This is a genomic window from Hephaestia caeni, assembly GCF_003550065.1.
Taxonomy (GTDB): Bacteria; Pseudomonadota; Alphaproteobacteria; order Sphingomonadales; family Sphingomonadaceae; genus Sphingomonas; species Sphingomonas caeni_A.
On record NZ_QXDC01000003.1, the window covers coordinates 575,444 to 628,739 of the forward strand.

The following is a 53,296-nucleotide window of genomic DNA, read 5'->3' on the forward strand; positions in this document are numbered from 1 at the left end:
GCGACCGGCGCGATCGCGCAGTCGCGCCACAATTCGCGCGCGCCGATCGATTTCTCCGCCGCGCACATCGAATTGCAGGACAAGGCGAACCGCGCCGTCCTGTCGGGCGACGTCGTCGTTCGCCAGGCCGAGATGACGCTGAGCGCACAGCGCATGACGGTTGCCTATACCGGGCGTGTGCTCGACGGATCGCCGCAGGTATCGCGGCTCGACGCGGCGGGCGGGGTCACGGTGACGCGCCCCGACCAGAGCGCACGCGGCAATTATGCCGTCTATGATCTCAACCGCCGCGTGATCACGATGATCGGCGGCGTCACGCTGACCCAGGGCGGCAACACCGTGAACGGCGGGCGGCTGACGATCACGCTCGATACCGGCCGCGCGGTGATCGACGGCGCGGCGATGGCAGGCGGCAGCACCGGTGCGACCGGCACCACGACACCGTCGAACGGCCGCGTCACCGGCCGGTTCTCGGTGCCCGATCGCGGCGGCGACACGCGCGATTGACCGGCACGCCGACGCGATGTGCCGCGTGCCCCTTGGCGAACCGGGGGGCGATCGCCTAGATTCGGGCGGACTGTTTATGCAGGTTATGCAGGAATCTTGCTAGCGCGCCGTCATGCAAAGGCGAGCGACGGCAAGGCGTGAGGGCCAATGGACAACATAACGACCCTGGACGAGATCGAACCGATCACCGAGGCCCCGATACACGACGGCCTGTCGGCGATCTCGATCGCCAAGTCGTACGACAAGCGCACCGTGTTGACCGACGTTTCGGTTTCGGTCGGCCGCGGCGAGGTAGTCGGGCTGCTCGGCCCCAACGGCGCGGGCAAGACGACGTGCTTCTATTCGGTGATGGGGCTGGTGAAGCCCGATTCGGGCCGCGTGCTGCTCGACGGTGAGGATATCACCGGGCTGCCGATGTATCGCCGCGCAATCCTGGGGCTCGGCTATCTGCCGCAGGAAACGTCGATCTTTCGCGGGCTGACGATCGAGAAGAACATCCTGACCGTGCTCGAACTCGCCGAGCCCGATAAGGCCGCGCGCCAGCAGCGGCTCGACAAGCTGCTCGACGAATTCGGGCTGACGCGGCTGCGCGATGCGCCCGCGATGGCGCTGTCCGGCGGCGAGCGGCGCCGCGCCGAGATCGCCCGCGCGCTTGCCGCCGACCCGACGATCATGCTGCTCGACGAGCCGTTCGCCGGCATCGACCCGATCTCGATCGCCGATATCCGCGATCTGGTGAAGGACCTGAAGCGGCGCGGCATCGGCGTGCTGATCACCGACCACAATGTCCGCGAGACGCTCGACATCGTCGACCGCGCCTACATCATCTACGACGGCCGCGTGCTGTTCTCGGGCTCGCCCGAGGAACTGGTGGCCGATACCAACGTGCGGCGGCTGTATCTCGGCGAGGGGTTCTCGCTGTAAGCCTATGAAGATCAGCGATCTTCATAGGTGCCATCCCAGCGAAGGCTGGGATCTCGGGCGGCAAGGACTCGGCGTGACGGCAAGAGACCCCAGCCTTCGCCGGGGTGACGGTGTGCCATGAGCCTCGCCCCGCGCCTCGATCTTCGGCAGACGCAATCGCTGGTGATGACGCCGCAATTGCAGCAGGCGATCCGGCTGCTCGCGCTGTCGAACCTCGAGATCGAGGGGTTCATCGCCGAGGAGATCGAGAAGAACCCGCTGCTCGAATCGGGCGGCAGCGACGACGACGGCCCGGCTGAGCCGGAGCCGCCGACGATCGAGCGCGACGAGCCCGCCGGCACCGACGACCTGCTCACTGGTGGCGACACCCTTGGCGAAGCCGCGCTCGACGTCGATTTCGCGACCGAGAGCTTCCACCACGATTCGCCTGCCGACAGCATCGGCGGGCTCGACGGCTCGCTCGGCATGAGCGGGGCGGCGGGCGGCGCGATGCCCGAGGACGGCCCCGATCTCGATGCCTTCGCCGAGCGCGCGGAAAGCCTCGCCGATCATCTGCTCGCGCAGGCCGGGACGGTGTTTTCGGGGCGCGATGCCGTCATCGCCCAACACCTGATCGACCAGATCGACGAGACCGGCTATCTCGCCGCCTCGCTGCTCGATATCGCCAACCGGCTCGGCGCGCCGCTGGCCGAGGTCGAGGCGGTGCTCGGCCGCATCCAGACTTTCGACCCCACCGGCGTCGGCGCGCGCGACCTTGCCGAATGCCTCGCGCTCCAGGCGAAGGAGGCCGATCGCTACGATCCGTGCATGGCGCGGCTGATCGAGCATCTCGATCTGGTCGCGCGCGGCGATCTCGCGCGGCTGCGGCGGCTGTGCGCGGTCGACGATGAAGATCTCGCCGATATGATCCGCGAGTTGCGCGGCTATGATCCCAAGCCGGGGCTGCGCTTCGGCGGCGAGGCGATGCAGGCGGTGGTGCCCGACCTGTTCATCGCGCGGCGGCCGCCGGGCTGGGCGATCGAGATCAACGCGGCAACGCTGCCGCGCGTGCTCGTCAACCGCCGCTATTATGCCGAATTGTCGTCGGGGCCGCAGAACAAGGCTTCGAAGGCATGGCTTTCGGATTGCCTCGCGAACGCCAACTGGCTGGTCAAGGCGCTCGACCAGCGCCAGCGCACGATCATCAAGGTCGCGACCGAAATCGTGAAGCAGCAGGAAGCGTTCTTCCTCAAGGGCGTCGCGCATCTGAAGCCGATGACGCTGCGCCAGGTCGCCGACGCGATCGAGATGCACGAATCGACCGTCAGCCGGGTCACCAGCAACAAGTATCTCTCGTGCGCACGCGGGCTGTTCGAACTCAAATATTTCTTCACCTCGGCGATCGCGGCGGCCGATGGCGGCGACGCGGTGTCGGCCGAGGCGGTCAAGAGCGCGATCCGCGCGCTGATCGCTGCCGAAGACCCCAAGAAGATCCTGTCGGACGACACCTTGGTCGATCTGCTCAAGGCCAGGGGCTTCGACATCGCCCGGCGCACGGTGGCCAAATATCGCGAGGCGATGGGGATCGGCAGCTCGGTCCAGCGGCGGCGCCAGAAGGCGCTCGAAGGGGTGGGATAGGCGCTGCCGCAGCGCGGAAGGTTACAAAGGTTACACTACGTCCCCCCTGGCTCCCCCCTCCCCGACGCGGCGCCGGATAGGTACGGCCGTTCGATCGGCAAAAAGGCCGATGCGCGCGCGATCAACCGAATCAAAGAGCGATGCGCAACATGGCACAAAGACAGGGCTGTAGGACAGTGAAAAGAACAAAGAGAGATCACGCAAGAGCGAAGAAGAGGAGGAGGAAGATTTACGCGCAGAGGCGCGGAGGCGCAGAGATCCGAAGCCACAAGAGCCGTCATCCCAGCGCAGGCTGGGGTCCATCGCTGGCTGTGGTGCCGATCGCGAGAGACATCGACCCCAGACGCTATTCTCTGCGCGTCTCTGCGCCTCCGCGCGAACCGATCTTATTCGCGGCGGCGGGCGACCGTCAGTCATCCTCGTCCTCATAGCCCACGAGCGCCAATGCGCGGGCCGTGATCTGGTGGGTCGCGCACCAGTGAACGAGCGCGTCCTCGTGGCCGTGGGTGACCCAGACCTCCCTTGGGGCGATCTCGCGGATGGTGGCGGTGAGTTCGTCCCAATCGGCATGGTCGGAGAGGATCAGCGGCAGCTCGACGTTGCGCTGGCGGGCGCGCTGGCGCACGCGCATCCAGCCGCTCGCCATCGCGGTGATCGGATCGGGCAGCCGCCGCGACCAGCGATCGTTAAGCGCCCCCGGCGGCGCGACAACGATCCGCCCCATCAATTCGGCCTTGGGCACTCCGGTCGCCGCACGCAGCTCACCCAGATCGACGCCGTGGTCGACGTAGAGATCGCACAGGCGCTGCACCGCGCCGTGGATATAGATCGGATCGTCATGCCCCATGTCGCGCAATTCGCGGATCACACGCTGCGCCTTGCCGAGCGCATAGGCGCCCACCAGCACGCAGCGCGTCGGGTTGGCGTGCAGCGCCGCGAGCAGCTTGTCGATCTCGTCATGCGTTTCGGGGTGACGGAATACCGGCAGCCCGAAGGTCGCCTCGGTGATGAAGATATCGCACGGCACCGGCTCGAAACCCGCGCAAGTGGGATCGGGGCGGCGCTTGTAATCGCCCGAGACGACGACACGCTCGCCGCGCCAGTCGAGCGCGATCTGCGCCGAGCCGAGGACATGGCCGGCAGGCACGAACGTCACCTCGACCTCGCCGAGCGTCAGCGGTTCGCCATAGGCGACGGGTTTGCCGGCTTGCGGACCGTAGCGCGTCGCCATGATCGCCAGCGTCTCGGGGGTCGCCCACACCGCGCCGTGGCCGCCGCGCGCGTGATCGGCATGGCCGTGCGTAACGAGCGCGCGCGGGCTGGGCAGCGAGGGATCGATCCACGCATCGGCCGGCGCGACGTAGATTCCGTGCGCGTGGGGTTCGATCCAGTCGCCGAGCGTTGCCATCCTGCCTATATGATCGGGATGGCCGGCGGTTCCCACCTCGCATGAGCGACCTTCCCGCCGTGCTCGCAACCTGGTTCGCGAATCGCGGCTGGGCGCCGCGGCGGCATCAGCTCGAGATGCTCGATCAAGCGCGCGCCGGGCGTCACGCATTGCTCGTCGCGGCCACCGGCGCAGGCAAGACGCTGGCGGGCTTTCTGCCGACGCTCACCGAACTAATCACGACGCCGACCGATGGGCTCCACACGCTCTACGTCTCGCCCCTGAAGGCGCTCGCGGTCGACGTGCAGCGCAATCTGCTCACCCCGATCGCGGAAATGGGGCTCGACATCCGCGTCGAGACGCGCACCGGCGACACGCCGAGCGACCGCAAGGCGCGCCAGCGCGCGCGGCCACCGCAAATCCTGCTGACCACGCCCGAATCGCTGTCGCTGCTGCTCTCCTATCCCGACAGTTTCACGATGTTCGCCGGTCTGAAAACGATCATCGTCGACGAGGTCCACGCCTTCGCCACCGGCAAGCGCGGCGACCTGCTCGCGCTGTCGATGGCGCGGCTGCAACGCATCGCGCCGGGGATGCGGCGGGTGGCGCTGTCCGCGACGGTGGCCGATCCGGACGGCTATCGCGCGTGGCTCGTGCCCGATGGCGATATCGACACAGTCGCTCTGGTGGAGGGCGAGCCCGGCGCGGCGCCCATCGTCGATATCCTGCTGCCCGAGGGCCGCGTGCCCTGGTCCGGCCATTCGGGGCGCTATGCCGCCGAACAGGTGATGGCCGAGATCGAGACCCACAAGACGACGATCGTGTTCTGCAACACGCGCAGCCTGGCCGAGCTGATCTTTCAGGATCTGTGGAAGGTCAATGCGATGAACCTGCCGATCGGGGTGCATCACGGCAGCCTGGCGCGCGAGGCGCGACGCAAGGTGGAAGGCGCGATGGCGGCCGGGCGGCTGCGCGCGCTGGTCGCGACGTCGAGCCTCGATCTGGGGGTCGACTGGGGCGATGTCGATTGCGTGATCCAGATGGGCGCGCCCAAGGGCGCCTCGCGGCTGTTGCAGCGGATCGGGCGCGCCAACCACCGGCTCGACGACCCGAGCGAAGCGATCGTGGTACCGGGCAACCGCTTCGAATATCTGGAAGCGCGCGCAGCGCTGGACGCGGTGGAAGCGGGCGAGCTCGACAACGAGCCGTTCCGCGCGGGCGCGCTCGACGTGCTCGCGCAGCATGTGATGGCCTGCGCGTGCGCGGCGCCGTTCCGCGAGGACGAATTGCTCGACGAGGTGCGATCGGCCTTGCCCTATTCGGCGCTGACCGACACCGCCTTCGCGCGCGTGCTCGGCTTCATCCGCGACGGCGGCTATGCGCTCAAGGCCTATGACCGCTTCAAGCGATTGACGCAGGACAGCGACGGCATCTGGCGCGTCAGCCATCCGCGCTTCGTCCAGCAGCACCGGATGAACGCCGGCATCATCGTCGAGGCGACGATGCTCACTGTGCGCTTCAAAAACGGCCGCAAGCTCGGCAAGGTCGAGGAGGGCTTCGCGGCGACGCTCTCCCACGGCGATACGTTCTTCTTTGCCGGGCTCAGCCTCGAAGTCGAGAAGATCGATACCGAGGATCTGATCGTGCGCGCGACCACCCGCCCCGCGCGCATCCCGACCTACGGCGGTGCGCGGATGCCGATCTCGACCAATCTGGCGGGGCGCGTGCGCGGCTTTCTCGCCAGCCCGGAACAATGGCATCGCTTCCCCGGCGACGTGCGCGAATGGCTGGAAATGCAGGCGTTTCGCTCGGCGCTGCCGCGGCCCGACCAGCTTCTCGTCGAGACCTTCCCGCGCGAGGGGCGGCATTACATGGTCGCGTACAGTTTCGAGGGCTGGAACGCGCATCAGTCGCTCGGCATGCTGGTGACGCGGCGGATGGAAAGCCAGGGATTGAAGCCGCTGGGCTTCGTTGCCAGCGATTATGCGATCGGCACCTATTCGCTGGAGCCGGTGCGCGATCCCGCGCGCCTGTTCTCGCCCGACATCCTCGAGCACGAATTCGTCGATTGGGTGCGGCAATCGCACCTGTTGAAACGCGCCTTCCGCGAGGTCGCGGTGATCGGCGGGCTGGTCGAGCGCCAGCATCCGGGCAAGCGCAAGACCGGCAAGCAAGTCACTTTCTCGACCGACCTGATCTACGACGTGCTGAGCAAATACGAACCCGATCACCTGCTGCTCGGCGCCGCCTGGGCCGATGCGCGCGCCAAGATGACCGATGTCGGCCGGCTCGCCGACCTGCTCGATCGCGCCGCCGCGACGATGGTGCATGTCGCCGCCGATCGCGTGACGCCGCTCGCGGTGCCGGTGCTGACGCTGATCGGGCGCGAGCGCGTCGCCACCGGCCTCGCCGACGACGCGCTGCTCGCCGAGGCCGAAACGCTCGCGACGGAGGCGATGCGGCGCGATTGAAGGCTGCCGGCCGCGTTTCGGGCACGCGATATCGTTTGTGATAGGACCGAAACGGGTGTAGTATCGGTTTATGTCACGGCTTGCAGCCATCGGACTGTCGATCGCACTCGCGGGCGCGGCACCGGCCCCCGAGATCAGCCAGACCGTGCCCAAGCCGGCCCCCCCCCGCAGACCGCGTCCCCCTCCGGCGTCGAACACATCCTGCTGCTGCTGGGCGACGCCCAGGCGCGAATGACGGTTCCCGTTTCCATCGGTACCACCGGGCCGTACAATTTCATCGTCGATACCGGCTCCGAGCGCAGCGTCGTCTCGCGCGAACTCGCAGGTCAGTTGAAGCTCGCCGCGGGCCCCTCGGTTCGGATGACGGCGATCACCGGCGCGAGCACGGTCGGCACGGTGATCGTGCCCTCGCTCAATATCAGCGACGTCAAGAGTAGCCAGATCGCGGCGCCGGCGCTCGAATCGGCCCATCTCGGCGCCCCCGGCATGGTGGGAATCGACGCGCTCCAGGGCCATGCGGTGTCGATCGACTTCGATCGCCGCGAGATGACCGTGCGGCCGATGAGCAAGCGTCCGCACGAAAGGCCCGAGCGCAACGAGATCATCGTCAAGGCCAAGAATCGCTACGGCCAGCTCATCGTGACCGATGCCGCCTATCACGGCAGGCGCATCTCGGTCGTCGTCGATACCGGCTCGCCGATCACGATCGGCAACCTCGCGCTGCGGCGGCGCCTGAGCGTCAAGCCAACCCAAATCGGCATGGTCAAGATCATGTCGGTGACCGGCGATATCCTGACGGCCGATTATCTGGAGATCGATCGCCTCACGATCGGCGATGTCGGCTTCAGCCATGTGCCGATCGCCTTCGCCAATGTGACGCCGTTCAAACGCTTCGACCTGCTTGACGAGCCCGCGCTGCTGCTCGGCATGGATACGCTGCGGCTGTTCCGCAACGTCGATATCGACTTCACCAATCGCGAAATCCGCTTCACCGTTCCGCGCGACACGCCCGGAATCCGGAGCTGACGCACGGCGGCGTTTGTTTAGCGGCGCCGGCCCTCTCCCCCACCCCACCTCCCAGTCAGCATAATGTCATGGGAGGTGGGGTGGGGGTGTAGCCGGACGCGACGTTTTGGAGTCTTTGACACTTGAATCTGGAGCACTCGAATTTTGATCGGCGGTCGGTCACGGGCCGCTGATAATGAGTTCGCGACCAGCCGTCACCTTCCCCGACACGCGATAGCTGAGTTCAACCGCCTCGATAGCGAAGCCGGCGAACAAATCGCGGATATCCGGCGTGTCGTTGATCGACAAAATGAAGCGCCCCCTTATCGCCTCTAAGAGGCCCCTCAGCCGGTCGAAATCAGCCTCTGAAAACACGTCAGCGCCATAGTCGCCCTCGTTCCCGCGATAGGGCGGGTCGAGATAGAACAGCGTCCCCGGCCGATCGCAGCGTTGGATGAAGACGTCGTAGGGCAGACGTTCGATCTGGACCGCTTCCAGCCGGTCATGAATGTCCTGAAGCAGCGGCTCTAACGTCGAGAGACGGAATTTGCTGGGGGCCGTGTAGCTGACGCCGAAGCTGCGCCCGACGACCTTCCCACCGAACGCGGTGCGTTGGAGGTAGAGGAATCGGGCCGCGCGCTCCAGATCGGTGCACGTCGCCGGATCGACGTCGAGAAGGCGGTCGAATTCTGCTCGGCTGGCGAACCGCCATTTGAGCATGTCGAGAAACGGCTGATAATGGCGCTGGAGGATGCGGAACAGCGTCGTCACGTCGGCTGAGATATCGTTGATGATCTCCGCCTTCGGGCGGCGGGTGCGGCGGAAGAACACGCCCCCCATGCCAACGAACGGCTCCGCGTAGGTGTCGTGGTCGATCGCGTCGATCAACGCGACCAGGCGGCGGCTCAGGTTGCGCTTGCCGCCAATGTAGCCCGCCGGGGGACGGACGGGTTGGACAGCCGCAAGCGGGCTGGACTCGATCATGATCTACACCTCATAACGCCCCGGCCGGTGCGCCCGGTGGGGGAATTGAGCGCGGCGGCCGCCGCGCGAGATGCAGGCGCAGTTCCTGCGGCAAAGGGCGCGCCAACGCCCGAGCCTCCCCCTTTTTTACGTCACACCCATTGCTCGATCCCGAGTTCCCAGCGTGAGCGTTTCGGATCGCGGCGCTCGAAGCTGCGGAAGCGATCAAAGGTGCCGTAGTGGATGCGGTTGCGCAGACCGGTCGAGGCGGCCGGGTCTTCGACGACCAGGACCGGCCGGGTCTCACCACGATCGAGCGCGAGATCGTAGAGCGCGTCGACCTCGGCCGTCGTCAGGTCGCCCAGCGTCCACGAATAGCCCCCCTTGCGTGCACCCTCGACGGTCCCGAAGCCGCCGCCGGGTAAAGACGTCTTGGTCCCCGTGTCGATGATGCGCCGTCCTGCCCCCCACTCTTTATCGAAGCTCGGCACGAAGGCTTGGCCTGCCATCACAACCCCCGCCATCAGCGCCGGTTGTCCAGCCGGCTGGGTAAGCGCGAGCCGGATATAACGCACGTTGGCGGCCGTCCCGTGCCAAAGCGCATGGCTGACGGTCGGCGCGGCGCCCACGCGATCGGGGACGCGCAGCGCTCCGGCCGGTTTGATGACCGAATCGGTGTAGCTCGCCGCACCGCCGCTGATCGTCCAGGACGCGGCCGCTGCCGGCGCGCGCGCATAGCCGAGAAAAACCGTGTCGATCGCGCGCGAGGTGCCCAGATCGATGTCGATCGTCGCCGCACTGCCGGAAGCGCTATCGGCCCAAACCTCCTTGGGGTCGGGCGTCAGCAGATTTGCGATCGCAGACCCGCGCGAGGCCGTGATCGCCGCGATCGCCGTGGGGGCAAGGATCAGGATGCGCGCCATTCAGAGTCTCCGCAGAACGGTCACCGTCGACAGCCCCGTCGCGAGATCGTCCTGCGCGAACAGGACGAACACATCCATGCCCTCCTCATAGCCGAGCCGATCGATCGTCACGGTGATCACTTGCCCCCGCCGGTGGCGCCATTCGCCGGGCAGAAGGTGCTCTTCAGTCGCCAACGGCCCGCCGAAGAAGATAAGTTGCCGCTCCCCTTCATTGGCGGCCGCCTCTTTCGAAGCGAGCGCGCTGGCCCGCTCGACCGTCATGGCACTATCGCCCCAGCGGTCGAGGCGGCCAGCGTCCTCGACGATCTTAAAAAGCGCGTCCGCCTGGAGCCATTCGGCGAAGAGCGCGTCGACGCTCACGCCACCGCCAACCCGACGCCGGTCACCAAGCACCGCAGCTTGCCGTTCCACGCCTCGGCCGCGTACCGATCGTCAAGCGCCAGCACGGCGGTGCGCACGGTCTCGAACGCCTCGCTATTGAGGATGTCGGTCAACGGCGCCAAAAAGGTAGCGCGCTCCGCCGCGGCCGCATCCGCCAGCGCCGACTGATATGCGCCGACCAGCGTCTGCCACTCGCCGATCGCGGCGGCGATCGCCGCGAGCTGATCTGACGACAGTGCCGCGATCTGATCCGTCGTCATACCGCCGACCTGCGCGCCGCTCAGCTCGCCGAGATCGGCCGCGGAGTAAGCCGCCAGTTCGGCGGAGGTGAGCGCCGCGATCTGCGCCGCCGTCATCGTCTTGATATCGTCCATCGTCATGCTCCGTTGATTAAGTGACCCGCCAAAGCAGGTTGTTGCCGCTGCTCAGGGCCGAGCCGGAGGCACCGAACCTCTGGATATTGACCATGATCGCGCAGGCTTTGACGCTCGAAAGGCCGGTGGGCACCGAGACGTCGAGCGCCACGGCTGTCGGGCTGCCGCCGGTGCCCCCGGTGATCGAGATCGGATCACCGATATCGATCGTCGACATGCCGGCGCGCGCGAGCTGGAACTGGAGACTGCCGCCCGATGGGGCCGATGCCTCGACGTTGATCGTGCCGGTGATATGCAGCGTGCCTGCGCTCAGGGCCGGCGAGGCCACCGCGGCGGGCGTGTTGCTGTTAGTGAGCGCGGAATAGCTGATCACGCCCGACCGCTGCGCACCGTCGCCGCTCCCGCCGCCGGTGCCCACCTCGGCCGCGCCGTAATAGACCTTGCCATCGGTCGCGATCGCCCAGATGCTGTTGGCGATGGTCTCCGAGCCGACCGCGACCGACTTGAGCCCGTACCACTGCACGAGATTGGCGGCCGACCCGAATTTCGGCCCCCAGGCAAGCCGATACGATCCGGCAACCACCCGCCAGACACCGCCCGCAAAGCTGGTCCCATCGCCCGATCCGCCGTCGATCTCGAACACGTCCGTGAGATAGATGATTTTCGACGTCACCCCGTCATTGGTCGAAACCCTGCCGGAGACCTTGCCGTTGACGTCGATCTTGAGCCCGACAACCGCCTTAGCGATCCCATTGGCTTCGGCTGCAACGGCGTCGGTGGCGGTAATATTCGCCTCGGCCGTTCCCATTCGCGCGTTGAGCGCTGTGACGGTGGACGCGTTGGCCTTGCCGGTCGTGAGCGAGGCGATCGCCCCGGTGTTGGTCGCAACACTGGCCGACAGATCGTCGATCTGGCCCGCCTTGATCTCTGCGTCCGAGGCTGCCCGGATACCGCACCGATACCAGTTCACCGTTTTGGCCGTGACGGTGCCGAACCCGGTCCAGCCGCTGCACATAAACAGCTTGCCCGCGACCGCCGACGCGAGCGTCACGTCGGCGCGGGCTCGGATGCGATAGGTCTTGCCCGCCGGCCCCGACGATCCGATCACATCCGTGAACTTGCACAAGATGCGCTGCGTCTGCGAACCGTCCGCATTACGCACATCAAGAATGAAACCGGTGCCGCTCAGATCGCCCGCAGTCGGCTCGACGTCGGCCTCGAAAACATAGGTTCCTGGCCCCATTGAGGCGAGGCCGGAGCCCGCAGGCGCATCCTGAGCGATGCCGCCGTTTCCGCCCGCCTCGACCACCTGTTGCACCGCGTAAGGGCTGTTGCGCCCGGTGACGCGGGTGACGACGCCGACCCATGCACCCCATCCGGCCGGGCGGGCGGCACCGTCCGGCCAATCGGCGAACACCGAATTGAGCGCGAGCGATCCGGTACTGGCGTTGGCGGAAACGACGGCGAAGGTCTTCGCGGCTGAAGCCTCCGCGGTGGCGATCGCCGCTTTGTTGGTCGAGACATCCGCCGAGGTGGCGGCATCGCCCTTGTACCCAACGGTGAGCAGCATATCCGCATGAGCCGATGCCGCATCATCATTCGCAGCAGCCGCACGACTGGTCGCGACATCCGCGCTTTGTTCGGCGCGCTTGCTCTCAGTGATGTCTTCGATGCGGAGGGCCGCCCAATAGGCGAGCATGTTGTCCACACCGTTCGACCCTGCCGCAAAGAGCCAGGGGCGGAGACTCACCGTGTCGGACGTGACGGCGAAGGTCTTGTCGAAATACTGCCAACCGCTGTGTGGATTGGCTACGATTGCCCGATAAGAATACGACGCCGCGCCGCTGGATAGCGTTGCGAGCAGACCCAGACTGACCGCAACGTCGCCCGCACTCTGAACCCAGCCGGTCACCCTGAATGTCTTGCCGTTGAAATTACCGTAACGAAGTGGCTCTTCGAGCGTGTCTCTGGCAGTGGTCTTGAGCGCCTTGGTAAGGCCCGCCGACGCCAAGCCGCTGACCGCAACGACGGTTGATCCGCTACCCCAATTTCCGCGCGAACCGTCCTCGAAATCGCCATGTTGAATAAGATTGCCAGATGCACCCGACGCAGCCGCAGCCGCCGACTGTGACGACAAGTTCGAATACGCCAGCGCCTGGTTCTTGAACCCTAGCGTATTGCTCTCGCTGATCGCGATCCGGCCCTCGGCCGCCGATACCTCGCCTGCCTTGGTGTTGACCGTGTTGGTATTGGTGGTGACCGACGCGGCCTTTGTCGTCACGTCGTCCTGGATCAAGGTGACGACCGACAGGCTCGATGCCGCTGCGTCGGCTGCATCCTCGGCCGCTGCCCGCTCGGTGATATCTACTATCTCGCCGCTGATCCACCGGCCTGCGTTGCCAGCCGCAGAAGTAGCCGGGACACGGAGCAGCAAGCGCAGATACGCACCGCCCGAGGCAATGACTGTATCGCCATCGACCTCTAGGGTCAGCGTCTGCGCGTTACCCGTGGCGGTGATCGTCTGTGATGTAGCAGGCGAGCCGCTGATATAGCTGTAATCACTCGTCAATTGGACGCCAAAAAGCTGGATATTCAGTGGGGCGGTGATGGATTGAGCATAGAAGCGGGCTGTCAGCCGATAGCGGTGACCCGGCTGCACGGTCATGACGCCGATTTGAGCAATATCGATCGTGGCGCCGCTCGTCGTGAAGCGGGCGACCCGGCCATAGCTTGCGTTCACAACAAAACTTACGGTCGCGTCGGACGGCCCAATTGGGGTCCGCGTCTCGGGCGCGCCTATATAACTTCTCGACCAGAATGTGCCGTCCTGCTCGAAATCGCTGGGAAGCAAGCTCGCAGCCGTCCGGTTGGCCGCCGCCGCCGAATCAACCGACAGCGTCTTCGCCGCTTCGGCCGCCGCCTTGAGCCCATCGACCGTGACGACTGACGCGGCGGCGTGGTCTTCGGAGATCGAGGCGTTGCCAGCCGCCAGTTCGCTGGCCTCCTTGGCGATGACCGAGCCGTCCTCGGCGGCCTCTGCCAGCGCGAGGATCGCGTCCGCATCCTCCTTGGCTTGCAGCGCGAGCGCCGCACTGGTGGCCGCGTTGTCGGTGTGATCGAATACCTCGAATAGCTCGGTGATATCGCTTTGCGCGGTGTCGATCGCGCCGGTGACATCGATCGCGGGGCGGCCGGCCACATTGGTGGTGTCCGCCGCCGTGCCCTTGCTGGTCTCGATATCCTCGTCGGTGTACGTGCCGCCGCCCGGCTTGGTCAGGTTGCCGGGCGTTTCGGCGTCGCCGACCGTGGCGCCGACCGTGGCGCCATCCTCGATCCCGCCTAGCTTCTCCGCCGCGCCCGGATCGAGTTCGGCAAGCTCGTCCGCCGTGGCGCCAGCGCCCAGGCCGACCACATCGTCGACCAGCACGGCACCGGCGATATCGCCGCGCGACATGACGTGACGATTTTGGCGATAGCCGACCCGACGCCGGCCGGATGGTTTGAAAACATTGGTCCGGCGGACGCGCTCGCTGCGCACTGAGGCGACGCTCGCCCCCCATGCGATGGGGCGGATCACGATCGCGCCGGCGTCGTCGAGCAACCAGAGTAGCGAGACGCCGCCCAGCAGTTCGTCGAGCGCCGCTGCCGCCGCCACATTCTCGTCGTCCGCGAACCAGCCCGCCGCGTCTGGCCGATCCGCAACGGCGGCCGCCACCGTACCCGTCGCAAAGCTGATCGCCGATCGCGCCGCCACGATCCGCATGGCGATCTCGGCGGCCGTCTCCACATAACCGTCCGCGATCTCGCCCCGAATATCGGCGCAAAGGGCGCCGGCGGGTACCGTCCACCATTTGACGCACGCGATCGAGGGCGCCACGACGCCGCCGCCCTCAGGCGCCTCGGCCGCTTGCAGCGCAGCGAACGTCGCCGCCGCCGAACCCTGCCAGTCGAGCACAACGAGTTCAGCCGCCGCCGCGCCCTTGTCGCGCACCGCGTCGATCGCTTTCCACGGTCGCAGCGGGTCACCGAAGCAATAGATGTTGTTCGGCGCATCGATCGCGTCGCCGAGCACGTTGAAGCAGCGCCCCCAACCCCGCCGCTTGATCGCACCTTCCCACTCGGCTGGCCCTTCGAGGCCGCCCGTGCCCGCGAATCGGTCATCGAGGAGCGGCCGCTTGAGATCGGCAGCCGGATCAGCGAGCGCGATCTTGATCACGCCGCCTTCGACGACCAGACCAAGGACACGGCCCGCCTGTGCGACAGGCGGCAAGCCGCCGTCTGCCGGCTCCGGCCCGACGCGTACGGTGATGGTTGCATCCGGCCAGTAATAGGCGGCCATGTCGTCGAGCACCGCGCCGGCGGCGGGCATCCAGTGCAATTCGCCGGCGGCTGCAACGCCGCTCGCGATCGCCACGCCGTCGAAGCTGAAGCCGGCGACGATCGTCGGCAGTGCGACGATCCCGGCCAGCCAGTGCTCGCCGCCATAATAATATGGCCGCGCGTCGCCACCGCCCGCGAGCCGCACCGTCAGGGCGCCACCATCGGCGACGCGGCGCGGCTGCGCCTCGATCAGGATCACCGGCGCGCTCATTGTGTGGTTCGTGCGAGTTGCGAGAGATCAAATGCCGATTGACTATTCAACGACGCCAACCGGCCCAGCAGCGCATTGTTCGCATCAAGCGCCGCGATCATCCGCGCGTTCTGCGCGTTGTTTTCGTCAAGCGCGGCATTGGTCGTCGCCAGCGCCGGGTCGCTCGTCTTCTCGGCCGCCGCAACCTGTTCGTTCGCCTTCGCGATCGCCGCGCGCGCCTGGTCGAGGATCGCGTTGCGGTCGGCCGCAAAGCCGCCCGTCGTCCCATAGGCTTGCTTCGAGACTTGATTGAACTGTTCGAGCAGGCCGGCGAGCGTGTCCCCCGCGCCCTCGACGCCGCTGTCGAGATCGGCCTGCGCCTTTCCGATCTGATCGAGGAGCGCCTGCCGGTGCTCGACGGCCGAGCCCTCGAACAGCGACCCCGCCGTCATCGAATCGACCAGTCGCTGGAGCGAGCCCACCTGCTGATCGACGAACTGCTTTTGCAGATCGAGCCGTTCCTTGTTGTTCAGCTCCTCGATTTTGACAACGTCGAAGCCATAGGCGCGCGCGATCCGCAGCCGCTCCTTCGCCTGGGCCTCGAAGTCCTTGAACGCCTTCGCCATCTCGCCGCCGATGCCGCCGATCGCGGTCTCGACCTCCTGGACCTTGAGCGCCTCCTGCAACGCCCGGTCGATATCGGTGGAGGATTTGAGCGCCTTTTGAACCGCCGCTGAGAGGCCCGTCACGGCGCCATCCTTGATCGCGTCCATGATCGCGTAATTCAGCGCCGCTTGCTGGCTATCGAACGCCAGCACTGGCCCGCCGGCGATGCCGCCGGCGCCGGTGGGATCGACCCGGTAGACGCCTGCCTTGTGGCCGGGACGGTAGCCGACCGAGACTCTGGCGCTACCGAGCGAACCGCCCAACTGCTTGACGATCGAATTGAGCGTGTCGGCGACGTCCTGGCCGAACTGTTGCGCCGCCTGTTTGGCCTCGCTGCCCTTGCCCGAGACCGCGCCGATCCGCGCCACACCACCATCGAACGTCAGCGCGGTCGATCCGTTCTTTTCCTTCTTGAACAGCCCGCCGACGACACCGCCGAGCAGCCCGCCGGCGATCGACCCGATCGGGCCGGCGAGGCTCCCCAGCGTCGAACTCAGCAGCTTCTCGGCCGCAAAGCCGCCCAGCGCCCCGCCGATCGCGCCGCCGGTGCCGCTGCCGGTCACAGAGCCCGCGATATAACCCATGCCGGCGTTGCGCAGCAGGCCGGCGAACGATCCGTTCTGGCCGAACACGCTCTGCATCGATCGGTCGAACTCGCTGCCGACCTCCTTGCCCACCGATTTGCCGATCACGTCGGCCGTCGTCTGCGTCGTGGTGTCGTTGCCCGTCGTCGGCGCGGCGGCGGCCTTGCCGCGCCCCAGCAACAGGCCGAGCGCGCCGCCGGTCTGGCCGCGCCCGGCCGACGTGCCCAACATCGCCGCCAGCGGCCCCGTGCCCAGCAGGCTCGCCTCCAGCGTCGCGGAGGCGATCGATTGCGCGAGCCGCTTGATCGTCCGCCCCGCGCTCTCGCCGCCGACGATGATGTCGTCGAGCGCCCCCACCGCCGCCCGGCCAAGGTCGTACTGCGCGCGCGCCGCCTCGCGGGTCCGCTCCGCGAGATCGTCCATCGCCGCGTTTGCGGCCACGGCCTTGCGAAGGTCGGCTTCAGCCTGGCCGCGCTCGGCCTCGGGCAGTGCAGCAAGCTCCTTGCGGTGCTTGATCATTTCGGCCTGCACCGGATCGAGCGCCTGGCGCACCGCCAGTTCGGTGTTGAGGCTCTCGATCAGTCCGTCGATCGCCGCACGCGCACGATCGAGTTCCTGTTCTTCTTGGGTTGCCTGCTTGCCAAGATCACCGATATCGATCTTGCCGCCGAAATAGGCGCGGCGGGCCTGTCCGCTCCAGTCATCGGCGGTCTTTCCGTCGATCTTACCCGCCGCTTCCAGGTTGGCGATATCCTCCAGCTCTTTCCGGTACGCGCGCGCGGCGGCAGCGACCGGATCGTATTTCTTCTCCAGTGCCACGAGATCACCCGCGAGCGCGCGGGCGTCCTTTGCGGCTTCACGCGTGGCGGCACCGCTCGCACGCCGCGCGCCCGTCGCGGCGCGCTCGGCATCGCGAGCGCTCGTGACGGCCTTTTCGGCATCCCCAACCCGCCGTGAATATTCAGCCTCCGAGATCGCGCCCGAATCGAGCGCGGCCTTTGACTGAATGCGGGTGACCGTCAGTTGCGCCTGCGCGCGTTCCACCGTGCCGGTGCTGGCGGCCAGCTTGGCCTGCGCGTCGAGCAGCGCGGTATTCGCTTCGGCGGTGATGCCGAGCAGCTTTTTCTGCGCATCCGTCGCGGTGCCGGTGAGCAGGGCGATATTGGCGCGCGTTTTCTCGGCCGCCTGCGCGCCCTGGACCGTGCCGCTCGCCAGCTCGACGATATGCTCAGCGACCTTCTTTACGGCGGGATCGGCATCGCCGATTTTCTTGACCGCCACACCGAACGCGTTGGCGTTGATCGTACCACGACGATATTGCTCGGCGAGCGCCTTGATCTGGCGCTCGCTTTCGGTGTCCGTCCTCGTTGCCGTATTGCCGGGCGCGAAAAGGTTGCTGGAAAACTCGCCGCGCCCAGCCGTGCGTCCATACGCAATCAGCGCGCCGCGGCTGCGCACATAATCTGCGCGCTGCTGGTCGAGAAGATTGGCCTGCCGCTGCGCTTCCGCCAGCGCGACGACCGCCGCGACCTGGTTGCGGATTTTGCCCGTGGTTTTGTCGAGAATATCACCGAGCGCGCGCTGCCGCTCGCCCATATCCTCGGCGGCATCGCCACCGGACAGTAATTTGGTGACCAGCACACCGAGCAGCGACATCGCCCCCGTGATCGCTATCGTCAGCCCGAAGCTCATCGCTCCGCTGAGCAATTGCGTGCCCAGCGTGAGCCCGGCGACCGCCTGCGTCGTCTTGGCGCCCTGTTGCGACAGGATATCCAGACCGTTCCCGCCCGTGGCCGCGCCAGCCGCGGCGTCAACCAGCGCGCCGCCAAGTTCCTTCGCGCCCTTGCTCAGCCCCTCCGTCGAGGTGGCGGCCGCGTCCTGCGTCCGCGACAGGTTGTCGGTCGACGCGCCCGTCTCCCGGATCGCCCTGTCGAGATCGTCGAGCGCGCGCTGCGCGCCCTCGGTGTCGCCGGTGATGATGAGCGAGGTCTGGAGCGTCATCGCGTCAACCCCGCACGCCGTTCAAGGCGCCGCGCGCCGCGGCCTCCATCAACTGCAACCCGCTCCATTGCGCGGGCGTGAGCGTCCGCCCTGCGAAGTTCAGCCCGGCAGCAACCGCGGTATAGTCGAGCCCGGCCCAATAGACCGCGCCCGACGCCAGCGGCACCGTGCGCCACTGCGTATCGATTGAGAGGAACGCCTCCACGACAGGCCAGTTTTCGGGCCATATGCCGAACTCCTCCGCGCCGACGTCGCTCAGCGCCGCCACGATCTCTTCCGACATGCCCCAGCGCCGGGCATCTTCGGCGGCTTCGCCCAGGTCCGCCGCGCCGCCCGTCGCCCAGGCCCGCGCGGCGGCGGTCAGTTTCCCGGCCGCGCCTTGTTGATCGCCTCGAAATAGCCATTGGAGATCGCGCGGCGGGCCCAGGGCAACGTGAGCAGGCGGTCACGCAGCTCGATCGAAAAGGGGATCGGTTTCTTGTCGGCGCCCGCGATATCGTCGAGGCGGTGGATCGCGCGGCGCAGGAAATCGGTCGAGCCCGCCACCGTCCCGAGGTCGAATTCGTCGATCTCGTCGGGGACGATGACGTTGTAGGTGACGTCGAACGTCTCCTCGCGATAGCCGCCGTCGATCGGCACCATCGCGGTGACGGTGTGCTTGAAGGTCGGATTGTCGGCGACGATGAACATGCGTGCGTCCTTCAGGTCAGGTGAGCGTGATCAGCCACTGGTCGTCGCCTTCGTCGGGCGTCGGCACGAACTGGAGCGGCCATTCGAGGATGTTCTGGTTCTGCTCGTAGCCGGTGAGCCGCTGCTGGACGGCCGTCGGGAATTCGAGCTTGACCTTGCGGCCCGCGATCGTGCCGTGCTCCAGCACCACCGCCTTCGCGGTCTGCGTATTGGCGAGCGCGAACGGGTTGTAGGTGGTCAGCGGCACCGCATCGACGCGTGCCGAAAGCTGCTCGGCTTTATCGACGATCAGGATCGCCTCGGTGCCGATCAACAGCCGCGGCTGGACATCGCACCCGAGGTTGAACGTCAATTCGCGCAGCGTAAACGGGTCGCCGCCGATCGTGAACACCGGCGTGTTCGCCTTCGACGCGACCTGCGGCTTCTGGAATTTCGACAAATCGGGCACGATCCGCACGCCCTCGGCGGGCTGGGTCCACAGCCCCGTCAACGTGACGCGCGCCGACGGCAGACCCTGCGCCGTCACCGTTGCCACCGCCGTGCCGCGCGCGCCGAGCAGCACATGCTTGGTGTTGCCGATGAAGAAGTAGATCGAGACCGATTCGTGATCGTCGGAAACCGGCGAATATTCGACCTTGCCGTCTTTCGCCCCGGCCTCCGTCTCCTCGGTCAGCACCTCGGCCACGCCGCACGCGCGGAGCAGCGCCCCCCAGGGCGGCGGCTCACCTGCGTTCGAGGCGCCCCCGCCGACCAGCTCGATCGAGCCGGTGAGCACCGCGCGCAGCGCCGAAGGGAAGCGCTCGTTCGCGCCCATGAAGGCGCGCTCGACATTGCGCTCGACGTCATCGCCTTCCATCGGTTGGAGTTGGACGTCGGTCAGCAGCATCGCATCGGCGGCGCCGGTCGGCGCCGCGTCGGTGGCATAGGTCGTCTCGATCTTGGCGGCGATGATCTTCGAGCGCCATTTGATGGGTGCAATCGCCATGTCAGCCCTCCTGCTTGATCAGCTTGCCGCCGCGCCGCAGCCAGCGGCCGCCGCCCGGCGGGCGTATCCCCTCTACGGCGACGGGCGGGGCGTCGGCCGGCGGCGTCTCCGTCGTCTCGATCGCATCCGCCGCGGCCGTCTCGGCCTCGGCCATCTCGGCTTCCGGCGTTGCGTCCTTGATCTTCTTCATGGCGTGATCCTCAGTTGATCCTCGATCGCGAAATCGAGCTGGTAGGTGAGCGTGCCGGCGGAGAGGCTGAGCAGTTCGCCGCGCGAGAGCGTGAACACGCCGATCGTGTCGTCGTCGGGCGTCCAGCCGGCGATTCCGCCGACCACCGCGTCGATCAGCGGGTCGAGCGTCGCGAGCCCGGCCGCGCCGGTCGCGTCGCCCGCCGCGCGCACCGCGAGCAGCACGCCGACGACATGGCTGACGCTCTGCCGATACAGCCCCGTAACCGCGTCGGCCGCACCGCCCTGCAACCCCAGCGGCAGCACGAACGCCGCCGGCGTCACCTGCGGCAACTGGTTGCGCTGCATCACCTCGGAGAGCTTGGCGGCGCTGTGGACCCGCCCCGCCAGCACCGGCGCCGCCAACGCGACGCGGTCCATGACCGCCCCGATCTGCATCAGATATAGCCTTTGAGCGTCTGCTCGGTCAGCGGCCGCTCGCGGTCGTTGGTCACCACGCCGCTATTGCCCGACGCCGCCGGCTCCAGCCCAGCGACATTCAGACGGATCGTGCCCGCCGCGATGTCGCGCAGGCTCTTGAGCGCCAGCTCGTAATCCTTCTCGATCTTGGGATCGGGCGCGAAGGTGTGCAGCTTGTAGATCGCGATCGTCAGCGCGAGATCGGTCAGCAGGTCGGGCGTCTCGGCGAGCGGCAGCACGTAACGGCCTGCGAGATAGCCGTCGATCATCGCATCGGTGTCCGCCAGCGCTCGTGTCACCACGCTCGCATCGATCGCGCCCGCCGGCGGGCTGGCGCGATCGGTGAGCTGGACGAGCATCTGTTCGCCGAAACGCTCCGAAAGCTGGTCGAGCGTGGCGTAGGCCATCAATGCGACCCTTCCGACATCCACGCGAACAGCAGCGCGGCGACAAACAGGAAGCCGAGCACGCCGATGGCCAATGGCCCCGCGAACAGCGCGACCGCGATCGCCCACCACGGCAGCACGCCGGCGGCGACGAACGCCCCGCAGACCGCCGCCGAGACGAGCGAGATGATGACGATGATCAGGGCGGGGCCGTTGTCGCTCACGCTTCGGGCTCCGTCCCCGCCTCGCCGACGATCGCCCAGGACAATTCGGGGTCGGCGTCGATCGCGCGCAGCCCCTCTTCGCCCAGATCGGCGAGCGAGACCCGCACCGGCTCCGCCCCGAACGACCGCCCCGCCCGACGCCGGCCGCGGCGCGGGCCGGTCACCTCGACGATCAGGCTCGCCGCGGCGTCGTGGTCGAAGATCGCGTCGATGGGTGCGCGCACCGGCGGGCGGGTGCGGGAGGTGTCGGCGGACGGCTCAACCGCCGACACCCCCACGCTGGCGGCGGATACAGTACCCTCCGCCGCCGCCGGGGCGACGGCCGCCGCCCCGGTGTCATTCCCAGCCGCCGCGTCGGGCACGCCCCCAGCGGCCGATGCGGTGCCTTCGGCCGCATCCGCCGGATCGAGCGCGGCCGCCGCAGCGCTTCCGGCCTGTTGCGACACGATAGAGACGCCACTGGTCACAACCGTCGTGTCGGAAACCGACGCCGAGAGCGCGGCGTGACTGGTCGCGACCCCCGTATCCCCCGATTTGGCGGCCCCACCGGCGTTGCTCGATTGCTTGCGCTTCGTCATGTTCCGGTCCTCCGATCAAGCGAGCCAGGGAACGATGAGCAGCTCGGCCGTCCCGCGCCACACATTGGTCGCGCCGGCCGCGTCGCGCTCGGCGTTGAGCAGTTCGAGCCCCGCGCCTTCGAGGCTCGGCGGCACGATCAGCGTCTTGCCCGAGAGGCCGAGCGGGCGGCCGTAATCGCCCTTCATCCCCGCCAGCCCGGCGCGCGCCTTCTTGTAATTGTCGGCGTTGAGCGTCTGCTTCGAGCCCCAGGCGAACTGCCAGAAACCGAACCCGACATTGGCGCGGGCATCGACGCCGTAGACGTTCTCGTTCTGATCGAAGACGTTGTCGTCGGTGTCCTTGTCCTTGGCCACGAACTTGAAGTCGCGGCGCTTCTGCAAGATCACCGGCTTGAGCACCTGGCTGTCGTCGACCAGATACCAGGCCGTGCCCGCTCCCCCATCGGTATTGGCGACCGACGTTTCCTTGCCGTCGGCATCGAGCACCGGATGGTCGGTGTCGAAATAGCTCTGGCCGTCGTAGCACGCGGTCGAGAAGCCGAGAGGCAACATCCCCCAGCACAGCGTATCCCAGAAGCTACCGGAAGATTGACCCATCTGCTCGAACATCGGTGCGTAGAGCCCGATATTGTCGGTCTCGATGTCGTCGCGATTGACCGCGATCGTCATCTCCCACGGCTCTTCCTTGATCGAATAATCGTGTTCCTGCAGGTTCTGGACGGCGCGCGGGCCGACCCATTTGCGGACGTTGGGCATCTTGCCCAACCACCCGTATTTCTGCTCACGCGTGGTCGCCGGCACCGTGGTCGCGATCCGCTGATATTGCGGCTTCGCCATCCCGAGCCCTTTGGAATAGCTCGTGTTGAAGCCGGTCCGCACCGCGTCCAGATTGGCCCTGTTGATGATCATCGAAATCGTCCTTTCTTAAGCGGCGGGCTTGGCGGCGGCGTCGGCCCACGCCTTGAGCATCGCCTCGTCGAAGCGCACCCAGACGCCCTGATCGTCGATCATCTCGACGAACCCGGCCGGCGAGCGAGCGGCGCTGCCATCGGTCTTGGCGACGGTGTGATCGTCGACCGCGAAGCAGACCTCACCGATCTCGGCGATCGTGATCGCGTCGGTGCTGCTCGAATTGTCGAACCGGAACGTGCCGCTGCGATAATCGAGTGCCACGTCGCCGGCCGAGCCGTCGTTGACGACGCGTGCCTCAGCACGGCCGACCCCGGTCAACCCGGTCGCGGTCGCGCCCTTGACGAGGTAGCCGGCGGCGTTGCGCATCACGAGCGCGCCGGCATAAATCGTGGTGCTGGCGGCAACGCCGCCATTGCGGACATCGCCCTGCGCGCGCGGCGTGTTGCGGTCCCCGGTGAGCGCGGCCATCAGAGCGCCTCCTCTTGATCGGCGCCGGTCGCGGCGCGGGTTTTGCGGTATTCCTCGGGATCGAGACCCATCAGCGCGATGACGCTGGCGTCGGCCTCGCCGAGATCGGCCTTCGCGCCGCCTTTCGGCGGCTCGCCCACGATCCGCGCGCCCTTGATCACCGGCATCGCCCCGATCATCTTCTCGGTGCGCGTCGCGTCTTCCATGTGCATTGCGATGTAATCGTCGCGCAGCGGCTTCACGCCGACGCGGCCGGCAGCGATCGCGTCATCGACGAACCGCGTCGCGGCCGTGCGCGCACCGTCCTCGGTGAGCGCGTTGAGCTTGGTCGTAAGCGCGCCGATCTCGGATTGCAGCGCGACTACGGCGTCGCTTTCGGCGACGTGCTTCGGCTTGGCGGCAAGCGCCTCGACGCTGACCAGCACGGCGGCCGCATCGGCAGTCTCGGCCAGCCCGGCCGCCTTGGCGATCGGTGCGAGCGCCGATTGCAGCGCGGTAGCGGCATCGCCCGCGCCGGGCTTCGCCTTGACGGCCGCGATGATCGCGTCGTCGTCGGCAGTGCTGTCGAGGCCCAGCGCCTCGATCAGCCTGGCTTTGAGGTCCATCAGATTTTCCTCCTGGTGCAGGGCGACGAGCCCCTTGAGATTCGGCGTGTTGGTGAGGCTGGCGCGCAGGATGCGGGTGATCACGCCGTCCTTGCGGTAGGCGATCACCGGACTGACGCCGCGATAGGCTTTATCCTCGGCGAGCTTGCGGCCGGCGCCGGTCCACTCGACCCGCCCCCAGATGCCGCCGGCCCGCTGTTGCAATTCGACGATCCAGCCACGCGCCGGCGCCGCGCCGCCGTTGGGCGCGGCGAGATCGGTCGCGTGATTTTCGTCGAGCACGATCTTTTCGCCTGCCGGCAGCGATGCGGCCATCAGCGCCGAGGCGTCGGGCACGCGATATGGGCCGCGCCCGTCGATCGTCGCGACGGCGCCGGCGGGGAGCAGATGCAGCCACTCGGGCGCCGAATCGCCATCGGCGATCGGCTGTGCAGCGCAAAGAGCAAGGGATGGCGCGGTCATGCCAACCATCTGCCCGCTCAGGCGTCAGGAAAACATGCCCGCCACGGCGGGCAGGAATACAGGTCGAGCCGCGCCCGCGGCGGCGACACTGCCACCGCGCGCCGCCGAAATCAAAGCCGATCAGATCAGCCGCCGTCGAGCGCCGGCGCGATCGCCTCGTCGACAATGTCGAGAATGTTGCGTTCATCGGTCTCGGACAGGCCGAGCCAGACGCGCGCCGGGATATTCCCCCACGGGATCGGCCGGCCGGCGCCATCGCTGCCGAACGCGCCCTTGGCCGCGCCGCCCTGCATCACGCCCGAATAGATCAGGTTCGAGCCGACCTCGACCGCCGCCTTCGTCGCCTGCGCGTGGATCTCGGTCGACAACCGCCGCGACGGGCCGATCAGAGGTTTCGGCCGATCGCCATCGCCCATCCGACGATAGTGTTCGAGCGTCGTCGGGCTCTTCGGCGCCCATTTGCTGCCGTCGGGCGCCTCGCTCGCCGCGAAGCGATCCTTGGTCGCGCCGACCAGATATTCGCCGATATCGGTAAAGACCGGCTCCATGTCGTCGAGCGTCGCTTGCGCCTGGCGCAGCGCCTCGGCGATCGGGCGGTCGTTGAAAATCACGCGAAACATCGCTATCTCCTCTTCAACGGCAGGCGCGACACGGTGATATTCTCTCGGCCGTAGCACGATCGTCTCGATCGGAGCGCCATGCGGGGTTTCCGGGCAACCGGGTGAGAGGCCCCGCCGCCTGCCGACCCAGCCTCACGTCGCAGTCCGATCGCCCTTGCCCAGCAACCGCGCGAGTTCGCGGTCGCGCCGCGCTTCGTCCCGGCTCAGACGCCGGAAACTCGTGACGAACAACCCCAGCTTCGTCTTTGTCGTCTTGACTACCAGCACATGGCCGCCGGCCGCATCGTCCAGAACCTCGCGAATGTAGATCAGGCTGTCGCCGTCGCGGATAGGTGCGTGCGTCGCCGCGCTCACCACCTGTTGCGCGGACCGGTATTCGGCGATCGTCAGCTCGGGGTGCTTCAGGTGTTGCTTCGCCACTGTCGCGGCGGAGATGTCGGCAACCGTTCGCTTGGCGCCAATCAGCGCCGCATCTTCCTCGGGGACCCGGACGAGCGGCCACGATCCCTCCGGGTCTTCCATCCACCGCGCGAACCCATCGCCCAGCCAGTCCTGGATAACCGCGATCGACAATTGGGGCGGCAGTTCGTCGAGCTTACCGCGCAGCGCGCGCACGGTGGAGACGACGCTCGCGCCGGGCGCATAGCCCCAGCCCTTGCCGATACCCTTGGGCTCGCCCGTCTTGGGATCAGCCCGGTCCCAATCGGGCGGCAGCTTCTTGTCGGGATCGCCGCCCAGCCGCCGCGCGGCGCGCATCGACCGCGCGCCGAGCACGTAACACGAGCATCCCCAATCCGAGGGCGGGTAGAATTTGCGCCAAAACGGGTGATCGGGCGGCAGGACGATACCGTCGAACACATGAAGGTGGATGTGGCGGGGATGCACCGACCCGCCGTGACGGTAGACCCAAAGCGGGAAGTCACCATCTTCGAGCTGGACGCGCCGGCCGGCCGAATAGCTCGTCGACGCGTTGGTGCGATAGATCGTCCGCGTGCGCCAGGCGCGTCCGCCCTTGCTATCCTCGCCGGTCCAGCCGTGCCAGCCGTGCCGCTCAACGATTGCCCGGAATTCCTTTCGGAACGCGCCCAGGCTTTTGCCTTCCGCAATCGATCCATCGACCGCACCGGCGAGATCGGCGAGCAGGTCCGCCTTTTGCGCACCGGCCACCATGAACGCGCTGTCATGCGCTTCGGCGGTGATGTCATCCCACCTCTCGGTCGGCACGAGGCGACCGAGCTTCTGGCGGAAGAACGCGATCTGCTCCGGAAACGGCTTTCGAAAGACGCCTGAAACACCGCTCGGCGGCCCCTCAGGCACGATCATCCACCACACCAGCGCGGCCGGCCGCGTGCGCGGCCGTCATGCCCAGCGCGATCTTGCCGGCGATCGCGCTGGTATCGAGGTCGGGATAGGCCGCGCGCAGCATCTCGCCGAACTCGCCGAGATCGGCTGCCGCCGCCATCATCGCCTCGATCTGGCCCAGCAGCGCGCCCATGTCGCCGCGCGTCTCCTCGACGAGCCGATCGCCGATCGCATCGGCGGGCGTCGGCGCTGCCGCCGGCGCCTCGCTTTCGCGCCGCTGAAGCGCCACCCCGGACGACACCCGAGCCGCCTCCGGCGCCGGCGCCGGCGCCGCGAGCAGCTCGGCGCCCTCGTCGGGGTCGCTCAATCCGAACTTGTCGCGGATCTCGCTCTGCTGAACGCGCAGGCCGATCGGCACGAGCTTGGCGAGCGAATCCGCCAGTCCGGTGAGGTCTTCCTGCTTGGGCCGCGCGATGCGCAGCCGCGGATAGCGCTTCTGCGGCCCGCGATCCAGATCGACCCACGGCCGCACCAGATCGCGGTTGAGCGTCGCGGCGAGCGCCTTGCAGTCGGCGGTTTCGATATCCTCCTGCACCTGCCGGTGCTCGCGGCTGACCGCGTGCCCGCCCGAGATCGCGTCGGTCGTCGTCGTCTGGCCGAGCACTGCCTTCGACATCTGGCGGTCGAGCCAGTCCGCGCGCTTCTCGTAGAGCCCCGCGCCCGATCCGATATTCTCCGCCGAAATGAACTCGATCTCCATTTCTGCCGGGATGATCGCCGCGCAGTCGCCGGCGATGTTGGCGACGGCGCGGAACAGCGTCTTCTTGTCCTCGTCGCTGGCGCCCGAATGGAATTTGCCGACGCGCACCGGCTGGCCGTACGTCTGCGTGAAGATCGCCCAATCACGCAGGGTGAACGCCTTGAACATCCAGCCCCAGGCGGCGAGCCGCGCCAGCCCGCTGCGCACCGGCAGGCCGGACTTCGCCTTGGCGATATGATGGATGAACTTGAACGGCTCCAGCGGCGTGTCGACGCCGCTCCCATCCTCGCCGCCGCGCAGCATCGGCGTGCGCAGGTCGGTGCGGTCGGGGACGAACCAGCGCGGGTCGCGCCATTCGAGCCGATCGGGCCGCCACTGGCCCGCGCTCGTGTCCCAGACGATCTCGGTGAAGCTCTCGCCCTTGCCGATCGCGTCGAGCATGTCGAACACTTCGTCGGCCAGCTCGTCCCGCGTCAGCCAGTCGCGCACCATGTCGGCGAGATCGACGTCGGCCGCGTCGTCGCTTGCCGCATCGACGGTGATGTCGATCTGCGCGACCGAGCGCTTGCGCGTCGACAGCACCGCCAGATAATGCGGGTCGCGTTCCTCGATCTGCTCGGCCAGCTCGTAATAGCGCAGCGGGTCGCCGGCGTCGGCCTCGCGCAGGATATTGGCCAGCCGCACCGGGTTGAGCCCGTCGCCCGGATAGCCGCCGAGCGGCGAGCGCACGCCGCCGATCGTCGGCGTCGCGACCTCGCGCGTCAGCGCCTCCCTGCGGATCGGCCGCCCGTATTGATCCACCAACCCCGTCATCGCACCCGACCCTTCAATCCAGACATGCCCGTAAGAGGGCGTGAGAGGCCCCTTGTGGCGCCGATCGCCGCGAGCGGCGCCCACGACACCCCTTCGCCGCCCCATCGCGCTCCTGACGCGTTATTTCGGATCGTCGCGATCACCACCGCGCGCCCCTGATCCCGGCCCCCAGCGGCGGCCGCCACCAGCCGCGCTCATCGTCGTCGTCATCGGGGTCGTTGAAGTCGTCGCGATCGCGGCGGCCGGCGGGCTCGTAGCCGTACACCGGGATCGTCCCGTCGGCGGCGTGGATGCCGAGAAACGCCGCCCAGGTGCGATCGGCGTGATCGTCGTCGCGCTCCGCGACGAAGCGCGGCGCCCCGGTCGCCGACGCCACCCTGCGCAGCTTGTGGAGATCGGCGCGCAGCTTGGCGTCGCCCTCGCTGATCCGCACCCGGCGTCCTTCGAAGAAATCCTTGCCGCGCGTTGCCATCACCAGCTTGCTCGGCCCGGTGAACAGCACGCCCTCGATTCGGCTGCCATATCGGCGCTGCGCGTCCTCGACGACCTTTTCGCCCATGCCGGTTTGGTCGATGCAGGCGCGGCCGACGCGATAGCGCAGCATCACCTCGTCGAACGCCGCATCCATATCCGCGAAGCTCGCGCGCTTCTGCTCGATCCGCTCCCGCTCCCACAACACGTCGCCGATCTGCTCCCACACCCAGATCACATGCAGATCGTTGCGCCGGCCGATATCGCGGCCGACGAAGCACACGCCGCCCTGATAGGCGTCAGGCTCGCCGGCCGTCGCCTCCTCGCAACTCATGATCAGCTCGTAGGACAGCCACGCGCTCGCCTCGTCCAGCCACTTGAGTTCGAACTCCTGGCTCCACAGATCCTCGTCGGCCATGCCGGCGCGAAGCTGGTCGATATCGCGCGGCAGGCCGTCGCGCACCGCCTGATAGATATCGACGATGTGGCGCGACCAGGTTGTGTCGTCGGCCGTCATGATCTCGTAGAATTTGTTCCCCTTGCCTTTGGGCGTCGAGGTGACGCGCAAGTCCCACCCTTTCGAGATCACGGGGAACAGCGCGCCCCATATCTCGCGGCTGTCTTTGTGGATCGCGAACTCGTCGAGAAACACGTTGCGCGAAAAACCGCGCGCGGTGTCGGGGTTGGCGGGCAACGCCGTCACCTTCGATCCGTGCGGAAACGTCACTTCCTGCGCGCGGTAGACGAACCCGTCCGGGCTCTCCCAATCGTATTCCTCGGCCTCGAACCCCATCGCATAGGCTTTCGCGTGGAGCTTGATCCCTTCGTTCATCGCTTCGGCCGCCTGCCGCGCCCCGCGCGACAGGATCACCCACGGCTCGCGGCGGGCCTGCGTGGCGGCCTCGACACAGCGATCGACGATCTCCAGCGTCGTCGTGAACGTCTTGCCGGTCTGGCGCGCGAACATCCCGGCCTTGAACCGGCTGCGGTCGAGAAACCACCGCCGCTGATAGCCGTAGAGCGGAACAGCGGGGCCGGTCATTTCCCCACCGTCATTCTGGACGAAGCGCAGCGACTGGTGAGCGAGCCTTTCGCGTTCAGTCGCATCTCGACACGCCAGCCATTGGCGTAATCGGCGCGCACGCGGCGCGGCCTGTCCGCCGCGTCGAACCAGCCGATCACCGATTCGGGCGCCGCGCCGCCGGCAACCGGGAAGACGTCGTGTAGCACCTCGGCCAGTTCGACGGGATCGAGCGCGGCGCGGCGCAAGCTGGGCGAGCGTTTTGGTTTCCGCTTCACCGTTCGAAAATCCCGTAGACATCCTCGCGGATCGCCTTGAGCACCGCCTTCGGATCAGCAAGCGTATGATCACCCGCGAGCTTGTCACCAGCCGCATCGATCGCGCGATCGACCTTCGCCTTGACCTGATCTTCGAGCCGCTTGCGATGATCAGCCGACACCTTCTGCGCGGTCACCGCCGATGCGACCGCGCGCGACAGCTCCATCACTTCCTTTGATCCCACCCCCATCTCATCGGTCGAAAGACCGCGTTCGAGCAGCCGGAAAGCCGCGAGCTTCACCATCTCGGCCACCGCCACCGTCACCTGATCGGGGCCGTCCGTGCCGAGCGACTGGACGAGTTCGTCGCTGATTCGACGTACTTCATCGAGCTGGCGAAACTGGATCGCCTTGCGCACCGCGTATCGCGACCAGGCCGACTTCGAGATCGAGCCGATCCCGCGATCCGCGAGCCGAGCATTGAACTCGGCGAGGATCGCGTTGAGCGGCATCTTGCGCTCGCGCAGCGCGGCGAGCGCCCAGACGACATCGGGCTCGGCCTCGTCGGGCAAGAGGTCGATCGACGACAGCCGGCCCCGGCCTTCGCGACGGTCGGCGTCGCCCATCGCTCAATCCTCGTCCGAAGGCCGCGACACGCCCTCGACGATCGCGCGGCGCTCGACATGCGCGCGACCGAGCTTGGTCAGCGCGGCGACGATGACTGTCCCGGCCTCGCTGACGTTCACCGCGCCGAGTTGGTCGAGCATGCGAAGCTGCGTCGCCACCCACTCGCGCGTGCGGCCGATCCCGAACACGTCGAGCACGCGCATCAGCGCGATCTCGTTCATCCGGCCGTCGACTTGCCGCGCCAACTCTTTCAGGATGATCAGGCGCGCGTCCTCGGCGATCCTGTCGTCGTAATTCATGCCTTCGTCTCTCTAAGGTAGTCTTCGATCCGCCTGACGGTGCGCGCCACGGAGGTGATCTCCGCGTCGAACGTGCCCATCTGACCCTTCATTTCGGCCATCGCGATCCGCAGGTCGGCGACGTCATCTTTGCTCGGAAGGTGCGGCAGCGCGTCCTCGATGCGCTGAACGCGGCTGTCGAGCGCATCGATGTCGTCGCCGACTTCGGTCAGCGCGCCGTTCGTCTCAGCGCGCTGATCTTTTAGCTTGTGCGCCAGCTCGCGCCCGCTCTTGCTGAACCAGACGTAGACCGTGTTGCCGATCGACAGGATCAGCGCGATCGCGCCGAGCCAGCGCGTGATGCTGTCCGCGTCCATTACCACCCCCTCATCGCGCGTACCTCGCGGCGCCGCTCGCACTCGACGCACCGGATCGCTGATGTCAGCGCCGCGCGCCTCGCCGGCTCGATCCCGTCGCCGCAATTCAGGCAATGCGCTCGCCCGGTGCGCGCGATCCGGCGCCGCACCCGCTCCACGCCGGCGTCGCGCTCTTCCTCGATGCGCACCGCCATGTTCTCGATGAGTCGTTCGCCGTTCACGGCGCGGCCTCATTGCCGATGTCGACGCGCGCTTGCGCCTCGACCCAGTTGATCAGTTCGTCGAGCTGGATGGCCTGCTCGGTCGCGACAAGCGCGTCGTCGAGCCCGAGGCCGGCGGCAGGAAGTCGATCTTCGCAGGCCGCTTCATCAGCGCCGCCGGCGGCTGCGCCGGCGGCGGGCACTGGCGCGTCTGCGCGATCGCCGGCACGGGCTTCGGCGTCGCGGCGCAGGCGCTCAGCGCGAGCGCGCACATCGGCAATGCGAGCTTCGTAATCATCGGTGATTTCCTTCGAGATGCGATTCTGTTCGGCGTCGACCCGCTGCCGGTTCGCCGCATCCTTGCGCGACGCCTCGGTCGCCGCCGCCCAATAGGAGGCCACCGTCTGCTGATGCGCGGCACGTTCGTCGGCGAGGTCCTGGGTGCGATCGGCGAGCGTCCCGCGCGTGACGAACAGCGCGATCGCCAGCGCCGCGATCGGCGCCGCCCACCAATAGCGAAGCAGGAGCGCCCAGGTCATTGCCCGCCGCCCTCCTGTTTCTGCCGGAAGTGTATCCAACCTGCCGCCGCCGCGAAGATCGCCGCGCACCCGCCGCCGACCCCCACCGGATCGAACTCGCCGCGCGCCGATAACTGCCAGAACACCCCGCCCCAGAAGGCGAGCACCGATATCGCCGACATGGTCCGCGCGATATCGAGCGAGACGTTGCCCCGCGTGAAGAGCAGGTCTTTCAGCAGCTTCATTGTACCGTCCGCTCGCGGATCAGACGCGTTTCCAGAATGTCGAATGCTCGCTGCCGCCGCGCTACCAGCTCGGCGCCGGCACCGGCTGCAAGCGAAGCAATTGCTTCGGAGCGCATCGCCATAGGATGAGGGAGAGCCGCCCTCATCCTTGCGCGGCGCACCGCGATCTCGATCTCGATCGAGATATCGTCGAGCAGCACCGACATCACGCGCCGCCCACCCTGTTCGCGAGCCAGCCGTAAACGAATGCTTCATTCGCCGCCCGCCGCTCGGCGATCTCGATGTAGCGCGCGCCCTGGAGCGCATCGACCGCGCGCAGCAGCACCGTCTCGCCGGCCGCCCCACGCGCCTTGCGATAGGCGTCGAGCGCGGCGAGCGTCATCGCGCCGATCGCGCCGTCCGCCGCGATGTCGGGATAATCGACCGCGCCCCGGTTGAGCGCGTTCAGCGCGCGCTGCAGGAATGTGGCGGCGACCGCCGGCCCCATGTTCACGCCGGTATCGAACAGCTCTTCGGCAAGACGGGGATAGCGCTGTCCGACCTGATCGAATCGCGGGCCAGACCAATAGCGCTTGCGATAAATATCTTCGGCCCTGCCCCGCGGCAGCGCCTTCATCGAACCGGCATAGCCATAGGCGCGGGCGACCTGCTCGGTGACACCCCAATTCGTCGGCCCGCCTTTGTCGGCGGGATGATCGACATAGCCGCCTTCGCGCTTGATCAGGTCGTTGATGAGGCGGTCGATATCCATGCGACTCCTGCTTCGAAAAATGGCCGGCGACATGCCGCCGCCGGCCAGGCATCGGAGAGAGCTGCAAAGTGCTGGATCGGGGCGATGAATTACATGCCCGCCGGGGCGGGCATGGGTGGCCGGTGTCTCAGGCGAGCGTGCCGAACAGGCTGGGTTGAGAGCCCTTCTCGGGCTTGTCGCGCATCCGGGCGAACAGCTTGTCGACGCCCGGCTCGGTCATGCCGAGCCGACGCGCGATCGCCGCGTTGCTCAGCCCGGCGGCGCGATAGTGACGCGCCCGAAGCTCGCGCGCAAGCGGCACCCGAATCTGCGCCGGGGCGCAGCGGCGACACAGCCGCTCGGCGGCGGCCAGGCCGATCGCGACGGCGATCTCGTGGTCGGGCCGCATCGTGTGCGGCACATAAAGGCGGGTGCCCCCGAACGCCTGCGCCAGCCGGACGAACGCGTCGTCGCCCAGCAGCGCTTGCAGATCGAAGATCACCCCGCCGCTCATGGGTTCAGCGATGCTCCCCGGCCGGTGAGCATGATCGCGCGCAGCCGCTCGCTGTCCTTGTCCAGCACCGTCACGACCGTATCGTCGCGCACGAGGTACGACAGGCCGTCGATCGTGATCAGGTAATCCCCGCCGCCGATCGAGCGCGCCGCCGCGGCCGCGCGCGCCAGCGATGCCTCGACCGTCAGCCGCAACCGTTCGAGGTCGATCTGCGCGCCGCGCTCCAACAGCCGGATTAGCGCATGATCGGAGAGCTTGGCGCCGCTCACGAGCGCGGTCCGTTCGTAATGATCTCGTGGTGGCGCATCCGCACAAACGGGATGGTATCGGCGCCCTCGTGGCGCCTGTCGGTAGACGAGCGAGCTTCGATGATGTGAAAGGTCTCGCCCCGCAGGGTATCGTTCAAGCCGGCCGCGATCGCTTCGGCGCGCGTATCGAATTCGCCGATGCAATAAGTACCGTCGCCTTCAACATCCGACGAATATCCCGCCCACCACGTCCAAGGCGTCATTGGAAGCGCTCCTCTGATGAATGCTGATCAGGGCCAAGCGGCAGCGCCGTGCCGCAACGCGCGCATTCCGCCGACACGCGGCCGACGAACCACGCGCCGCTGGCACAACCGGGGCAGCGGCAGCCGACCGAATAGACCGGCCGATAACCACGGTGCGCCACGTCGTCGGCGACGAGGCGGCGCGGCGCCGATGCGCGCGGCAAGCGGAGCGCGACCACACCCATCACCCGATCTCCCCGGCGGAAACGGGGCGCGGCCCCTCGCGCAGCAACCGGCCGAATGCCGCCGCGATCAGGTCGAACTCGCTCGCCGACCAGAACAGCGGGCTGGGCTCGCCGGGCCGGATGCCGGCCAGCCGCCACGCGGCGTCGCCGAGCCGCCAATCCCGCGGCGCGAGATCGGCGTCCTTCAGCTTGGCGAGGAGCGCGTCGCAGAGCCGGTGCTTGAGCACCTGGACCGATCGTGCCGCTGGCACGCCGGACAGGTCCTGCGACCAGCCCGCGCGCTCGGCCATCTTCTTGAGCGCCTCGATCAGCAGGTACATCTGCGACTGGTTCGCCCACTGGAGCTTGTCGCAACCGAGCTGGCGCCGCGCGAACGCTTCGAGCGCGCTTTCGCGCCCGTCCCGCACCACGCCGAGATGGTGCAGCGAGATCCACAGCGCGCGTGCCTTCATCGCGCCGGGATGGTCGGCCGCGCGCGGCGCGCCCGCCTTCGGCTTCGCCGAGAAGCCCTTCGCCTTGAGTTCGTCGATCACCAGCACGAGCTGTTCTTCGGTGCACTCGCCGGCGCTCATCCGGCCAGTGATGCGAAACAGCATCGCCCGGTAATCGTCGTCGGCGAGCCCGAGCTGCTTGATGGCTACGTGCACCTTGGCGATCAGCACCCGGCGCCGCTGCCGCGCGCCGTCGAAGCGCGCCGTCGCATATTGGTTCATGCCTGCTCTCCTGAAAATTCTTCCGCGAGCCGATCCGTCAGGCGCCGAAACGCCGGATCGGCGGCGCGCAGCGCCTCGGCGCGGCGAAGCTGATGGATGACCGTGCTATGGTCGCGCCCCATCGCCCGGCCGATCTGGGGCAGGCTCCGCAGCGTCGCCTCCCGCGCGATCCACGACACCGCCGCGCGACCCCGCCCCAGCGCCTTGAAATTGCGACGGCTCATGATGTCGATCGGCCGCAGCCCCATCTCGAACCCGACGCGATCGACGATTTCGGCGACGCGGGGTGAGCCGCCGGTTTTCTCGATATCGATGACGGCTTCTGTGGCCGCGAGGGCGTCACGGAGCTTCGCGATCGCGGCCGAATCGAACTCGCCCTCGATGATGATCCGCCGGATGCTCATGACAGCACCCGATGCACGAGGGCCACGATATCCGGCCCGGCCGAGCCGAGCGCGCACGCCACCGCGAACGCCGCGCCGCCCACGACGTGGCGGTGACGGCGCAGCTCGGCGGCGATCGATCGCACCGCGCTCATGACGCCGCCGCCAAAGCGGCCGCGAGCGCCTGATCGCGCAGGTTCGCCGCCTGTTCGAGCTTGTTCGCCGCCCCGCGCAGACACCGCGCCGCGCTGCGCGGTGCACCGTCGGCCAGATAGACGCCGGCCAGCTCGACCTTCTCCAGCGCCTCCTCTTGCAGATCGTCCCACGCGCTCATGACGCGATCGGCCGCGACGCGAGTTGCGCCCAGGCGTCCTGCATATGGGCGAGGTCACGCGCGCGGTGTTCGCCGCCCGCGATCATCGTCGCCAACTCCAGCACCATCGTGCAGCCGCGCAAACCACCCGGCTTGGTCGCGATCGACTGAATGAAGGCGATCTCCTTCGCATCCTCCAGACCCCACGCCTCGGCGAGCGCGCGTGCGTCGGCCGCCAGTGGCACGTTGCGCACCAGCCGCATCCCGACACGGCTGTAGAGCTGCGCATAATGCGCGCGCCGCGTGCCGCCTTCGAGCCGCGCGATCACGCTTTCATTACCCAGCAGGGCGATGCCGATCCCCTCTGCATCGTGCCATGACCGGATTTCCTCGACCGACTTCTCGGAAAGGTGCTGCGCTTCGTCGATGATGATGAGCCCGCCGGTGTTGCGCACCCGCTCGCGCACGCGGCGCGACAGTTTCTGCGACGTCCCGACCGCATCACGCTCCCCCAGCGCCGCCAGCACCTCGATCTGCATGTTGTTCACGCCACTCGTCGACGGCGTCATCGTCGCCACCCAGACGTTGGCGACCGCGGCCTGATAATGGCGGCAGGTGATCGTCTTGCCCGTTCCCGGCCCCGAGGCGACCACCGTGATGCGCCCGCGCTGCGCCCAGGTCAGCAGCGCGACGATCTGACGCGACGTGCCGGTCTCGAAATAATCGGGGATTTCGGGCGCTTCGAGCGCCAGTTCGGCCTGCATCGCCAGCCTCTGGCGGAACAGGAGCAGCTTGCGCGCGACTGCCTCGTTATTGCCGCCGTACCCGCCGCCCACGAATTGCGTCAGCGTGCCGTAAGCGACGCCCGATTGCGGCGCCAGTTCGCTATAACTCAGCCCGGTGCGCTCTTTATAGTCGAGCACCCAGGCGCGCAGTTCCTCGACGTCGACGGGTGTCTTTGATGGATCGTTCATGGTATTTATCTCCTGTCATCTGCTCACGATGTCCGGCCGCTCCGAGGTTCCAGCTCGGGGCGGCCGCTTTCATTCGACCAGCCGCAAATGGCTGACGGCCGTCGAAAACTTGTCCATGAAGGCGCTCTGAGCCGGGGCTGAGGCGGGTTCGGAAACCGGCTTGAGCGCCGCCGCCGTCTGGCCGCGATGGCGGACAGGCCGCACCACCGCCGGCGCGGGCGGATCGCTCTCGTCCGCATAATCGGGGAGCAGCGCCGCGATCTGGTCGGCGCTGAGCAAATCCTCCAGCTCGGTCGCGCGCCGCGTCGCCTTGCGCCAATCGGCTTCCTGACGCGCGCGCCGCCGTGCCGCCTCGACGTCGAGGAAGCCGTCCGCCGCGATGATCCCGGCCGATACCAGGAATCGCCCCGCGCGATCGTAGACGTGGACCGGCAGCATCAGATCGTCGGGATCGAACCGGATCGTCACCTTCTGGCCCGCGATCTGGCTGAGTTCGGGCGCCCAATAACGGTTGCCGTGCAGCCGGATGTGGCCGCTCTTGCGATCGGTCGAGAGCTGCTCGCCGGCCATCAGCGCGAGCCGCAATTGCTCCTCCGTCGCCTTGCCGATCGGCGCGACCGCATAGGATGCGTTGAACGCGTCGTCGAAGCTGCGCCCGGCCGCGATTTCGGTGCGCCGGCCCTGCCGCGCGTTGTGCGCGGCGATCCCGCGCGCGATCACGCGCACGAACACGTCGAGATCGATCGCCTTGCTCGCGTAATTCTCGGGCTTCGCGTCGGGCCGGTTGCCGGTGTAGGCGCCCGCGAAGGCCGGATGCTTGGCGAGGTCGCGGCAGAAGTCCCCGAACCCGCGCTCGATCGGTTTGGACGAACCACGATACGGCGTCGTCCAGTGCGTCGTGATGTTGAGCGCGGTCAGCAGGCCGAGCGGCTCGTCATCCTTGATTTTGAACCGGAATCGCGTCGGCGAACCGCCCGTGATCCATTTCGAGGCGAAGCCGCGGCCGTTGTCGACCACGGCGCCCTTCGGGATGCCGAATTTCTTGAGCATGTCGGCGAGAGCGAGCCGCGTCATCAGCGCGCTTTCGCTCACGCCGATCCGCCAGCTCAGGAATTTGCGGCTGTAGACGTCCTGGATCGCCACCATCATCGGGCGGCGGATCGCGCCATCGGGGAAGCGCACGAAGACGTCCCATTTATGGCCGTCCATGTTGATCAGTTCGAGCGCGTGGAGATCGGCCACCGTCCGCTGTTGCGGCGGCATCGTTTCGCGTAGCGCATCCTTGCCCTTCCGCGCCGCCACGATCACGCGCCGGTCGACCTCACGATCGAACTTGCGCCGCAGTGAGCGCTCGCAGGGCAACGTCGCGCCGATCGTCTCCGCATATTCTTCCGCCCAGCGGTAGCAGCTCGAAAACGTCGGCTTTTCCGGCCGCAGATAATTCGATTTGAGATGCTGCCACACCCGCGGATCGATCTCGGCTTCTGTCCCGCCGCCCGCCCGCCGCGGCGCGAGGTGTACCAGCCGGTCAGCCGGATCGGTGCCGTTGAGAGACTTGAGCCAGCCCCACAACGTCGACGCGGCGCCCCCATGCTCGCCCGCGGCCGACGCGACCGCGGTCGAGCGCGAAAAACCAAGCCGTTCGTGCGCGGCCACCGCATCGACGATTTCCGCGCGGCGCCGCGCTTCGGCCTTCACCTTTTCGGGCTGCCGATCGAACCAGTCCCACCCGCTCGCGCGTGCCGGCCGCGCCGGCGGGCGATCGGTGACGATCGCGACGACCGCGATCCCACGCCGCGCCAGCTCGATCCGAGAAGCCGACGGCAACACCTCGACATGATATTCGAGGCCGCCGCCACGCGCCTGACGCGGCCGGGCGAGCGGCTCGCCCGACGCCGTCTGGCGCAGCGCCCAGCCTTCGTCGTCGGCGCGCTCATTGATCCGACGCTTCGACTTCGGCAGCCCCGGCAGCTTGAGCGCGGCGAGTTCCGCCGACGTGAACCACACCTTGCCCCCAAACGGCTTCATACGCGCTCACCACCCCGTTCGATCGGTTGCGCACGGCCGCGCAATTGCTTGATTTCGGCGTCGATCCGGGCGCGCTGCGCTTGCAGATGGCCGAGCCGCGCGGCGAGGATTTCCTCGCCCCAAAGGATGCGCCCGCCGAGACGGTGGACCGCCTCCTCGATCAGCGCGTGATCCTGCGACACGGCCATCAGCGCGAGCGCGCGGCCGAAGCTGATATTGTGGCCGTCGCGCGCCGGCGACGCGTAGGCGTCGAGCATCCAGCGCGAGACGTCCTCGGCCATGATCGCCGACATCGCGCCTGCGATTTCCTCGCGAGATCGCGAATCCTCCTTCAGCATGATCCCGACCTCGGCCGCGATCCACGCCTCGACCCCGGCGAGCGCGGCCGGCCCGTTCATCGGCCGCGAAGCCGTGAACAGGTCGAACTGGCGTTCGTCGGGGGAGCGGCGCTTAGCCATCGGCGCGCACCCAGGAACTGCAAGCCGGCGACGATTTCTTGATATCGGTCGCCGCGCCCCCCGTTTCGGTGAGCGCGCACTTGAAATAGGTCCGCGCGAACTCACGCCGGACGAGCCGCATGCAGCTTCCGCACGTCTCGCCGGCCGGCCCGCTGCCGGGCAGCGTCGGATAGCCGTTCCGCCGCTTGCCGCGCGGCGCGCCGAACCGCGCCGCCTGCGCACGCAGCGGCGCATTCAGCGCGGCCTGAATACGGGGATCGACCGGCATCAGTCGCCGCCTCCCACCGTGCGCGCGCGATGTTCGAGCTTGGCGATCGCCATGATCGTCGGCTTCACCTCGGCCGAAGCATGGTCATAATCGCGTCCGTACCGGCCGTTGAGGCGCGGCAGCATCGCGCGCGGGATCAGCTCCCAATTGGCGGGGTCAGTGTTCGCTTTGTTGCCGTCAAGAGACTTGAGGCACATGCCTTCCGGCACTGGCCCGTGAAGCTCTTCCCAGCGGATCAGGTGGACGGCGCGCCATCGCGACTGGAGCGGCAAGCCGTCGTGGATTTTCCGCTCGACATAGCCGTCTTTGCTCAGCCGCTCCGTGCCGATCGTTTTGTAGAGGTCCACGGCGACGCCGCGTCGCTCGCCCTTGCGGAATTGAGTCTTGCGAGCGTTGGGATGGTTGCCGCCGACGCCTGGCGGGCACTTCCTGCCCTTGTTGATCGGCGTCTGCCCGGCTTCGAATCGACCGGTACGACCGGTCTTCCAACCCTTGCGCTTCCGAAGCGCATTGAGATTGACCGCCGACACGTCGTCCCGGCCGAAGCGTTCGCAGAACGCGTGGTGCAGGTCGCCGATCACCAACCCGCGGTTGGCTTCGATCCACGCCAGTTCGTCGGCGCTGTAGGAGATCGCGCGGCCCTTCACGCCGTCTTGTCCTCGATCATCGGGAGCTGATGCAGAAACCGATCGCCATGCGCGGCCACGATCTCGACGGCCTTGAGCTGGAGGCTCGCGCCCTTCACGATCTGATCCGATACGCGCACGATGGCCTGGGCGCGCTTGGCCTCGGCCTCGATCTGCTCGGCCGTCAGGTCTTCATCGCTGAGGCGCTCGATCTGGGCGAACAGATGGTTGTTGAGATCGGTGAGCTTATTCTTCACGACTTGGTCTCCTGTTGCTTGGGCGGCAGCGTCGCGATCATTGCGGCGAGCACATCGACATGCAGCGGATCGAGCCGCGTCGGGCGCAGGCTCTTCGGCGCCGGGCGGCGCCGGCCGATCTGGATAGTCAGCCGCTTCACCGCTGCCACCATTGCAGGCGGGCATCGCCGTCCTCGTCCGTCTCGGCGAACGCCGGCGCGGCGGTGCCGCACAAGGCGGTATTGTTTTTGGCGGAAAGGCGTGCGTCGGCCTCGGCCCAGCGCTCCCGCGCCAGCCGGTCGCGCGCCACCGCCATCGATACGCGGTCGCGCACCGCCAGCTCGAACACCTGCCGGCAGCGCCGCAGCCGTTCGGCTTCGGTCGTCGGCCGCGCGCTCATGCGAACGCCTTTCCGGTCGCCGCGATCGCGGCGGCGAGCCGCCGCGAGCCGTCGCGCACCATCGCCTCGAAGAGCCGGTTATCGGCGCCCCCGTCGAATTGGCTGATCGTCTTGCGGACTGCCTTCGCCGTACAAGACGTCGCGGCCGCCACCTGGTCGATCGACAAACCGGCGTCCCACAGCTCAAGGATTCGCTCTTCGAACGGGAACAATCCGACCACGTCGTCGCGCCGCCACGGCCTCTTGCTCACAGGCGCCTCCTGGGCGCATCAGCGCCCTTGGCACGGTCGATCCGGTCGCGCGCTTCGGAGACAAACACCTGATATTTGCCGGTGTCCTTCGCCGCGAAGGCGCGCTTGATGTCCTGTTGAAGGCTCAGCGGCAGCGAGAACCAGTGGCGCCGGCAGAACAACTGCCCCCGCTTGACCTCGATCTGGCAGCTATCAGCCGCACAGCTCACCGCACGGCCGAACACGCGCCGCTCGAAGGTCGCGATCCCGTCAAACGTCTCGCCGCGCCGCCCCAGCTCGGCGCGTAGCGCGACCGTGGGAATCGTGGTGAGGTCGGGTGCCTCGGGCAGGCGCAGGCTGCGATGGCGATAATAGTCGCGCACCACCTTGCCGTCGTCGGCCAGCCGGCCGACGATCCGCCCTGCCGCGCCGGTCGAAATGCCGACCTGCGCCCCGATCTCGGCCAGCGTGGGCGCATAGCCCAGCCCGGCGATTGTCTCGCGGACATAGTCCAGCGTCTTGAGTTCGGCGGGCGTCATGCGCCACCTCCCGTGCTATCGTCCGCCAATTGCGATGAAGGGGAGAGCGTCGGTGAGCCTGCACAATTATGAAAACGCATGGCGGTCGATCGGCCGTGATCTGGCGGAGTTGCTGACGGCTCAGCAACGTCGCCAGGCAGCCGATTTGCTCGATCAGCCCGAATGGGCTCGGGCACCATTGTCGGAATGGAAGGAAGCAACCGCCCTGCTGGGCCTCGACCCGAAGCCGTTCCGGGCGAAATGGGCGAAGATTGATCGAGATCACCAGCCGCTTCTGTGGCTTCGTCTTCAGTTTCTCGTTCACCTGTCAACCAACGCAATAGCGATCGCTGAAACGGCTGAAGACGTGACGGGTCTGCCATATCGGAAAGCACTTCGAAGCGCCTCCGAGCGGCTTCTTCAGCTTCCACTAGACCCATCAGCAGACGATCTACGGGACGCATTGCTCTGATCGCGCGCCGCGCGGCGCGAACCACGCTGATCGCGCACGGCAACGGCGCCTTCATGCGCCGTCTCCCGCCAGCGGGACGGCGCCGAGCTTGCGAAGATACTCGTGCTCAGCGCTGGTGATCGACGAAACGTCGAACCGTACGGAAAACCCTGGAGGATGATCGCCCGCGGCGACAATAGCGCCGAGCAACGTGGCTTTTTGCGGCCACGTCAGCGCCCCATACATAGCCGCGAGGTCATCGGTGCAGGCGTCAAATGCTTCGCGAAGCCGATCACGTGCCGGACCATTGACATCCAGATGGCGATGTTCATGCGTCATCGACGTTCTCCCCATCAAGCCGCAGCGGCGCGAGAAGATCGCGGGCTTCGGCGGGTAACAGGTTTTGAAAAGTCGGCGACTGGACGAGGCCAAGGCGTTCGGTGCGCGACATTCGCGTGACAGCGCCGATGACCGCATCGAGCCGCTTATCTTCGGGCGATTTGTTTGGTTTGGGATTATTCCGAACGAGCGCCGCTGCTTCGGCGACCTTCGCCACCGGCCCGACCCCGCTCGAATGCGTCCGCCACGTCAGATATTCGACCGCTTCGCGCTGTTCGTCAGGCAACATCTCCGCGAGCCGCAGCAGCTCCTTCTGCACCTTGAGGATCGGATGCCGTTCCTCGCGCAGCTTCGCGACGACAGACGCCGAAAGGCGCCGAACCAACATCAAATCGCGCTCGATGAGCCGTCTCGAAAAGCCGAGTTCGGCGACAACGCGATCGGTGAAATCGTATGCAACCGCCATCGTGGCGGTTGCATCTGCAGCATCGTCCTTCAACTCCTGCGCGGTCGTTTTGTCCCAGCGCGCATGAGCAGAGGCCGTCCGCCCATTCTTTTCGGGATCGATGCCCGCGCGAACCTTCAGCAGCGCGATCTCTTCGGCGATAAACATCGCTCGATCGAACGGATCGAGATCGCGTCGATGAAGGTTCTCGATCACTTCGCGGCGGCGGCGTTCATCCCGGCCAGCGCCGACAACGATGGCTTTGAGATATTCGATGCCGGCGAGCCGCGCCCCTTCGACACGATGAGCGCCAACAACCAGAGTCCAGTGATCGCGGCCGGGGAGCCGGCAGACCTTGATCGGGTCTTCCTGGCCGTTTCGCGATAAGGACGCGGCGATCATCTCGGCGTAGACCGGATCGACCTCGCGCAAACGACCACTGACGTCGATCTGATCGACGCGGATCGACACGATCTGCTCGACCGGATTTTCTTCGAGCGCGGCGCCGCCGACCGGCCGTGCCTCATTTGCGGCTGTGTGGACCATGTCTAGCGCGCCTCCGCATTATGACGATGCAGCGCGACTGCGATGTTGGTAGGAACCGGAATTATGGATTCGGCTTCCTTCGCCTGCTCGCGCAGAACGCGTTCGATCGCTGCGGCGGTGCGCGCGCTTGGGCGACCGCGCAAAACTTCTGAGACCGATTCTCGTGCCAGCCCTTCGGCGCGCTCGAACGCTGCGAGCGAACGATACCGCTTGCGGATCACCGCTTTGATATCCTCGGGATGTGCACGCTCAAGGAGCGTCATAAACAGAATTCCTGTCATCAATAACAAGAATTCGATGTTCTACACGGAATTCCGGGCAGCGCAAGCGTGACGGGGGCTATTTCTTCGCGCCTCGCCGGGTTAGGGCAGCGAATTCGGGAAATGCGCGTCGATCGTGGCTTGAATCAAAAGGATTTTGGGGCGCTGGGAGGCGTGAGCATCACCAGCCAACAACAGTATGAGGCTGGCAAAACCCCGCCTAACGCTGAATATCTCTATCGTTTGGAAAGCAACGGAATCGACCTGATCGGTTTGTTCGGCGAGCGCTCGACATCGCCGATAGCCGACGAGATTCGGCGCTCTCTCAGTCGAGCCGAAAACATCGAAGCATTCGATCTCCGGCCTGTGCAGGAAATCGACCTCGCCTATGGCCTGGGCGGCACATATACGGACGGGCCAGTGGAGGTCCGCACGCATCACTTCCCTAGGGCGTGGCTCGAATCGATCACGGCGACGCCGGCTGAACTACTGACGATCGCGCGCGGCCGCGGCGATTCGATGGTGCCGACGGTGCTGGACGGCGACATGGTGCTGATCGATCGCAGCCAGCGCACGGTGCGCGAGCAGGATGCGCTCTGGGCGCTCACGATCGGGGATATCGGGATGATCAAGCGGCTGCGCGTTCGCGCTGAGCGCGTTCAAATGCTATCGGACAACGATCGCGTGCCGCCGGACGAGGCGCACCATGAGGAAATCAACATCGTCGGCCGGGTGATCTTCATCGGTCGCAATGTTTAGGGGGAGCGGGAATGAAGGGGGTTCTGGGGGCGGCGTTGGCGATCGCCGTGATCGCGATGCCAGTGCAAGGGGCGATATACGAAAATTGGGTGGTCGGACAGGAGCGGGAGGTTGACGAAGGAGTCTATGCTCGTCTGGCTAAGGAAGAAGGAGGGTGGCGCCTATGGCGATTCGAAACAAAATACGGTGTGACGTGTAAAGCTGTTAAGCCAGCCGACGGATTGCCTGCGCCCATTCCCCTTGGTGTCTCTAGTAAACTAGGCTTAGGAACACCGTTCTTGGAAATCACGTTCTTCGATCGTCAACGAACCTCGCGTATTGAGGGGCGGCATTTAGGCGATCAAGCGGAGTATCGCTCGCCGGGAGAACGTTTCTGGCACGAGTGGAGCGAAGAAACTGACTTGGTGGATTTTTTGGAAAGCCCTTCAATCGAAGTCCATGTCTCGTCTTGGAAATATCCAGCCAACTTTGTTGGAAAAATAGAGGAGCGTGGCACGATCAACCTTTCTGGGCTCGCTTCTATAATGCATGATGGTTCTGAATGCGCCGCCGCGCGCTCCGAAGACCAATAATGACCGAGGTCAGGATCATCGTCGAGGCCAAAGGCAACGGTTTCGGCGCCATGATCGTGATGCGAGGGGTGTCGATCGGCTCCGCCGAATCGTGGCCGACGCGTGCCGAGGCAATTGAGGCGGCGGCGGCAAAACTGCTCACCATGCCCGAGCGCCTTCGCAACCTCGATCTCGACGTCGAGGAATTGAGCGCGTCGGATGATCCCGCCGCCGCGCGCCGCAACCTCGCCGAGCTGATCCGCGCCCGCGACGCCAGCATGGCCGAACTCTCGCGCCTCCTCGGCCGCAATGAAGCCTATCTCCAGCAATTCATCCGCCGCGGCTCGCCGGAGCGGCTCGACGAGGACGATCGGCTACGCCTGGCGCAATATTTCAACGTCGACGAACGCCTGCTCGGCGCCCGCGATCCCTGGCGCCCGGAATGAGGTGGCGCCGGCCGACCGCGATCGAGGTCGAAGCCGCGATCCTCACTACGTTGATCCTCGCCGCCCTCGCATCGTCGCTGCTTTGATCACCGAAAAAGCGTCCCACTTAATTCGCCTGCGGTGCGCGCCGCTGCACACAAGATATGACCCGAAACCCCCGGAAATCAGCCGCGTACACGGAAGTGGGCGGCCGAAACGGCAAGTGGGACGGTCCGCCGCCCACTTCTAATGGACGATCGGCGGCGGCGGCGCCGGCGATAGACGCTTAAGAGGTGCCTCAACCGTCGCAAATCCGCCGCTGAGACGCTTTTCAAAAGGCACCCTCTCAAAACGGCGTGACTCCAGCTTCTCTTGTCAAAGGAGTGTCTAATTGGCCGGTCACTCTAGACAGCGGTCCAATCGCCGCAAAGCCCGCGACGGGCCACAGAAACCCGCGAAAAGCGCGGAAAACCCCGTTTGGAACACCCTGATCCCGGCCGATCCCGCCTAACCCCGGTCACTCCAGAATGAAGTGTCAACTAACAGGGGGAGAGGGCCGGCGCCGCAACCGGATTCGGCAACGCCCTCTCCTCTACACCGTCACCTGCTCGCCCAGTTCGAGCACCTTGCCCGGGGGGATGTTGAGGAAATCGGTCGGGTCCGACGCGTTGCGTTGCAGGAACATGAAGATCCGATCCTGCCATAGCGGCATCCCCTCGCCCTTCGACGGCTTCAAGGTGTTGCGGCCGATGAAGAACGAGACCTTGGTCGAATCGACCACGACCTGCTTGCGATCGGCCTCCAGCCCCAGCGCGCGCGGCACGTCGGGCGATTCCATGAAGCGGTAGGTCAACGTCACGGTCGAGAAATTGTCGTCGAGCCGCGTCGCCTTGATGCGCTCGTCGAGCGGCACGAACGGCCGATCGGCGGTGTGCACCGCGACGATCAGATTCTGCTCGTGGAGCACCTTGTTGTGCTTGAGGTTGTGGAGCAGCGCGCCGGGCGCGCTTTCAGGCGTGGCGGTGAGGAACACCGCGGTGCCCTCGACGCGTTCGGGCGGGCGGCGCGCCAGTGCAGCGGCAAGCTCGGCCATCGGGATCGAGTTGCGGCGCTCGAACACATGGACAATGCCGCGCCCGCGCACCCAGGTCGCGATCAACAGGCCGATGAACGCCGCGACCAGCAGCGGCACCCAGCCGCCTTCGACCACGCGCAGCAGGTTGGCGGCGAGCAGGATGCAATCGAGCACGAAGAACGGCGCCAGCATCACCAATGCCCGGCGGTAGCCCCAGCGCCAGCGCTGCCGCACGACGATATAGGCGAGCGCGGTCGTCACCGTCATCGTGCCGCTGACGGCGATGCCGTAGGCGGCCGCCATCCGCGTCGATTCGCCGAACTGGACGAGCAGCACGAGCACGCCGATCATCATCAGCCAGTTGACCGTGGGCAGATAGATGCGCGTGGTGCCGTCGGCGACGGTGCGGCGCACCCGCAGGCGCGGCAGCAGCCCCAATTGGCTCGCCTGCTGGGTGAGCGAATAGGCGCCGTCGATCGCCATCTGGCTGGCGATCACCGTCGTCACCAGCGCGAGCAGCACCAGCGGGATCCGCGCGGCGGGCGGGGCGAGCAGGAAGAACCAGTTGTCGTTGGTGAACGGCACCCCGGCCGTGATCGCCTGATCGAGCGAGGTCAGCGCGAGCGCACCCTGCCCCAGATAATTGAGCGCGAGCGCGGGCAGTACGATCGCGAACCAGCCGAGCCGGATCGGCGCGCGCCCGAATCGCCCCATATAGGCCGTCACCGCCTCTGCCCCCGCAACCGTCAGGATCATCGCGCCGAGCACGAAGAAGCCGATGATGCCGTGGTGCATGAGAAACGCGATCGCATAGACGGGCGAAAAGGCCCTTAGGACGACCGGATTGCCGACGACGTGCCCCAGGCCGAGCAGGGCGATCACCCCGAACCAGACGAGGCAGATCGGGCCGGCGAGGCGGAGCAGCCGGCGCTGGCCGCGCGCCTGCACCGCGAACAGCGCGATCACGATCGCGATCGTCAGCAGCAAAGCGACGCCCTGCCCGACGCCCGCGCCGGGGATCGTGCGGACGCCCTCGGACGCCGCCAGCACCGACAAGGCGGGGATGATGATCGCGTCGCCGTAGAACATCGCCGCGCCGATCGCGCCCAGGATGAGCGCGGCGCGCGCGCGATTGCCCGTCACCCGGCGCGCGACCGCGGCGAGCGCAAGCACCCCGCCCTCACCCTGGTTGTTGGCGCGCATCAGCACGACGACATATTTGATCGAGACGACGATGATCAGCGACCACATCGCGAGGCTGAGCACCCCCATGATCTCGTCGCCACCGATCCGCCCGCCCATCTGCCCCAGCACGTCGCGGAAGGCGAAGATCGGGCTGGTGCCGATGTCGGCGAAGACGATGCCCAGCGCCCCGAGCGTCAGCGCCAGCCGCGTGCGGCCCGGCTCGGCTGAATGATGATTGGCGGCGATGCTCGAAATGGTGCGTCCCCTGCTTTCCGAAATCGCCTTCTAGGCGCTCGCAGCGACGCTGTCAGCGCCTCGCCGCATCACCGTTGATCGGCGCGCGCCGGCGCGGCATAGCGGCCGCATGGTTCGCTTTTCGTTCGCTGGCCACGATCTCGTCGCGCTGCGCGAAGGCGCGCTGTTCTGGCCGGCGCGCGACGCGCTGCTGGTCGCCGACCTGCATCTCGAAAAGGCGAGCTGGTTCGCACGCGGCGGACAGATGCTGCCGCCGTACGATTCGATCGCGACGCTTGCCGACCTGACCGCGCTCGTCGAACGCATCGCGCCCGCCGAAATCTGGTGCCTGGGGGACAGTTTCCACGATTCGGAAGGCTGCACGCGCCTGCCCGAACGCGCGCGCGCCATGCTGGGCACGCTCACGACGCGGCGGCGCTGGGTGTGGATCACGGGCAATCACGATGCCGCGCTGGTCGACCATTGCGGCGGCGAGATCATGGACGAGGCCGAGGTCGAAGGGCTGGTGCTTCGCCACGAAGCGGTGCCCGGCGAGACGCGACCCGAGCTTTCGGGCCATTTCCATCCCAAATTGCGGATGACGCTGCGCGGCCGCCGTGTGGCGCGGCGCTGCTTCGTCGCGACCGGGACCAAGCTGATCCTGCCCGCGTTCGGCGCGCTCACCGGCGGGCTCGATGCCGATCATCCCGAAATCCTGCGCGCGGTGGGCGTGGGCGCCGAAGCGCTGGTGCCGCTCGACGATCGTCTGTTGCGCTTTCCGATCGCGGCCTGAGATCAGCTTTCGGGCACGTCGCCCCGGCGCAACGACTCGGCGAGCGCGCGGCCGTCCTCGCCCGCCAGCCGCCGCTCGGCGAGCGTCGGGGCGCCGCTCCGCTTGGCGAGCCGGGCGCCGGTGGCGTCGGTGAGCAGCGCATGATGGTGATAGACCGGCGTCGGCAGGCCGAGCAGCGCCTGGAGCAGCCGATGGACATGCGTCGCTGCAAACAGATCCTTGCCCCGCACGACATGCGTGACGCCTTGCGCCGCATCGTCGATCGTCACCGCGAGGTGATAGCTCGCCGGCGCGTCCTTGCGCGCGAGAACGACGTCGCCCTGCGCCGCCGGATCGGCGACCTGCGCGCCGGCCCGCTCGTCATACCAGCCGAGCGGCCCCGCGACCGCGCATGCGCGCGCTATGTCGAGCCGCAGAGCGTGCGGTTCGCTGCGCCGCGCCGCGCGCTCGGCATCCGACAGATGCCGGCAGGTGCCCGGATAGATCGGCCCATCGACACCGTGCGGCGCCGCCACGCTCGCGGCGACCTCGCGTGCGATATCGGCGCGGGTGCAGAAACAGGGGTAGACGAGGCGCCGCGCCTTCAGCGTCTCGAGCGCGGCGGCATAGACGTCGAGCCGGTGCGACTGGAACAGCACCTCACCGTCCCAGTCCAGCCCCAGCCAGGCGAGGTCGGCGAGGATCGTCTCGACATGCTCGGGGCGGCTGCGCGTGCCGTCGATATCCTCGATCCTGAGCAGGAACCGCCCGCCGCGGGTGCGCGCGGCATCGTGCGCACGGATCGCCGAGAAGGCATGGCCGAGATGCAGCCGGCCGGTCGGGCTCGGCGCGAATCGCGTGACGACACCGTTCCCCGATATCGCTTTCATCGCGGCCCTTGACCGCGAGTCGCGCGCTGTGCTGTCATGACGACGTCATCCGAATGGGCGACCCCCGGCCGGAAGCAGCAGGGAACGCGCATGTACCATCCCGATCTGATCCGGCACCCGGATAGCTGCCCCGCGCTTGTGCTCAACGCCGATTATACCCCGCTTTCCTATTATCCGCTGAGCGTGTGGCCGTGGCAAACCGCGGTCAAGGCGGTGTTCCTCGATCGCGTCGCTATCGTCGACCATTACGAACGCGAGGTCCGAAGTCCCACCGCGCGGCTGAAGTTGCCTTCGGTGATCGCGCTCAAACAATATGTGAAACCTTCCCAATTCCCCGCCTTCACTCGCTTCAATCTCTTTCTGCGCGACAAGTTCACCTGCCAATATTGCGGGTCGAACCGCGACCTCACCTTCGATCATGTCATCCCCCGCGCGCAACGCGGCCGCACGACGTGGGAGAATGTCGTCACCGCCTGCGCGCCGTGCAACCTGAGGAAAGGCGGGCGGACCCCCAAACAGGCGCGGATGCCGCTCCACGTCGCGCCGATCCGGCCGACGAGCTGGCAGCTCCAGGAGCATGGTCGCGGCTTCCCGCCCAATTACCTGCACGAAACCTGGCGCGACTGGCTGTATTGGGGCATCGAGCTGGAGGCGTGAACGGACTTGCCCTCACCGCCGCGACCGCGCATTCATAGCATCATGCGGACTGTTCTCTTTCTCGCCGCCCTGCCCCTCGCGCTGCTGGGCTGCTCGCACGACGATGAATCCGATCGCAACGCCGAAGCCGCCGTGGCGGCCGGGTTCCGCCCGCCGACCGTGCTCGGGCGCGCCGATTTCGGGATGGATCTCGACAAGCGGTTCGACCGGCTCGACGTCAACGGCGATTCGATCCTCGAACGCAACGAATGGCCCCCCCGCTACGCCGATCGGATCGCCGAGCTGGACAAGAACAAGGACGGCAAGGTCACCAGCGGCGAATTCTTCGACGCGCTGATGGCGCGCTTCGATGCCGCCGATACCAATCACGATCAGGTGCTGACCAGCGAGGAACGCGCGGCCGCCGATATTCCGAAAGACCAGGGCGAGGATGACGCCGACGGCGATATCGCGAACGCCACCGAAGCGGCTGCGACCAACCAGAGCGGGACACCCTGACGCCCCTCTTCGTCGCCGGTACAGGTTGACCCTGGCGCTGCCGCGGTGCAGCAAGGCGCCCCTATGGCCAGCCTTCCCCCGATCGCGAACAATCCCGACATCCGTTTCCTCGGCACGCTGCTCGGCGACGTCATCCGCGCCTACGGCGGTGACGCGCTGTTCCGGCGGATCGAATATATCCGGTCAACCTCGGTCGATCGCGCGCGCGGAGTGGTGGGCGCCGACGCGATCGACCCTGGGCTCGAGCGGCTGAGCCTCGATGACACGCTGTCCTTTACGCGCGGCTTCATGCTGTTTTCGATGCTTGCCAACCTCGCCGAGGACCGGCAGGGCGTCGCGACCGAGCAGGATGCCGATCTCGCCGCCGCGATCGCCCGGCTGAACGCCGAGGGGATCGGCACCGACGCGGTGATCGACCTGCTCGACCACGGCCTGATCGCGCCGGTGCTGACCGCGCACCCGACCGAGGTTCGGCGCAAGTCGATGATCGACCATCGCAACCGGATCGCCGACCTGATGGCACTCAAGGATCGCGGACTCACCGCGACGGCCGACGGCGACGATGTCGACGAGGCGATCACGCGCCAGATCGCGCTTCTGTGGCAGACGCGCGTACTGCGGCGCGAAAAGCTCTACGTCGCCGACGAGGTCGAAACCGCGCTTTCCTATCTGCGCGACGTATTCCTGCCCGCGCTGCCCGCGCTTTACCAGCGCTGGGACCGCGCGCTCGGCGAGCGCAGCCCGAACTTCCTCAAGCCGGGAAGCTGGATCGGCGGCGATCGCGACGGCAACCCCTTCGTCACCGCCAATTCGCTGCGCACCGCGCTTGGCCGCGCGTGCGAGGCGGTGCTCAGTTTCTATCTCGACGCGGTCCACACACTCGGCGCCGAACTGTCGATTTCGAGCGAACACGCCGCGATCGACGCCGCCGTCACCGAATTGGCCGATGAGAGCGGCGACGATGCACCGAGCCGCGCCGACGAGCCGTACCGGCGCGCGCTTACCGGCATCTACGCCCGGCTTGCCGCCACCTACACCCATTTCACCGGCAAGCCTGCCCCGCGCCACGTGACGCACGAGAGCACGCCCTATGCGACCCCGGCCGAACTGCGCGCCGATCTGGTCGCGATCGCGCACGGGCTGGGCGGCAGCGGCGGCGGCAAGCTCGGCTCGGGCGGCGCGCTCGGGCGGCTGATCCGCGCGGTCGAGACCTTCGGCTTCCACCTCGCCGTGCTCGACATGCGGCAGAATTCGGCGGTGCACGAGCGCGTCATCACCGAATTGTTCCGCGTCGCAGGCATCGAACCCGATTATGCTGCGCTCGACGAGGACGCGCGCGTCGCGCTGCTGCGCCGCGAACTCGCCAATCCGCGCCCGCTGGCGAGCCCCTACGCGGCCTATTCGGACGAGACGCAATCCGAACTGGCAATCATCAAGGCCGCCGCGGAGGCGCATGCGCGATACGGCAAGGAATCGATCGTCAATTATTGCGTCTCGATGGCGACCTCGGTCTCCGATCTGCTCGAAGTCAATCTGCTGCTGCTCGAAGCCGGGCTCTACCGGCCGGGCGAGACGCCTGAAGCCGATATCATGGCGGTGCCGCTGTTCGAGACGGTCGCCGATCTGGAGGCCGCACCGCAGGTGATGGCCGACTGGTTCGCGCTGCCCGAGATCGCCACGATCACCGCGGCGCGCGGGTATCAGGAAGTGATGATCGGCTATTCCGATTCGAACAAGGACGGCGGCTACATCACCTCGACCTGGCAATTGTCCAAGGCATCGAGCGCGCTGGCGCCGGTGTTCGCGGCGGCGGGCGTCAGGATGCAATTGTTCCACGGCCGCGGCGGCGCGGTGGGGCGCGGCGGCGGATCGGCGTTCGCGGCGATCCGCGCGCAGCCGCCGGGCACCGTCCAGGGCCGCATCCGCATCACCGAGCAGGGCGAGGTGATCGCCGCCAAATACGGCACCCGCGAAAGCGCAATGGTCAATCTCGAGGCGATGGCCTCGGCGACGTTGCTCGCAAGCCTCGAACCCGAGCGGCTGTCGGACCGCGATTACGATCGCTTTTCCGGCGCGATGGACCGGCTGTCGGATACCGCCTTCCACGCCTATCGCGATCTCGTCTACGGTACCGACGGCTTCACCACCTTCTTCCGCCAGATGACCCCGATCGCCGAGATCGCGGGGCTCAAGATCGGCTCGCGCCCGGCGAGCCGCAAGAAATCCGACCGGATCGAGGATCTGCGCGCGATCCCCTGGGTGTTCTCATGGAGCCAGGCGCGCGTGATGCTGCCCGGCTGGTACGGCGTCGGGCAGGCGATCGCCGCGTTCGACGACAAGGCGCTGCTCGCCGAGATGGCCGAAGGCTGGCCGCTGTTCGCCGCGAGCCTCGCCAATATGGAGCAGGTGCTCGCCAAATCGGACATGGGCATCGCCGGCCATTATGCCGGGCTGGTCGAGGACGAGGGCCTGCGCGACCGCGTGTTCACGCAGATCCGCGACGGCTGGCGGGCGACGCATGACGGCCTGCTCGAGATCACCGGCCAGGCGCGGCTGCTCGAAAAGCATCCGAGCCTCGACACCTCGATCCGGCTGCGCCTGCCCTATATCGAGCCGCTCAACCTGCTCCAGATCGAACTGATGAAGCGCCACCGCGCGGGCGAGGATGATCCGCGGATCGGCGAGGGCATCCTGCTCTCGATCAACGCGATCGCGACGGCGCTCAGGAACTCGGGGTAACGCGCGAATACCCTATCCGCAATCGCCTGACCTACCTCGTCATGCCGGACTTGTTCCGGCATCCAAGGCGCCACAAGCGAGGCCGCTGCCGGAGGCGCGTTGGACCCCGGAACAAGTCCGGGGTGACGGGAAGTTTTATAGCTCCGCCCCAAACGATAATTCAGCCGCCCGTCTCCACGCGCCGCGTCGCGAGCGGGACGTCGCACACGCTTGCACCGATCGCGACCATCGGTGGATCGGGCCGTTCGCGTTTGGCGATCGCGAGGCCGAAGCGCGGATTGTCCGCCGCGCGATACTCGTAATGCGGACGCTGGGCGGCGGGGATGTCGCTGGCCAGCCGAACGCTGGCGAGCGGCGTGCGCTCGGCCTCGGTCGCGTAGAAACCCATCTCGGCCCCGCTGCGCGGCAGCGCGGACAGATATTGCATCCCCTCGATGATCCGCCCGACCACCGTATAATTGCGATCGAGCCGTCGCGCCGACTGGCCGATAGGCGTGAACAATTCAGCCCCGGTGCCGGTATCG

General features: G+C 67.1%; 68 protein-coding genes (2 of these 68 cut by a window edge). 13 read left to right on the plus strand and 55 right to left on the minus strand.

Going from position 1 to position 53,296, the window contains the following annotated elements; translation table 11 throughout:
* The 3 genes from DFR49_RS11110 to rpoN all read left to right on the plus strand — a co-directional run.
* Positions 1–507, plus strand: the 3' portion of a protein-coding gene (locus DFR49_RS11110) for an LptA/OstA family protein (protein ID WP_170151004.1). Its footprint begins 42 nt before the window's first position; the window shows 507 of its 549 coding nt (coding positions 43–549); its start codon lies off the left edge, out of view; its stop codon occupies positions 505–507.
* Positions 508–654: 147 nt separating this feature from the next.
* Positions 655–1,431 carry an LPS export ABC transporter ATP-binding protein gene (gene lptB / locus DFR49_RS11115; RefSeq protein WP_119035797.1) on the plus strand — a complete coding sequence of 259 codons (777 nt, stop codon included), beginning with the start codon at positions 655–657 and terminating at the stop codon, positions 1,429–1,431.
* 117 nt (positions 1,432–1,548) lie between these two features.
* Positions 1,549–3,048 carry an RNA polymerase factor sigma-54 gene (rpoN, locus tag DFR49_RS11120; RefSeq protein WP_119035798.1) on the plus strand — a complete coding sequence of 500 codons (1,500 nt, stop codon included), beginning with the start codon at positions 1,549–1,551 and terminating at the stop codon, positions 3,046–3,048.
* Between the two features lie 409 nt (positions 3,049–3,457).
* On the opposite strand, the gene DFR49_RS11125 is transcribed toward rpoN, so the two are convergent.
* Positions 3,458–4,456, minus strand: a complete 999-nt coding sequence (locus tag DFR49_RS11125) for a ligase-associated DNA damage response exonuclease (RefSeq protein WP_119035799.1) — start codon at positions 4,454–4,456, stop codon at positions 3,458–3,460.
* A gap of 41 nt (positions 4,457–4,497) precedes the next feature.
* Here DFR49_RS11125 and DFR49_RS11130 point away from each other — a divergent pair, with 41 nt between their 5' ends.
* Together DFR49_RS11130 and DFR49_RS11135 are read left to right on the plus strand one after the other, a co-directional pair.
* A complete protein-coding gene (locus tag DFR49_RS11130) occupies positions 4,498–6,906 on the plus strand; it encodes a ligase-associated DNA damage response DEXH box helicase (RefSeq protein ID WP_119035800.1) in 2,409 nt (802 codons plus the stop codon).
* 231 nt (positions 6,907–7,137) lie between these two features.
* Complete coding sequence (locus DFR49_RS11135) at positions 7,138–7,932, plus strand: aspartyl protease family protein (protein WP_119035801.1); 795 nt, start codon at positions 7,138–7,140, stop codon at positions 7,930–7,932.
* A 159-nt stretch (positions 7,933–8,091) separates the two neighbouring features.
* Here DFR49_RS11135 and DFR49_RS11140 read toward each other — a convergent pair whose 3' ends face one another.
* From DFR49_RS11140 to DFR49_RS11365, 48 genes are all read right to left on the minus strand, one after another.
* Complete coding sequence (locus tag DFR49_RS11140) at positions 8,092–8,895, minus strand: DNA adenine methylase (protein WP_119035802.1); 804 nt, start codon at positions 8,893–8,895, stop codon at positions 8,092–8,094.
* A 131-nt stretch (positions 8,896–9,026) separates the two neighbouring features.
* Positions 9,027–9,797 carry a hypothetical protein gene (locus DFR49_RS11145; RefSeq protein ID WP_119035803.1) on the minus strand — a complete coding sequence of 257 codons (771 nt, stop codon included), beginning with the start codon at positions 9,795–9,797 and terminating at the stop codon, positions 9,027–9,029.
* Positions 9,798–10,157, minus strand: a complete 360-nt coding sequence (locus DFR49_RS11150; RefSeq protein WP_119035804.1) for a hypothetical protein — start codon at positions 10,155–10,157, stop codon at positions 9,798–9,800.
* Positions 10,154–10,552: a hypothetical protein gene (locus DFR49_RS11155; protein ID WP_147373679.1), complete on the minus strand. Its 399-nt coding sequence runs from the start codon at positions 10,550–10,552 to the stop codon at positions 10,154–10,156. Before DFR49_RS11155 ends, DFR49_RS11150 begins: the two co-directional genes overlap by 4 nt.
* Positions 10,553–10,568: 16 nt before the next feature.
* Complete coding sequence (locus tag DFR49_RS11160; RefSeq protein ID WP_119035806.1) at positions 10,569–15,143, minus strand: carbohydrate binding domain-containing protein; 4,575 nt, start codon at positions 15,141–15,143, stop codon at positions 10,569–10,571.
* Positions 15,140–18,373 carry a coiled-coil domain-containing protein gene (locus DFR49_RS11165; RefSeq protein ID WP_119035807.1) on the minus strand — a complete coding sequence of 1,078 codons (3,234 nt, stop codon included), beginning with the start codon at positions 18,371–18,373 and terminating at the stop codon, positions 15,140–15,142. Before DFR49_RS11165 ends, DFR49_RS11160 begins: the two co-directional genes overlap by 4 nt.
* A 4-nt stretch (positions 18,374–18,377) precedes the next feature.
* Entirely contained in the window at positions 18,378–18,656 is a 279-nt protein-coding gene (locus DFR49_RS11170) for a DUF1799 domain-containing protein (protein ID WP_119035808.1), read from the minus strand.
* Between the two features lie 77 nt (positions 18,657–18,733).
* Positions 18,734–19,063 carry a hypothetical protein gene (locus DFR49_RS11175; RefSeq protein ID WP_119035809.1) on the minus strand — a complete coding sequence of 110 codons (330 nt, stop codon included), beginning with the start codon at positions 19,061–19,063 and terminating at the stop codon, positions 18,734–18,736.
* A gap of 16 nt (positions 19,064–19,079) precedes the next feature.
* The gene (locus tag DFR49_RS11180; protein WP_119035810.1) at positions 19,080–20,048 is read right to left on the minus strand and encodes a hypothetical protein; all 969 of its coding nucleotides are present in this window, start codon (positions 20,046–20,048) and stop codon (positions 19,080–19,082) included.
* Position 20,049: 1 nt separating this feature from the next.
* Positions 20,050–20,238: a hypothetical protein gene (locus tag DFR49_RS11185; RefSeq protein WP_119035811.1), complete on the minus strand. Its 189-nt coding sequence runs from the start codon at positions 20,236–20,238 to the stop codon at positions 20,050–20,052.
* Positions 20,235–20,675: a phage tail terminator protein gene (locus DFR49_RS11190; RefSeq protein WP_119035812.1), complete on the minus strand. Its 441-nt coding sequence runs from the start codon at positions 20,673–20,675 to the stop codon at positions 20,235–20,237. The genes DFR49_RS11185 and DFR49_RS11190 overlap by 4 nt, the downstream gene beginning before the upstream one ends.
* On the minus strand, positions 20,675–21,103 hold the full coding sequence (locus DFR49_RS11195) for a gp436 family protein (protein ID WP_119035813.1): 429 nt from the start codon (positions 21,101–21,103) through the stop codon (positions 20,675–20,677). The genes DFR49_RS11190 and DFR49_RS11195 overlap by 1 nt, the downstream gene beginning before the upstream one ends.
* Positions 21,103–21,306, minus strand: coding sequence for a hypothetical protein (locus DFR49_RS11200; protein ID WP_119035814.1), 204 nt, complete (start codon positions 21,304–21,306; stop codon positions 21,103–21,105). The genes DFR49_RS11195 and DFR49_RS11200 overlap by 1 nt, the downstream gene beginning before the upstream one ends.
* A complete protein-coding gene (locus tag DFR49_RS11205) occupies positions 21,303–21,884 on the minus strand; it encodes a hypothetical protein (protein WP_119035815.1) in 582 nt (193 codons plus the stop codon). Before DFR49_RS11205 ends, DFR49_RS11200 begins: the two co-directional genes overlap by 4 nt.
* A gap of 15 nt (positions 21,885–21,899) precedes the next feature.
* The gene (locus DFR49_RS11210; RefSeq protein WP_119035816.1) at positions 21,900–22,793 is read right to left on the minus strand and encodes a Mu-like prophage major head subunit gpT family protein; all 894 of its coding nucleotides are present in this window, start codon (positions 22,791–22,793) and stop codon (positions 21,900–21,902) included.
* 15 nt (positions 22,794–22,808) lie between these two features.
* Positions 22,809–23,264 (minus strand): hypothetical protein, encoded by a 456-nt coding sequence (locus tag DFR49_RS11215; RefSeq protein WP_119035817.1) that lies wholly within the window; start codon positions 23,262–23,264, stop codon positions 22,809–22,811.
* A complete protein-coding gene (locus DFR49_RS11220; RefSeq protein WP_211325867.1) occupies positions 23,264–24,331 on the minus strand; it encodes a phage protease in 1,068 nt (355 codons plus the stop codon). Before DFR49_RS11220 ends, DFR49_RS11215 begins: the two co-directional genes overlap by 1 nt.
* Before the next feature lie 125 nt (positions 24,332–24,456).
* Positions 24,457–24,951, minus strand: coding sequence for a phage virion morphogenesis protein (locus tag DFR49_RS11225; protein ID WP_119035819.1), 495 nt, complete (start codon positions 24,949–24,951; stop codon positions 24,457–24,459).
* Between the two features lie 132 nt (positions 24,952–25,083).
* Positions 25,084–26,274 (minus strand): phage head morphogenesis protein, encoded by a 1,191-nt coding sequence (locus DFR49_RS11230; RefSeq protein ID WP_119036387.1) that lies wholly within the window; start codon positions 26,272–26,274, stop codon positions 25,084–25,086.
* On the minus strand, positions 26,261–27,826 hold the full coding sequence (locus tag DFR49_RS11235) for a DUF935 domain-containing protein (protein ID WP_119035820.1): 1,566 nt from the start codon (positions 27,824–27,826) through the stop codon (positions 26,261–26,263). Before DFR49_RS11235 ends, DFR49_RS11230 begins: the two co-directional genes overlap by 14 nt.
* Before the next feature lie 139 nt (positions 27,827–27,965).
* On the minus strand, positions 27,966–29,339 hold the full coding sequence (locus DFR49_RS11240) for a terminase large subunit domain-containing protein (RefSeq protein WP_119035821.1): 1,374 nt from the start codon (positions 29,337–29,339) through the stop codon (positions 27,966–27,968).
* Positions 29,336–29,596, minus strand: coding sequence for a hypothetical protein (locus tag DFR49_RS11245; protein ID WP_147373680.1), 261 nt, complete (start codon positions 29,594–29,596; stop codon positions 29,336–29,338). The genes DFR49_RS11240 and DFR49_RS11245 overlap by 4 nt, the downstream gene beginning before the upstream one ends.
* Positions 29,593–30,201 (minus strand): phage protein Gp27 family protein, encoded by a 609-nt coding sequence (locus tag DFR49_RS11250; protein ID WP_119035823.1) that lies wholly within the window; start codon positions 30,199–30,201, stop codon positions 29,593–29,595. Before DFR49_RS11250 ends, DFR49_RS11245 begins: the two co-directional genes overlap by 4 nt.
* Before the next feature lie 3 nt (positions 30,202–30,204).
* Positions 30,205–30,501 (minus strand): VpaChn25_0724 family phage protein, encoded by a 297-nt coding sequence (locus DFR49_RS11255; protein WP_119035824.1) that lies wholly within the window; start codon positions 30,499–30,501, stop codon positions 30,205–30,207.
* Entirely contained in the window at positions 30,498–30,857 is a 360-nt protein-coding gene (locus DFR49_RS11260; RefSeq protein WP_119035825.1) for a DUF2730 family protein, read from the minus strand. Before DFR49_RS11260 ends, DFR49_RS11255 begins: the two co-directional genes overlap by 4 nt.
* Complete coding sequence (locus DFR49_RS11265; RefSeq protein ID WP_211325868.1) at positions 30,857–31,078, minus strand: TraR/DksA C4-type zinc finger protein; 222 nt, start codon at positions 31,076–31,078, stop codon at positions 30,857–30,859. Before DFR49_RS11265 ends, DFR49_RS11260 begins: the two co-directional genes overlap by 1 nt.
* Complete coding sequence (locus DFR49_RS11270; protein ID WP_119035826.1) at positions 31,075–31,596, minus strand: hypothetical protein; 522 nt, start codon at positions 31,594–31,596, stop codon at positions 31,075–31,077. The genes DFR49_RS11265 and DFR49_RS11270 overlap by 4 nt, the downstream gene beginning before the upstream one ends.
* Positions 31,593–31,820 (minus strand): hypothetical protein, encoded by a 228-nt coding sequence (locus tag DFR49_RS11275; RefSeq protein ID WP_119035827.1) that lies wholly within the window; start codon positions 31,818–31,820, stop codon positions 31,593–31,595. The genes DFR49_RS11270 and DFR49_RS11275 overlap by 4 nt, the downstream gene beginning before the upstream one ends.
* Positions 31,817–32,026, minus strand: coding sequence for a hypothetical protein (locus DFR49_RS11280; RefSeq protein ID WP_119035828.1), 210 nt, complete (start codon positions 32,024–32,026; stop codon positions 31,817–31,819). Before DFR49_RS11280 ends, DFR49_RS11275 begins: the two co-directional genes overlap by 4 nt.
* Positions 32,026–32,571, minus strand: a complete 546-nt coding sequence (locus tag DFR49_RS11285; protein WP_119035829.1) for a glycoside hydrolase family 108 protein — start codon at positions 32,569–32,571, stop codon at positions 32,026–32,028. The genes DFR49_RS11280 and DFR49_RS11285 overlap by 1 nt, the downstream gene beginning before the upstream one ends.
* Positions 32,572–32,698: 127 nt before the next feature.
* Positions 32,699–33,064 (minus strand): transcriptional regulator, encoded by a 366-nt coding sequence (locus DFR49_RS11290; protein ID WP_119035830.1) that lies wholly within the window; start codon positions 33,062–33,064, stop codon positions 32,699–32,701.
* Positions 33,061–33,333 carry a hypothetical protein gene (locus tag DFR49_RS11295; RefSeq protein WP_119035831.1) on the minus strand — a complete coding sequence of 91 codons (273 nt, stop codon included), beginning with the start codon at positions 33,331–33,333 and terminating at the stop codon, positions 33,061–33,063. Before DFR49_RS11295 ends, DFR49_RS11290 begins: the two co-directional genes overlap by 4 nt.
* Positions 33,330–33,575 carry a hypothetical protein gene (locus DFR49_RS11300; RefSeq protein ID WP_119035832.1) on the minus strand — a complete coding sequence of 82 codons (246 nt, stop codon included), beginning with the start codon at positions 33,573–33,575 and terminating at the stop codon, positions 33,330–33,332. Before DFR49_RS11300 ends, DFR49_RS11295 begins: the two co-directional genes overlap by 4 nt.
* Positions 33,572–33,799 (minus strand): hypothetical protein, encoded by a 228-nt coding sequence (locus DFR49_RS11305; RefSeq protein ID WP_119035833.1) that lies wholly within the window; start codon positions 33,797–33,799, stop codon positions 33,572–33,574. The genes DFR49_RS11300 and DFR49_RS11305 overlap by 4 nt, the downstream gene beginning before the upstream one ends.
* Positions 33,799–34,512 carry a gp16 family protein gene (locus tag DFR49_RS11310; protein ID WP_119035834.1) on the minus strand — a complete coding sequence of 238 codons (714 nt, stop codon included), beginning with the start codon at positions 34,510–34,512 and terminating at the stop codon, positions 33,799–33,801. Before DFR49_RS11310 ends, DFR49_RS11305 begins: the two co-directional genes overlap by 1 nt.
* A complete protein-coding gene (locus tag DFR49_RS11315; RefSeq protein WP_119035835.1) occupies positions 34,509–34,916 on the minus strand; it encodes a helix-turn-helix domain-containing protein in 408 nt (135 codons plus the stop codon). Before DFR49_RS11315 ends, DFR49_RS11310 begins: the two co-directional genes overlap by 4 nt.
* On the minus strand, positions 34,913–35,050 hold the full coding sequence (locus tag DFR49_RS21995) for a hypothetical protein (RefSeq protein ID WP_170151005.1): 138 nt from the start codon (positions 35,048–35,050) through the stop codon (positions 34,913–34,915). The genes DFR49_RS11315 and DFR49_RS21995 overlap by 4 nt, the downstream gene beginning before the upstream one ends.
* On the minus strand, positions 35,047–35,229 hold the full coding sequence (locus DFR49_RS11320) for a hypothetical protein (protein WP_119035836.1): 183 nt from the start codon (positions 35,227–35,229) through the stop codon (positions 35,047–35,049). The genes DFR49_RS21995 and DFR49_RS11320 overlap by 4 nt, the downstream gene beginning before the upstream one ends.
* The gene (locus DFR49_RS11325) at positions 35,226–36,182 is read right to left on the minus strand and encodes an AAA family ATPase (protein WP_119035837.1); all 957 of its coding nucleotides are present in this window, start codon (positions 36,180–36,182) and stop codon (positions 35,226–35,228) included. The genes DFR49_RS11320 and DFR49_RS11325 overlap by 4 nt, the downstream gene beginning before the upstream one ends.
* 69 nt (positions 36,183–36,251) lie before the next feature.
* Entirely contained in the window at positions 36,252–38,210 is a 1,959-nt protein-coding gene (locus DFR49_RS11330; RefSeq protein WP_119035838.1) for a transposase domain-containing protein, read from the minus strand.
* Positions 38,207–38,668: a hypothetical protein gene (locus DFR49_RS11335; RefSeq protein WP_119035839.1), complete on the minus strand. Its 462-nt coding sequence runs from the start codon at positions 38,666–38,668 to the stop codon at positions 38,207–38,209. The genes DFR49_RS11330 and DFR49_RS11335 overlap by 4 nt, the downstream gene beginning before the upstream one ends.
* Complete coding sequence (locus tag DFR49_RS11340) at positions 38,661–38,936, minus strand: hypothetical protein (protein WP_119035840.1); 276 nt, start codon at positions 38,934–38,936, stop codon at positions 38,661–38,663. Before DFR49_RS11340 ends, DFR49_RS11335 begins: the two co-directional genes overlap by 8 nt.
* Complete coding sequence (locus tag DFR49_RS11345) at positions 38,936–39,583, minus strand: HNH endonuclease (RefSeq protein ID WP_119035841.1); 648 nt, start codon at positions 39,581–39,583, stop codon at positions 38,936–38,938. Before DFR49_RS11345 ends, DFR49_RS11340 begins: the two co-directional genes overlap by 1 nt.
* On the minus strand, positions 39,580–39,819 hold the full coding sequence (locus DFR49_RS11350) for a hypothetical protein (RefSeq protein WP_119035842.1): 240 nt from the start codon (positions 39,817–39,819) through the stop codon (positions 39,580–39,582). The genes DFR49_RS11345 and DFR49_RS11350 overlap by 4 nt, the downstream gene beginning before the upstream one ends.
* Positions 39,816–39,959: a hypothetical protein gene (locus tag DFR49_RS22000; protein WP_170151006.1), complete on the minus strand. Its 144-nt coding sequence runs from the start codon at positions 39,957–39,959 to the stop codon at positions 39,816–39,818. The genes DFR49_RS11350 and DFR49_RS22000 overlap by 4 nt, the downstream gene beginning before the upstream one ends.
* Positions 39,956–40,198, minus strand: a complete 243-nt coding sequence (locus DFR49_RS11355; protein ID WP_119035843.1) for a hypothetical protein — start codon at positions 40,196–40,198, stop codon at positions 39,956–39,958. The genes DFR49_RS22000 and DFR49_RS11355 overlap by 4 nt, the downstream gene beginning before the upstream one ends.
* Positions 40,195–40,449 (minus strand): hypothetical protein, encoded by a 255-nt coding sequence (locus DFR49_RS11360; RefSeq protein ID WP_119035844.1) that lies wholly within the window; start codon positions 40,447–40,449, stop codon positions 40,195–40,197. The genes DFR49_RS11355 and DFR49_RS11360 overlap by 4 nt, the downstream gene beginning before the upstream one ends.
* A complete protein-coding gene (locus DFR49_RS11365; protein WP_119035845.1) occupies positions 40,446–40,967 on the minus strand; it encodes a LexA family protein in 522 nt (173 codons plus the stop codon). Before DFR49_RS11365 ends, DFR49_RS11360 begins: the two co-directional genes overlap by 4 nt.
* Before the next feature lie 52 nt (positions 40,968–41,019).
* Between DFR49_RS11365 and DFR49_RS21700 the strand changes: the two genes are divergently transcribed.
* Positions 41,020–41,418, plus strand: a complete 399-nt coding sequence (locus tag DFR49_RS21700) for a hypothetical protein (RefSeq protein WP_147373681.1) — start codon at positions 41,020–41,022, stop codon at positions 41,416–41,418.
* 51 nt (positions 41,419–41,469) lie between these two features.
* Here the strand turns inward: DFR49_RS21700 and DFR49_RS11370 are convergent, their stop codons facing one another.
* The 3 genes from DFR49_RS11370 to DFR49_RS11380 are packed head-to-tail and all read right to left on the minus strand — an operon-like array spanning position 41,470 to position 42,990.
* The gene (locus tag DFR49_RS11370) at positions 41,470–41,736 is read right to left on the minus strand and encodes a hypothetical protein (RefSeq protein ID WP_119035846.1); all 267 of its coding nucleotides are present in this window, start codon (positions 41,734–41,736) and stop codon (positions 41,470–41,472) included.
* Positions 41,726–42,727, minus strand: coding sequence for a ParB/RepB/Spo0J family partition protein (locus DFR49_RS11375; protein WP_119035847.1), 1,002 nt, complete (start codon positions 42,725–42,727; stop codon positions 41,726–41,728). Before DFR49_RS11375 ends, DFR49_RS11370 begins: the two co-directional genes overlap by 11 nt.
* Before the next feature lie 2 nt (positions 42,728–42,729).
* Positions 42,730–42,990, minus strand: coding sequence for a helix-turn-helix domain-containing protein (locus tag DFR49_RS11380; protein ID WP_119035848.1), 261 nt, complete (start codon positions 42,988–42,990; stop codon positions 42,730–42,732).
* A 120-nt stretch (positions 42,991–43,110) separates the two neighbouring features.
* Here DFR49_RS11380 and DFR49_RS11385 point away from each other — a divergent pair, with 120 nt between their 5' ends.
* Genes DFR49_RS11385 through DFR49_RS22460 form a run of 3 tightly spaced genes read left to right on the plus strand, consistent with a single transcriptional unit; the run spans position 43,111 to position 44,743 of the window.
* Positions 43,111–43,746, plus strand: a complete 636-nt coding sequence (locus tag DFR49_RS11385) for an XRE family transcriptional regulator (RefSeq protein ID WP_119035849.1) — start codon at positions 43,111–43,113, stop codon at positions 43,744–43,746.
* Positions 43,747–43,757: 11 nt separating this feature from the next.
* Complete coding sequence (locus DFR49_RS21705) at positions 43,758–44,318, plus strand: hypothetical protein (protein ID WP_147373682.1); 561 nt, start codon at positions 43,758–43,760, stop codon at positions 44,316–44,318.
* On the plus strand, positions 44,318–44,743 hold the full coding sequence (locus tag DFR49_RS22460) for a hypothetical protein (RefSeq protein WP_211325907.1): 426 nt from the start codon (positions 44,318–44,320) through the stop codon (positions 44,741–44,743). Before DFR49_RS21705 ends, DFR49_RS22460 begins: the two co-directional genes overlap by 1 nt.
* Positions 44,744–45,314: 571 nt before the next feature.
* Here DFR49_RS22460 and DFR49_RS11395 read toward each other — a convergent pair.
* Positions 45,315–47,261, minus strand: coding sequence for a potassium transporter Kup (locus DFR49_RS11395; RefSeq protein ID WP_425454949.1), 1,947 nt, complete (start codon positions 47,259–47,261; stop codon positions 45,315–45,317).
* Positions 47,262–47,346: 85 nt separating this feature from the next.
* Between DFR49_RS11395 and pdeM the strand changes: the two genes are divergently transcribed.
* On the plus strand, positions 47,347–48,009 hold the full coding sequence (gene pdeM / locus DFR49_RS11400) for a ligase-associated DNA damage response endonuclease PdeM (RefSeq protein ID WP_119035851.1): 663 nt from the start codon (positions 47,347–47,349) through the stop codon (positions 48,007–48,009).
* A gap of 2 nt (positions 48,010–48,011) precedes the next feature.
* Here the strand turns inward: pdeM and gluQRS are convergent, their stop codons facing one another.
* Positions 48,012–48,878 carry a tRNA glutamyl-Q(34) synthetase GluQRS gene (gene gluQRS / locus DFR49_RS11405; protein ID WP_119035852.1) on the minus strand — a complete coding sequence of 289 codons (867 nt, stop codon included), beginning with the start codon at positions 48,876–48,878 and terminating at the stop codon, positions 48,012–48,014.
* Positions 48,879–48,968: 90 nt separating this feature from the next.
* Here gluQRS and DFR49_RS11410 point away from each other — a divergent pair, with 90 nt between their 5' ends.
* From DFR49_RS11410 to ppc, 3 genes are all read left to right on the plus strand, one after another.
* A complete protein-coding gene (locus DFR49_RS11410) occupies positions 48,969–49,535 on the plus strand; it encodes an HNH endonuclease (RefSeq protein WP_119036389.1) in 567 nt (188 codons plus the stop codon).
* 42 nt (positions 49,536–49,577) lie between these two features.
* The gene (locus tag DFR49_RS11415; RefSeq protein WP_119035853.1) at positions 49,578–50,033 is read left to right on the plus strand and encodes an EF-hand domain-containing protein; all 456 of its coding nucleotides are present in this window, start codon (positions 49,578–49,580) and stop codon (positions 50,031–50,033) included.
* Between the two features lie 63 nt (positions 50,034–50,096).
* Positions 50,097–52,772 (plus strand): phosphoenolpyruvate carboxylase, encoded by a 2,676-nt coding sequence (gene ppc, locus DFR49_RS11420; protein ID WP_119035854.1) that lies wholly within the window; start codon positions 50,097–50,099, stop codon positions 52,770–52,772.
* 160 nt (positions 52,773–52,932) lie between these two features.
* Here ppc and DFR49_RS11425 read toward each other — a convergent pair whose 3' ends face one another.
* Positions 52,933–53,296 carry the 3' end of a peptidylprolyl isomerase gene (locus tag DFR49_RS11425; protein WP_119036390.1) on the minus strand. Its footprint extends 488 nt past the window's final position, so the window shows 364 of its 852 coding nt (coding positions 489–852); its start codon lies off the right edge, out of view — the gene reads right to left on this strand; it ends in the stop codon at positions 52,933–52,935.

Bases quoted from the DNA above. Each gene is read 5' to 3' on its own strand.
- lptB (WP_119035797.1), top strand. From the start codon at position 655: ATGGACAACATAACGACCCTGGACGAGATCGAACCGATCACCGAGGCC.
- rpoN (WP_119035798.1), top strand. From the start codon at position 1,549: ATGAGCCTCGCCCCGCGCCTCGATCTTCGGCAGACGCAATCGCTGGTG.
- DFR49_RS11125 (WP_119035799.1), bottom strand. From the start codon at position 4,456: ATGGCAACGCTCGGCGACTGGATCGAACCCCACGCGCACGGAATCTAC.
- DFR49_RS11130 (WP_119035800.1), top strand. From the start codon at position 4,498: ATGAGCGACCTTCCCGCCGTGCTCGCAACCTGGTTCGCGAATCGCGGC.
- DFR49_RS11135 (WP_119035801.1), top strand. From the start codon at position 7,138: ATGACGGTTCCCGTTTCCATCGGTACCACCGGGCCGTACAATTTCATC.
- DFR49_RS11140 (WP_119035802.1), bottom strand. From the start codon at position 8,895: ATGATCGAGTCCAGCCCGCTTGCGGCTGTCCAACCCGTCCGTCCCCCG.
- DFR49_RS11145 (WP_119035803.1), bottom strand. From the start codon at position 9,797: ATGGCGCGCATCCTGATCCTTGCCCCCACGGCGATCGCGGCGATCACG.
- DFR49_RS11155 (WP_147373679.1), bottom strand. From the start codon at position 10,552: ATGGACGATATCAAGACGATGACGGCGGCGCAGATCGCGGCGCTCACC.
- DFR49_RS11160 (WP_119035806.1), bottom strand. From the start codon at position 15,143: ATGAGCGCGCCGGTGATCCTGATCGAGGCGCAGCCGCGCCGCGTCGCC.
- DFR49_RS11165 (WP_119035807.1), bottom strand. From the start codon at position 18,373: ATGACGCTCCAGACCTCGCTCATCATCACCGGCGACACCGAGGGCGCG.
- DFR49_RS11170 (WP_119035808.1), bottom strand. From the start codon at position 18,656: ATGTCGGAAGAGATCGTGGCGGCGCTGAGCGACGTCGGCGCGGAGGAG.
- DFR49_RS11175 (WP_119035809.1), bottom strand. From the start codon at position 19,063: ATGTTCATCGTCGCCGACAATCCGACCTTCAAGCACACCGTCACCGCG.
- DFR49_RS11180 (WP_119035810.1), bottom strand. From the start codon at position 20,048: ATGGCGATTGCACCCATCAAATGGCGCTCGAAGATCATCGCCGCCAAG.
- DFR49_RS11185 (WP_119035811.1), bottom strand. From the start codon at position 20,238: ATGAAGAAGATCAAGGACGCAACGCCGGAAGCCGAGATGGCCGAGGCC.
- DFR49_RS11190 (WP_119035812.1), bottom strand. From the start codon at position 20,675: ATGCAGATCGGGGCGGTCATGGACCGCGTCGCGTTGGCGGCGCCGGTG.
- DFR49_RS11195 (WP_119035813.1), bottom strand. From the start codon at position 21,103: ATGGCCTACGCCACGCTCGACCAGCTTTCGGAGCGTTTCGGCGAACAG.
- DFR49_RS11205 (WP_119035815.1), bottom strand. From the start codon at position 21,884: ATGACGAAGCGCAAGCAATCGAGCAACGCCGGTGGGGCCGCCAAATCG.
- DFR49_RS11210 (WP_119035816.1), bottom strand. From the start codon at position 22,793: ATGATCATCAACAGGGCCAATCTGGACGCGGTGCGGACCGGCTTCAAC.
- DFR49_RS11215 (WP_119035817.1), bottom strand. From the start codon at position 23,264: ATGGCCGCGCTCACCGGGGACCGCAACACGCCGCGCGCGCAGGGCGAT.
- DFR49_RS11220 (WP_211325867.1), bottom strand. From the start codon at position 24,331: ATGACCGCGCCATCCCTTGCTCTTTGCGCTGCACAGCCGATCGCCGAT.
- DFR49_RS11225 (WP_119035819.1), bottom strand. From the start codon at position 24,951: ATGTTTCGCGTGATTTTCAACGACCGCCCGATCGCCGAGGCGCTGCGC.
- DFR49_RS11230 (WP_119036387.1), bottom strand. From the start codon at position 26,274: ATGATCGTGCCTGAGGGGCCGCCGAGCGGTGTTTCAGGCGTCTTTCGA.
- DFR49_RS11235 (WP_119035820.1), bottom strand. From the start codon at position 27,826: ATGACGGGGTTGGTGGATCAATACGGGCGGCCGATCCGCAGGGAGGCG.
- DFR49_RS11240 (WP_119035821.1), bottom strand. From the start codon at position 29,339: ATGACCGGCCCCGCTGTTCCGCTCTACGGCTATCAGCGGCGGTGGTTT.
- DFR49_RS11250 (WP_119035823.1), bottom strand. From the start codon at position 30,201: ATGGGCGACGCCGACCGTCGCGAAGGCCGGGGCCGGCTGTCGTCGATC.
- DFR49_RS11255 (WP_119035824.1), bottom strand. From the start codon at position 30,501: ATGAATTACGACGACAGGATCGCCGAGGACGCGCGCCTGATCATCCTG.
- DFR49_RS11260 (WP_119035825.1), bottom strand. From the start codon at position 30,857: ATGGACGCGGACAGCATCACGCGCTGGCTCGGCGCGATCGCGCTGATC.
- DFR49_RS11270 (WP_119035826.1), bottom strand. From the start codon at position 31,596: ATGACCTGGGCGCTCCTGCTTCGCTATTGGTGGGCGGCGCCGATCGCG.
- DFR49_RS11275 (WP_119035827.1), bottom strand. From the start codon at position 31,820: ATGAAGCTGCTGAAAGACCTGCTCTTCACGCGGGGCAACGTCTCGCTC.
- DFR49_RS11280 (WP_119035828.1), bottom strand. From the start codon at position 32,026: ATGTCGGTGCTGCTCGACGATATCTCGATCGAGATCGAGATCGCGGTG.
- DFR49_RS11285 (WP_119035829.1), bottom strand. From the start codon at position 32,571: ATGGATATCGACCGCCTCATCAACGACCTGATCAAGCGCGAAGGCGGC.
- DFR49_RS11290 (WP_119035830.1), bottom strand. From the start codon at position 33,064: ATGAGCGGCGGGGTGATCTTCGATCTGCAAGCGCTGCTGGGCGACGAC.
- DFR49_RS11300 (WP_119035832.1), bottom strand. From the start codon at position 33,575: ATGACGCCTTGGACGTGGTGGGCGGGATATTCGTCGGATGTTGAAGGC.
- DFR49_RS11305 (WP_119035833.1), bottom strand. From the start codon at position 33,799: ATGGGTGTGGTCGCGCTCCGCTTGCCGCGCGCATCGGCGCCGCGCCGC.
- DFR49_RS11310 (WP_119035834.1), bottom strand. From the start codon at position 34,512: ATGAACCAATATGCGACGGCGCGCTTCGACGGCGCGCGGCAGCGGCGC.
- DFR49_RS11315 (WP_119035835.1), bottom strand. From the start codon at position 34,916: ATGAGCATCCGGCGGATCATCATCGAGGGCGAGTTCGATTCGGCCGCG.
- DFR49_RS21995 (WP_170151005.1), bottom strand. From the start codon at position 35,050: ATGAGCGCGGTGCGATCGATCGCCGCCGAGCTGCGCCGTCACCGCCAC.
- DFR49_RS11320 (WP_119035836.1), bottom strand. From the start codon at position 35,229: ATGAGCGCGTGGGACGATCTGCAAGAGGAGGCGCTGGAGAAGGTCGAG.
- DFR49_RS11325 (WP_119035837.1), bottom strand. From the start codon at position 36,182: ATGAACGATCCATCAAAGACACCCGTCGACGTCGAGGAACTGCGCGCC.
- DFR49_RS11330 (WP_119035838.1), bottom strand. From the start codon at position 38,210: ATGAAGCCGTTTGGGGGCAAGGTGTGGTTCACGTCGGCGGAACTCGCC.
- DFR49_RS11335 (WP_119035839.1), bottom strand. From the start codon at position 38,668: ATGGCTAAGCGCCGCTCCCCCGACGAACGCCAGTTCGACCTGTTCACG.
- DFR49_RS11340 (WP_119035840.1), bottom strand. From the start codon at position 38,936: ATGCCGGTCGATCCCCGTATTCAGGCCGCGCTGAATGCGCCGCTGCGT.
- DFR49_RS11355 (WP_119035843.1), bottom strand. From the start codon at position 40,198: ATGAGCGCGCGGCCGACGACCGAAGCCGAACGGCTGCGGCGCTGCCGG.
- DFR49_RS11365 (WP_119035845.1), bottom strand. From the start codon at position 40,967: ATGACGCCCGCCGAACTCAAGACGCTGGACTATGTCCGCGAGACAATC.
- DFR49_RS11370 (WP_119035846.1), bottom strand. From the start codon at position 41,736: ATGACGCATGAACATCGCCATCTGGATGTCAATGGTCCGGCACGTGAT.
- DFR49_RS11375 (WP_119035847.1), bottom strand. From the start codon at position 42,727: ATGGTCCACACAGCCGCAAATGAGGCACGGCCGGTCGGCGGCGCCGCG.
- DFR49_RS11380 (WP_119035848.1), bottom strand. From the start codon at position 42,990: ATGACGCTCCTTGAGCGTGCACATCCCGAGGATATCAAAGCGGTGATC.
- DFR49_RS11385 (WP_119035849.1), top strand. From the start codon at position 43,111: ATGCGCGTCGATCGTGGCTTGAATCAAAAGGATTTTGGGGCGCTGGGA.
- DFR49_RS21705 (WP_147373682.1), top strand. From the start codon at position 43,758: ATGAAGGGGGTTCTGGGGGCGGCGTTGGCGATCGCCGTGATCGCGATG.
- DFR49_RS22460 (WP_211325907.1), top strand. From the start codon at position 44,318: ATGACCGAGGTCAGGATCATCGTCGAGGCCAAAGGCAACGGTTTCGGC.
- pdeM (WP_119035851.1), top strand. From the start codon at position 47,347: ATGGTTCGCTTTTCGTTCGCTGGCCACGATCTCGTCGCGCTGCGCGAA.
- gluQRS (WP_119035852.1), bottom strand. From the start codon at position 48,878: ATGAAAGCGATATCGGGGAACGGTGTCGTCACGCGATTCGCGCCGAGC.
- DFR49_RS11410 (WP_119036389.1), top strand. From the start codon at position 48,969: ATGTACCATCCCGATCTGATCCGGCACCCGGATAGCTGCCCCGCGCTT.
- DFR49_RS11415 (WP_119035853.1), top strand. From the start codon at position 49,578: ATGCGGACTGTTCTCTTTCTCGCCGCCCTGCCCCTCGCGCTGCTGGGC.
- ppc (WP_119035854.1), top strand. From the start codon at position 50,097: ATGGCCAGCCTTCCCCCGATCGCGAACAATCCCGACATCCGTTTCCTC.